Source organism: Buttiauxella cochleicola (genome assembly GCF_021282405.1).
Lineage (GTDB): Bacteria > Pseudomonadota > Gammaproteobacteria > Enterobacterales > Enterobacteriaceae > Buttiauxella > Buttiauxella massiliensis.
The window spans coordinates 1-57,671 of the sequence record NZ_JAJSOU010000017.1 but is presented as its reverse complement, the minus strand read 5'-3'; the positions used below and the strand labels follow the sequence as shown (position 1 = coordinate 57,671).

The following is a 57,671-nucleotide window of genomic DNA, read 5'->3' as shown; positions in this document are numbered from 1 at the left end:
TTTTAGCAACCAGTGCAACACGCTCTTCTTCGAACTGTGCTTTCAGTACTTCGATGTCAGTAACTTTGCCTGCAGCAGCAGCGTCCAGCACTTTGTCAGCAAATGCCTGGAAACCACCATCTTTAGCAACGAAGTCAGTCTGGCAGTTAACTTCCAGAATCACAGCGTAGCCGTCTGCGATCTTAGTTTTGATCACGCCGTCAGCAGCTACGTTGCCTGCTTTCTTAGCCGCTTTGATCGCACCAGACTTACGCATGTTTTCGATTGCCAGCTCGATGTCGCCATTAGCTTCAGTCAGTGACTTTTTGCAATCCATCATGCCTGCGCCAGTACGTTCACGCAGTTCTTTTACCAGAGCAGCAGTAATATCAGCCATTCTAAAATCCTCGGTTATCTCGTAGAGAGAGATAAGCCCTGGTCCACGGAATAGACGAACCCTGGCTCAAAATAAAAAGGGGCCTGTACAGGCCCCCTAACCAAACTATTCAATATACCCGTTATCTTTCTAGCCGCAGGGGCGTTGGCTGCACTCACTCACCCAGTCACTTACCTAAGTAAGCTCCTGGGGATTCTTGAGCTTGCCGCCTGGCTGCAACTCGAAATCTAAAGGGTATACTTGGTTAATAAGAGCTCAAATAAGAGCGAACCTTATTATTCAGCTTCTACGAAGCTTTCTTCTGCCTGAGAAGCCAGATCCTGAGAGCGGCCTTCACGAACGGTAGCAGCTACAGCACCCAGATACAGGGTTACAGCACGGATTGCATCGTCGTTACCAGGGATAACGAAATCAACGCCATCTGGATCGGAGTTAGTATCAACGATAGAGAATACTGGGATACCCAGGTTGTTCGCTTCTTTGATTGCAATGTGTTCGTGATCAGCGTCGATTACAAACAGTGCATCCGGCAAGCCGCCCATGTCTTTGATACCACCGAGGCTGTTTTCTAACTTAATCAGCTCACGGGTACGCATCAGCGCTTCTTTCTTGGTCAGTTTGTCGAAGGTACCGTCCTGAGACTGGATTTCCAGGTCTTTCAGACGTTTGATGGACTGACGAACAGTTTTCCAGTTAGTCAGCATACCGCCCAACCAGCGATGGTTCACAAAGAACTGATCGCAGCTCAGAGCAGCTTCTTTTACTGGTTCGCTTGCAGCACGCTTAGTACCAACGAAAAGGATTTTGCCTTTACGAGAAGAAATCTTGCTCAGTTCAGCCAAAGCTTCGTTGAACATAGGTACAGTTTTTTCAAGGTTGATGATGTGAACTTTGTTACGAGCGCCGAAGATGAAAGGCTTCATTTTCGGGTTCCAGTAACGGGTTTGGTGACCGAAGTGAACACCAGCCTTGAGCATGTCGCGCATGGAAACAGTTGCCATGATTAAAACCTCTATATAAAAGTATGGGGTTAAGCCTCCACGTATCCCATATTACCGACCCCTAAGGGCACCCCGGAATATGTGTCGATACGTGTGTGTTATTTACACAAAGTGAGAGTGTTGGCTGTATCCGAAAAATCGGAATACAAGTCCGGCGCGCTTTATACCATAAAACAGACCCGGACTCCAATAGTTGTTAGTTGATAGTGCGCACACTGATTCTCGATTTGGCACCGATCGTAGGCCCTGATACCATTGCCCCACTACTGCTCAATTATTGTCGATAACGACGACACCTGCGGATCGAATTAATGGCTATCTCAATTAAAACACCTGAAGAAATCGAAAAAATGCGCGTCGCGGGCCGTCTTGCCGCTGAAGTGCTGGAAATGATTGAACCCCACGTACGACCAGGCATCAGCACTGGTGAACTGGACCGTATCTGTAGCGATTACATCATTAACCAGCAGCATGCTATTTCTGCCTGCCTGAACTACCACGGCTTCCCGAAATCCGTGTGCATTTCCATTAACGAAGTGGTCTGCCATGGTATTCCTGATGACGCTAAAATCCTGAAAGATGGAGATATCGTCAACATCGACGTAACTGTCATCAAAGATGAATACCACGGTGACACCTCGAAAATGTTCATCGTCGGCAAACCGACTATTCTGGGCGAGCGCCTGTGCCGTATTACTCAAGAAAGCCTGTATTTGTCACTGCGCATGGTAAAACCAGGCATTCGCCTACGCACTCTGGGTGCTGCAATTCAGAAGTTCGTTGAAGCTGAAGGTTTTTCTGTGGTTCGCGAATACTGTGGACACGGTATTGGCCGCGTATTCCACGAAGAACCGCAAGTGCTGCATTACGATGCTGATGATGGTGGCGTTGTGCTGCAACCGGGTATGACTTTCACTATCGAACCGATGGTGAACTCCGGCGATTACCGTATTCGCACCATGAAAGACGGTTGGACGGTGAAAACCAAAGATCGCAGCTTGTCTGCACAATACGAGCATACTATTGTGGTGACAGATAACGGCTGCGAAATTCTCACTTTACGCAAGGATGACACCATCCCCGCGGTGATTTCGCATAACGAGTGATATGCCTGGCGAAAGTCAGCAATCGAAGCCGGCTTATGCCGGCTTTTTTTATGGATGGCGACATGACACCGAGCTTACCCGAGCAGTACGCAACCACAGTGCTTCCTGAGATTTCCGGGCAACCTGAATACCCCGTCAACTGGACAGATTCAGAGCTTAATTGCGCCGAAATTAAGGCCCGCCTCGATACCTTCCAGAAATGGTTAGGAACAGCATTCGACGACGGTATTTCCGCCGAAAAACTTATCGATGCCCGCACCGAGTTTATCGACCAGTTACTGCAACGGTTGTGGGTAAACTACGGTTTTGGTGATATCGCTGAAACCGCGCTCGTCGCGGTGGGTGGTTACGGGCGCGGTGAACTTCATCCGTTATCTGACATTGATTTGCTGATACTCAGCCGTAAACGTCTGAGCGAGCCGCAATCCCAGAAAATCGGTGAACTTCTCACACTGTTGTGGGACGTAAAATTAGAAGTCGGCCACAGCGTACGCACGCTTGAAGAGTGCCTGCTTGAAGGTCTTTCTGATTTAACGGTTGCTACCAACCTGATTGAGTCGCGCTTACTAATTGGCGATGTCGCACTCTTCCTTGAACTGCAAAAACACATTTTCAGCGACGGTTTCTGGCCATCCGCCAAGTTCTTTGCCGCAAAAATTGATGAGCAAAATGTTCGTCATCAGCGTTACCACGGCACAAGTTATAACCTCGAACCAGATATCAAAAGCAGCCCCGGCGGTTTGCGTGACATCCACACGCTGCAATGGGTCGCGCGTCGCCACTTTGGCGCCACGTCCATGAGTGAAATGGTCGGCTTTGGTTTTTTAACCGAAGCGGAAAGAAATGAACTGGATGAGTGCCAACACTTGCTGTGGCGTATTCGCTTCGCTTTGCATCTCGAAGTAAATCGTTATGACAACCGTTTGTTATTCGACAGGCAGCTCAGCGTTGCTCAGCGTCTGGATTACAACGGTGAAGGCAATCAGCCGGTCGAACACATGATGAAAGATTTCTATCGTGTGACCCGTCGCGTCGGTGAGCTTAACCAAATGCTGTTGCAGCTGTTTGATGAAGCGATTCTTGCGCTAGATGCCAGCGAAAAACCGCGCCCACTGGACGATGACTTCCAGTTACGTGGCACTCTCATTGATCTGCGTGATGAAACGCTATTTATGCGTGAACCGCAGGCTATTTTGCGCATGTTTTACATGATGGTGCGTAACCGTGACATCACCGGAATTTACTCAACCACCCTACGCCATTTGCGCCATGCGCGTCGCCATTTAGTACAGCCGCTTTGCTACATTCCGGAAGCGCGCGATCTCTTCCTCACCATATTGCGCCACCCCGGCGCCGTGAGCCGCGCCTTATTGCCAATGCATCGTCACAGTGTGTTGTGGGCGTATATGCCGCAGTGGTCACATATCGTCGGGCAAATGCAATTTGACCTGTTCCATGCTTATACGGTCGATGAACACACCATTCGCGTGCTGCAAAAACTGGAAAGCTTCGCGAAAGAAGAAACTCGTCCAAAGCATCCATTATGTGTCGATCTCTGGCCGCGCCTGTCGCATCCGGAGCTGATCCTGATAGCAGCCCTGTTCCATGATATCGCCAAAGGCCGTGGCGGGGATCACTCGGTTCTCGGCGCACAGGACGTTTTAAAATTTGCTGAGCTGCATGGGCTGAACTCTCGCGAGACGCAGCTTGTCGCGTGGCTGGTGCGCCAACATTTGCTGATGTCGGTCACCGCGCAGCGCCGTGATATCCAGGACCCGGAAGTGATTAAGCAGTTTGCCGAAGAAGTGCAGACTGAAAACCGTTTGCGTTATCTGGTCTGCCTGACCGTCGCTGATATCTGTGCGACCAACGAAACTTTATGGAATAGCTGGAAACAGAGCCTGTTGCGTGAGCTCTATTTCGCTACCGAAAAACAGCTGCGCCGTGGAATGCAAAACAGCCCGGATATGCGTGAGCGTGTGCGCCACCACCAGCTTCAGGCGCTGGCATTACTGCGTATGGATAACATCAACGAAGAGGCACTGCATAATATCTGGCGTCGCTGCCGGGCGAACTATTTTGTTCGCCACACGCCAAACCAAATTGCATGGCATGCGCGCCACTTGCTCAAGCACGACCTCAGCAAACCGATGATTTTGCTGAGCCCGCAGGCAACGCGCGGTGGCACAGAGATTTTTATCTGGAGCCCTGACCGCCCTCACCTGTTCGCCGCTGTTTGTGCCGAGCTGGACAGGCGCAACCTCAGCGTTCATGACGCCCAAATATTTACTACGCGCGACGGCATGGCAATGGACACCTTTATTGTGCTCGAACCGGACGGCAGTCCGCTTTCAGCCGACAGGCATGACCTTATCCGCCACAGCATTGAACAAGCCATTACGCAGGCAAGCTGGCAAACACCTCAACCGCGCCGCCAGTCTGCCAAACTGCGTCACTTTACCGTCGATACTGAGGTGAATTTCTTGCCAACGCATACCGACCGAAGAACGTTCCTGGAGCTGATTGCTCTGGATCAGCCAGGCTTGTTGGCACGAGTGGGAGAAGTGTTTGCCGATCTCGGAATTTCGCTTTACGGGGCGAGAATTACGACAATTGGCGAGCGAGTAGAAGATTTATTTATAATAGCCACCGCCGACCGGCGTGCTCTTAATAATGAGTTGCAAGAGGAAGTACAGCAACGGTTGACAGCGGCCCTTAATCCAAACGATAAATAACAGTCTGTTAATTTCGTCACAATCAGGAAAATGTTCACAATGCCAATGCAGCAGCTACAAAACGTAATTGAAACCGCTTTCGAGCGCCGCGCCGAAATCACTCCGGCAAATGCTGATACCGTCACTCGTGAAGCGGTAAACCAGGTCATCTCCCTGCTCGACAGCGGTGCGCTGCGCGTTGCCGAAAAAATTGATGGCCAGTGGGTTACCCACCAATGGCTGAAGAAAGCCGTTCTGCTTTCTTTCCGTATCAATGACAACCAGGTTATTGATGGTGCCGAAAGCCGCTACTTCGATAAAGTGCCGATGAAATTCGCCAACTATGACGAAGCACGCTTCCAGAAAGAAGGTTTCCGCGTTGTACCACCAGCGGCAGTTCGCCAGGGCGCATACATCGCGCGTAATACCGTTCTGATGCCTTCTTACGTCAACATCGGCGCATACGTTGATGAAGGCTCAATGGTTGATACCTGGGCAACAGTCGGTTCTTGTGCGCAGATTGGTAAAAACGTTCACCTGTCTGGTGGCGTAGGCATCGGTGGCGTTCTGGAGCCATTACAGGCTAACCCAACTATCATTGAAGATAACTGCTTCATTGGCGCGCGTTCAGAAGTTGTGGAAGGCGTTATCGTTGAAGAAGGTTCTGTGATTTCCATGGGCGTTTACATTGGTCAAAGCACGCGTATTTATGACCGTGAAACCGGCGAAGTGCATTACGGCCGCGTACCAGCAGGTTCCGTGGTTGTTTCCGGCAACTTGCCATCAAAAGATGGTAAATACAGCCTGTACTGTGCAGTTATCGTGAAAAAAGTCGACGCGAAAACCCGCGGCAAAGTTGGAATCAACGAGCTGCTTCGCACTATCGACTAATAAAATGTGCAAAAGGCGGGCTTCCCCGCCTTTTTAGCATTTAGGGCTAGCGGAAAAGGATTTTTCCGTTAATTATCTTGATATTGCTGATATCGAAAAAGGTAACACTATGTACGATAACTTGAAAAGTCTGGGTATTACCAATCCTGATGAGATCGATCGTTATAGCCTCCGGCAGGAAGCCAACAACGATATCCTGAAAATCTATTTCCAGAAGGATAAAGGCGAGTTTTTCGCTAAAAGCGTGAAGTTTAAATACCCACGCCAGCGCAAAACTGTCGTTGCCGATGGCGTCGGCCAGGGTTACAAAGAAGTGCAGGAAATCAGCCCGAATCTGCGCTATGTAATTGATGAATTAGATCAACTTTGCCAGCGAGATCGCACTGAAGTGGATCTGAAACGCAAAATTCTCGACGATCTTCGCCATCTGGAATCCGTAGTTGCTCACAAGATCAGTGAAATTGAATCCGATCTTGAAAAGTTAACCCGCGGTAAATAATGCAAAAGGGCCGGAATCTCCGGCCCTTTTATTATCTTTGCTCATCCAGTTGCAACGCCACATACAGCAGCAATCTATCGTCAAAATTCCCTAAATCTAACCCTGTTAATTCCGAAATACGGTTAAGTCGGTACTCGAGCGTATTACGATGAATAAACAATGCCTTAGATGTTGCCAGCGGCTGTACGTTATGGCGGAACCACGCGCTTAACGTTCGGCGCAGTAGCCCGTTGTTATCCATTGATTTCAGGCGAGCTAAAGGTCGCGCCAGTTCATTCGCCTGCCAGCCGCCCCGCAAACTATCCAGCAGCACTGGCAACATCAAATCCTGATAAAAATAGCCCCTGCTTTCCGGCATACGCTGTTTGCCGACCATCATGGTAGTGCGAGCGGTTCGATACGAGCGCGCAATACTGCCAGGCCCGGTAAAATAGTTGCCCAGTGCGACGCGAAAGCGTAGCTGACCATTTTCTTTCATACGGTTGATTAGCTGCTCTACTCGCTTGCGATGATCTTCTGCATCCCAACGGCCAAAGGGATTTAGCGCAGGTTTCAACACCACCATTTCCGTTAACGACACAATGGCTATCAAATTATTCCGCTCAGGTGTCGTGAGTGCAGTTTGCAGCTGCTGTAACTCTTCCATAGCGCTTTCCACGCCAAGCTGCCCACTATCTACTTCCACAACGGCGACCACACGAGGTTGATTCAGATCGATACCCAAGCGTTGTGCCCATTCGCTCAACGCTGGCGTTTGTTCTTCGGCCTGAATCAAATTCATCACTAACTCCTCACGCAGACGAGTGTCTTGTGCCAGCAAGTGCATCAGACGAGATTGTTCAAGCATCATCTCCGCCGTCATACACACCAGCTCACCGTACTTACGCAGCGAACCCGGCTCCCCTGTCAGACCGATAACACCGACAATTTCACCTTCGATGCGCAGTGGCAGGTTAATCCCCTGACGCACGCCGTGCAGATGCCGGGCCACGGCATCATCAATATCAACCACACGCCCCTGAGAGAGCACCAGCAATGCACCTTCGTGCAATTCACCAATACGTTCTTTATCACCGCTACCAATGATTCGCCCACGCGCATCCATCACGTTTATGTTGGTATCAATAATGGTCATGGTACGCGCCACAATGTCCTGCGCCATTTTGGTATCAAGGTGCCAGCCTGCCATGTGTCCTCCTGAGTCGTGCTAATGGCCTAGCATAGGCGAGATGGATCGCCTCAGCATTGTGCGAATGCACAAAGCACCGATGAAGAGTATGGAGTTGTGGTAAGGCTCACAAAAAAGGGCCGCAATTTGCGGCCCTGATGGTTTAAGGATAACTTAGTGGCAATTAATTACTGCATCAACAGATAGATGGTGCTGTCGCCACGCTGAATATTAAGCGCCATTACAGACGGTTTGGTGTCCAGAATTTTGCGCAGTTCAGCGATGTTATTTACAACCTGCTGGTTAACACCAATGATGATGTCGCCTTTTTTCAGGCCAATACGTGCAGCCGGGCTATTGCCTTTTACGTTATTGACGATGACACCCTTCTCATCTTTACCGCTGCGGTTGCTCATTTCCGCACCTTCGATACCAGTGAAGATGGTGGCTGAATCAACCTGAGTCTGGCTGCTTTGTTGCAGTTCCAGGTTTACTGAAACTGGTTTGCCATCACGCAACAAGCCAAGGGTCAATTTGCTGCCGACTGGCATAGAACCCACTTCAGCGCGCAAGGCAGCGAAACTACTAATTGCTTTACCGTTCATGGAAACCACAACGTCACCGGCTTTAACGCCCGCTTTCGCAGCAGAAGAGTTCGGCATAACCTGGCTGACGAATGCACCACGTTGCGCATCAACTTTCATCGCTTTCGCTAACTCGGAGTTCAGCTCAGTCCCAAGGATACCCAGTTCGCCACGCTTAACCTGGCCGTATTGCACCATCTGCGCGGTCAGGTTTTTCACCATGTTGCTTGGGATAGCAAAACCGATACCGATGTTGCCACCGTCTGGTGCCAGAATCGCAGTGTTAATCCCGATCAGCTCACCATTAAGGTTAACCAGTGCACCACCGGAGTTACCACGGTTGATTGCCGCATCGGTCTGGATAAAGTTCTCATAGTTTTCAATGTTCAGGCCACTACGACCCAAAGCTGAAACAATACCGGAGGTCACGGTTTCGCCCAGACCATACGGGTTACCGATAGCCACGGTGTAATCGCCAACGCGCAGTGCGTCGGAGTCAGCCATTTTTATCGCGGTCAGGTTTTTCGGATCCTGAAGTTGCAACAGTGCGATATCAGAACGTGGATCTTTACCGACCACTTTTGCTTCGAACTTACGTCCATCACTCAGGGAAACCTGAATTTTTGTTGCATTATCAACAACGTGGTTGTTTGTCACCACATAGCCTTTAGCGGCGTCAATAATTACACCAGAACCCAGTGCTGCAAATTTCTGCTGCTGACCGCCGCCCTGAGGGCCCTGGTCAGCTGGTCCACCCTGGCAGAATGGAGAGCTCTGGAATGGAGAGCCTTCCTGACAGAATGGTGAATTATCACCAAAGAACTGCTGGAAGTTACGCCCCATACGCGGTGTATTAACAGTGGTGCTTCCCTCAACGTTAATACTCACTACGGAAGGCATCACTTTTTCCAGCATCGGCGCAAGGCTTGGCATAGGTTGCCCAGCGGTTGCAGGTACAGAAGAAGCGGTCTCTGCCGCAATTGCAGATACAGGACTCAGCGCCAAACCCAGGCTAAGAGCCAGCGCGCTCATTGCTAAAGTTGTTTTTTTCATCGATTTCAGTCTCAAGTTAATAAGTCACGCAAAATTGCTGTGTAGGCCCATATAGAGTGACAATTGAGGCGCTAAGTTCCGCCGATAAGTCACTGGAAAAAGTAAAAATTTATTGTCCGTCTTTACAAAACTCAATGAGAAACTTATTCCACCGCCATCAGGCGCCGATACTCATCCCAGGCGAATAAGTCCGTCATTCCACTGATATAATCCTGAATTAGACGACAGCGGTAATAATATTCCCATACCGGGAAATCACTGGCTGACGGCGTCAAATTACTGACTGCTTCAACATACGCAAGCCTATGTTTTGTCGATAATTTGTGGAACAATCGAGTTTCAATCGGTAGACGACGTAAACTTTCTTTCTCCACCAGTTCAGCAAAATCCTCAACTGATATATTGAGTAATGGACTGTAAATTTCAAGTAAGCCACTGATAACGCGATAACCTTGTAACTCAAGTTGCTCAACTTCTGGGTGACTAAATACATGTTTAAATGCAACCTGCTTATATAGCTCCAACAGGCGTGCAAAGGGGCTGTCATCTTCTAGTAGTGCGTGATTGAACTCGCCGCTAAATATATCGCTGATATTATCGATAAAACGTTGCGCGGCATAAGGCACCAACTGGTTTAGCGTGTTGACGCGCAAATACATAAAGAACTGATCTTCGGTACTGCGGCGCATCTGATTTGAACGGGATTTCTCCCAGGCCTCATCCACTACACGCTCAAAAAGATCGCCTTTGCTATGCTCGCCCCAGGCATCACATAAGTGCTGATAAAGTTGTTCAACGCTAAAAATGCGCTTCTCAACCGCATCTTCCAGATCCGCCACACAGTATGAAATATCGTCCGCAGCTTCCATTATCCATGTCAGCGGAAAACGGCTGTATTCTCCCAGTTCAAGCTCTGTACGCAAACGGGCAATGTACGACTCCTCAGAAAGATAGAAGCCTGGTTTTTTCATCAGATAAGCGTGGCTTTTCGGCGGCTCGCCAACAAACCAGGCCGGGCGCGTATATTTGAGAATGCAACCAACCTGCGCCCAGGTCAGATTCATGCGCAGTAGACTATGTACCAGGCGAATGCCCTGAGCATTTCCTTCGAACTGACAAAGATCCTGGCGCACCTTGTGGCGCAAGCCATTCAGTTGATCTTCACCTTCACGCAGGCGTAAAGCTTCAACCCGGCAACGATCATCGCTGCGCGGCTGGCTTCCGGCATCTGTTGGGAACAAACGCTGACGGAACCAGTCATTAATAGCTGACTCACCGAAATGACCAAACGGCGGGTTGCCGATGTCGTGCATCAGGCAGGCCATTTCAACAATGCTTTCAAACGGGCCGGTGAGTTCATGCAGCCCAAAGCGCTCGAGATCCTGCTGCTCCTTCAGGCGGCTCAGCACTTCTTTGGCGATGTAGCGCCCGACTTGCTGAACTTCCATCGAGTGAGTCAAACGTGTGCGAACAGAGGCGTTACGCTCCAGAGGGAAAACTTGAGTTTTCTGCTGCAAACGACGAATTGCCGGAGAGTTAACGATCCGCCCGCGATCGCTTTCAAAGATTCGCAGGATTTCGTGTTCGTTCTTCTGCCCTTCAGGGGAGCGGAAACGACGATGCCAGTTAATTTTCTTGCGGAAATCTATCTCACTCATGCCCTCTCCTGCGCCTTTTAACAGCGGATTAATTCCTTGATGCCAGCCATGATAGACTATGAAGGTAATTTAACACTTTAGCGAGAATCACTATGAAAGTAGGCATCATTGGTGCAATGGAAGAAGAAGTTACGCTGCTGCGTGACAAAATTGAAAGCCGTCAGACTCTGAAGCTTGCAGGGTGTGAAATTTACACCGGCTCCCTGAATGGCGTTGAAGTCGCTTTACTGAAATCAGGTATTGGCAAAGTTGCAGCTGCAATGGGTGCAACTCTCCTGCTTGAGCATTGCAAACCAGATGTAGTGATCAACACCGGTTCTGCGGGTGGTCTCGCATCCACACTTAAAGTTGGCGATATCGTGGTTTCTGATGAAGTGCGTTACCACGACGCAGACGTTACCGCTTTTGGCTATGAATATGGCCAACTGCCAGGTTGCCCGGCAGGTTTTGCTGCTGACGCCAAACTGATTGCCGCGGCCGAAGAGTGCATTGCCGAGCTGAACCTGAACGCTGTGCGCGGTTTGGTTGTTAGTGGTGATGCGTTTATTAACGGTTCTGTGGCACTGGCAAAAATCCGCCATAACTTCCCACAGGCAGTTGCCGTGGAAATGGAAGCAACAGCAGTTGCTCACGTTTGCCATAACTTCGGTACCCCGTTTGTCGTGGTGCGCGCGATCTCTGATGTTGCCGATCAGCAATCCCATCTGAGCTTCGAAGAGTTCTTAGCTGTTGCGGCGAAGCAGTCCACGCTGATGGTTGAAAACCTGGTGCAGAAACTGGCTCGTGGTTAATAAGAACTTTTGGCGCGGCATCACCGCGCTTCTGTGTTGTCTCCCGGCGTGGCTTAATGCCGCGCCGCGGGTTATCTCATTATCGCCGAGCAATACTGAACTGGCATTTGCGGCTGGTATCACGCCAGTAGCGGTCAGCGCCTGGTCAGACTATCCGGAGGCCGCCAAAAAGCTTGAGCAAGTCTCAAACTGGCAGGGAATGAACCTTGAGCGCATCGTGGCGCTAAAACCTGATGTGGTTCTTGCCTGGCGCGGTGGAAATGCTGAGCGCCAGGTCAACCAACTAAAAGCATTGGGTATTAAAGTTGTCTGGCTTGATCCGGCAACGGTCGAAGGTGTGGTTGCCGCATTGCGTCAATTGAGCCAATACAGCCCTACTCCGCAAACGGCCCACAACGCCGCAGATAAACTGGCAAAAGAGTTTGCCGATTTGAAAGCACACTATTCTCAGCACCCGAAGAAAAAAGTGTTTCTGCAGTTTGGCCAGCAGCCGCTATTTACGTCAGGCAGTGGTTCGATTCAGAACGAAATTCTGGAAGTATGCGCAGGGCAAAATATCTTTGCTGATAGCCGGGTTCCATGGCCGCAAGTGAGTCGTGAACAGGTGCTAAGCCGCCGCCCGCAGGCTATTATTATCACCGGCGATGAAACGCAAATCCCTCCGGTTGAACAATTCTGGAATACCCAGCTAAAAATTCCGGTTATTGCAGTGAATGATGACTGGTTTAGTCGCTCAGGCCCACGTATTATCCTCGCCGCAAAACAGCTCTGTGAGGAGCTGGCAGAAAAATAACCTTTTTTATGAGGATAACACCCACATGCTCGTCTATTGGCTGGACATCATTGGCACAGCCGTCTTTGCAATATCCGGCGTACTGCTGGCAGGTAAGCTACGTATGGACCCGTTTGGTGTTCTGGTTCTTGGCGTAGTGACAGCAGTTGGCGGCGGAACTATTCGCGATATGGCACTGGATAATGGCCCGGTATTTTGGGTTAAAGACCCAACCGATTTAGTGGTCGCAATGGTCACTTGTATGCTGACTATTGTGTTGATTCGACAACCGCGTCGGCTACCAAAATGGATTTTGCCAGTGCTCGATGCCGTGGGGCTTGCGGTGTTTGTGGGTATTGGGGTGAATAAAGCGTTTCTGGCTGGCACCAGCCCACTGATTGCTATCTGCATGGGCGTGTTGACCGGTGTTGGCGGTGGGATTATTCGTGACGTTTTAGCGCGTGAAATCCCGATGATCCTGCGTACCGAAATCTACGCCACGGCGTGTATTGCAGGCGGCATTGTGCATGCCACTGCGTATTACACCTTCCACGTTCCACTGGAACAGGCGAGTATGATTGGTATGGTCGTCACCCTCGCAATCCGTCTGGCCGCCATTCGTTGGCATCTCAAATTGCCGACGTTTGCGTTGGATGACCGACAATAGAGAATAAAAAAGCCGGATGACGCTTTCGCTTATCCGGCCTACAAGAATTTTTATAACTAACCATTTAAACCGAATAATTCGAGTTGCAGAAAGTCGACAAAGTCGTAAGTCCCCAGGAGCATAGATAACTATGTGACTGGGGCGAACGGGTGCAGTCGACGCATCTGCAGCTTGAAGTATGAAGGTTTAAACGCTGAAGGAGGAACCACACCCACAGGTGCTTTTCGCATTCGGGTTGGTCACCACAAAGCGCGAACCTTCCAGACCTTCAGTGTAATCCACCGCACCGCCTACCAGATATTGCAGGCTCATTGGGTCAACTACCAGCGCAACGCCTTGCTTCTCGATAGTCATATCGCCGTCGTTAATCTGATCGTCAAAGGTAAAACCATACTGGAAACCGCTGCAACCACCACCGGTGATGTATACGCGCAGTTTCAGATTCGGGTTCTCTTCATCCGCGATCAGGTTTTTTACTTTATTGGCTGCTGCTTCGGTAAACTGCAACGGCAGCACTGCTACGTCATCACTCATCATTTGCTCCCAACGAAATAAGAAGTCGGGTAAAGTTTAACCCAGCCTTTGGGGGTCATTATCTAATACCCGAGTAAATCGTTCAAGTATTCTCCCCGGCAGGGGTTTGCTGTTCTTTGTTCTGCTTTTCCGCTTCCTGTTTAGCAAGCGTACGCGCGAGAATCGAGGAGTATAGCGGCTTCCCACCCAGGAATTGTGCCAATAGTGTCGCGCCAAGGCAGGTAATAATCATTGGCAGAATGAGCTGATAATTGTCAGTCATTTCCAGAACCAACACTATTCCGGTCAATGGCGCACGCACTGATGCGGCAAACAACGCCCCCATTCCGGCGATGGCAAATGTCCCAACTTCAAGATGATAGGCCGGGAACCAGGCCGCACTCGCCATACCAAATGCAGTGCCAAGTAATGTACCCAAAGCGAGCATTGGTGCAAAAATCCCACCAGGCGCGCCGGATGCAAAACACAGCAACGTGGTAATCACACGAGCAATAAAGATAAACAGCAGCATACCGAGGGTGTAATTTCCTGCGGCAGCAATGGGGATCAGATTAAAACCGCCACCAGCCGCTGCGGGTTGGATAAGACCAAGGATCCCGCAAATACCGCCCAGCAAGCCACCGATAATCACCCATTTTTTCAGATTGCCGCCGTGAATACGCTGGAACATATCCTGGGTGCGGAACACCATCGCGTTAAAGAACACGCCGACGATGCCAAATACCATCCCCAAAACCAGATACAGCCACAGCGTGTTAACCGGCGCGTTAGCCAGTTTCCCGACTTCGATAACCGCATTTTCACCGTTAAAAATACGGAACACCACGCTCGACATAATCACGCCGATAAACACGGCTTTTATCGAAATCAGGTTGTAGCGAAACTGCGGGCGCATCTCTTCGATGATGAACAGAATCCCCGCCAATGGGGCGTTAAATGCAGCGGATAAACCCGCTGCCGCACCGGTCGCTAACAGTGAATGGCGAGCTTCAGCACCACGCAAGCGGAAAATATCCAGCACCATGCGGCCGATATTCCCACCTAATTGCACCGTTGGCCCTTCGCGCCCGAGCACCATGCCAGCTCCGAGTGTCCCCATGCCACCGATAAACTTCACCGGGATGACACGCCACCAGCGCACCGGACGCAACTCTTCCAGTGCCCCTTCAATTTCAGGGATACCAGAGCCCCCTGCTTCCGGCGCATAACGGCGCACCAGATAGTAGCCAACCATTGCCAAAAGCATTGAGCTAATGAATGCCAGCGGCCAGACAATAAGGCTGTGATCAGCCACATGAGCCAGCATTGCCAGGCGATTTTGTTGAACCCAGGTGACCGCTTTTTCAAAAGCGACACCCACCAAACCGGCTAACGTCCCTACTATCGCGGCCATGAAAAGAATAGCGACTGGAGTTTTATCCTGTCGAATTAGGCGACGCACCATGTCGCCCCTACGTAAGCGCACTACCTGTTGCGCTTCAAAAGAGGGGTGGGAGTGATTCATTAGGCTAATCATTTATTGGTAATACAAATCGAGGGGGCATTCTACTCTCTCGACGCGATTGGGCAAAACTTTCATAACTCCGGGCGTTTCCCTTAGAATAGTGCGTTGCCACAATAATACGAATCCTGGAGCCACCTCATGAGTAAGTCTGAAAACCTGTACGCTGCCGCACGTAAAGTCATCCCTGGCGGCGTGAACTCGCCGGTTCGTGCTTTTACTGGCGTCGGCGGTGTGCCGCTGTTTATTGAACGCGCTGACGGGGCTTACCTGTATGACGCTGACGGCAAAGCCTATATCGACTATGTCGGTTCATGGGGCCCGATGGTTCTCGGCCATAATCACCCGGCAATTCGCAATGCCGTGATTGAAGCGGTTGAACGTGGTTTAAGCTTTGGCGCGCCAACCGAGATGGAAGTAAAAATGGCGGAGCTGGTGACTGAACTGGTTCCAACCATGGATATGGTGCGCATGGTGAATTCCGGCACCGAAGCGACCATGAGCGCAATTCGCCTGGCGCGTGGCTTCACCGGCCGCGATAAAATCATCAAGTTCGAAGGCTGCTACCACGGTCACGCTGACTGCCTGCTGGTGAAAGCTGGTTCTGGTGCACTGACTCTCGGCCAGCCAAACTCTCCGGGCGTTCCTGCTGATTTCGCCAAACACACGCTGACCTGCACCTATAACGATCTCGCGTCCGTTCGCGCAGCGTTTGAGCAATATCCGCAAGATATTGCCTGCATTATCGTTGAACCCGTTGCAGGCAACATGAACTGCATTCCCCCAAACGATGACTTCCTGCCAGGCCTGCGTGCGCTGTGCGACGAGTTTGGTGCGTTGTTTATTATCGATGAAGTGATGACCGGTTTCCGTGTCGCACTGGCGGGCGCGCAGTCTTACTACGATGTAGAGCCAGACTTAACATGCCTGGGCAAAATCATCGGTGGTGGTATGCCGGTAGGTGCATTCGGCGGTCGTCGTGAAATCATGGATGCGCTGGCACCAACGGGGCCGGTTTATCAGGCGGGTACGCTTTCCGGTAACCCAATTGCGATGGCTGCAGGCTACGCTTGCCTGACTGAAGTCGCGCAACCTGGCATTCACCAGACATTGACAGAACTGACCGAAATGCTGGCAAACGGTTTGTTGCATGCAGCGAAAGAAGAAAACATTCCACTGGTCGTGAACAATGTGGGTGGCATGTTTGGTTTGTTCTTCACGGATGCGGAATCTGTGACGTGCTACCAGGACGTGATGGCGTGTGACGTTGAGCGCTTTAAGAAGTTCTTCCATCTGATGCTGGAAGAAGGTGTTTACCTGGCACCATCTGCGTTTGAAGCAGGCTTTATGTCAGTTGCGCATTCGAAAGAAGATATTCAGAAGACTATCGACGCTGCGCGTCGGGTGTTTGCGAAGCTGTAATCGATATAGATAGTGTCGGATGTCGCTTACGCTAATCCGACCTACTGAAAGAAAAGACTTTGCAGTTGTAGGGTGGATTAGCGCAAGCGACATCCACCATTCATCACCGCGTCTGCTTACGCAGCAAATAGATGAAATAAGGCGCGCCGATAAAGGTCGCCAGTAAGCCCGCAGGCACCTGATCCGGGAAAAGGATCATTCTTCCGCACCAGTCCGCCGCAACCATCAGCATCCCACCTAATAACGCCGATATTATCAGCTGCGGCATCGCACGCCGGAACCCCAGCATACGCGCGATATGTGGTGCCATTAAGCCAACAAAACTGAGTGGCCCGACGGTCATCGTTGCCGCCGCGGTTAAGGTTGCAGCGAGCAAAAGCAGCGCAAAACGTGATGGTGTCAGCGCCATGCCGATTGCCCTTGCGGTCGCTCCGCCTAGCGGAAGTATCATCAACCAACGGCGACACAGCGGCGTCAGGGCAAAAAGAATCACCATTAGAATAAGCGTTCTGACGGCTTGATCGCCGGTAACGTTATACGTTGAACCAGAAATCCACGTCAGAATCCCCGCCATACGTGGATCGCCACTCGCCATCAGCAACATCAACAACATGGTAAACGCGGTACTCAGTGCCATCCCGGCGAGTAACATGCGTTGCGGGGAAAAACCGCCACGACTGGCTGTGATCATAATCACCAACAGCGTTACAGCTGCACCCAGGCTACCTGCCGGGAACAACCAACCGAATGCATTTCCAGGTACGATAAACAACATCACCACCACGCCGAATGCCGCACCAGAGCTGATACCTAACACTTCGGGGCTTGCCATCGCATTACCGGTCAGTCGTTGGATAACGCTGCCAGCAACCGCCAGCATCATGCCCGCAGTCAGTGCCGCTAATACACGTGGCCAACGCCACTGTAATAACTCATGGAATAACGAACCGCTTACCCAGTTCCAGCCATACGCATCGCGTCCAAGCGTTAGCGCAGTGACAAGAACCAAGGCTAACACACCGCTACCGACTAACACCCACCATGCCAGATGCTGGCGTTCGCTCGGAACGTTATCGCCCTGGTTCATCGCTGGCGTGCCAACAGTACGCAAGCGTGGTAGCAGCCACAGCAATAATGGTGCTCCAATAAGAGCGGTCACCGTACCGGTAGAGATCTCACGCCACACGTTGGTAATCCAGATAACTGATTGATCTGACAACCATAAAATCAATGCACCGATGATTGGTGCAAGGAATAAACGCGCAACCAGGCGACGGGCTCCGAGCATTTTCGCCAACAGAGGCGCGAACAGGCCGATAAAGCCGATAATCCCAACCGCATTAACCAACAGCGCACTGATGGCAATCGCCAGTACCAGCGTTGCGAGACGCACCATGGAAAGAGCCAGCCCAAGGTTACGCGCCACACCATCGTCGAGGCCCATCAATGTTAGTGGGCGCAACAGCAGCAGTGTTAACAGCAAACCGCCCACCAGGCGAGGCCAGAGGCCGTTGACGATGTCCCAGTCTTGTTGGTTTAACGAGCCAGTGCTCCACAGGAACATGTTCTGCAACTGGTCGTGATGGAAAATAGCCAGCAGCTGGTTTACTGCTCCGCAGTAAAGGCTCAGCACTAACCCTGCGAGGATCAGCGTGACCGGAGATAACCGCTTGCCCCAGGCGACGCCAAACACCAGTAGCCCCACAACGCCTGCCCCTACAAGAGCGGCAAACTGTTGTGTAGCAAACCCACCGGGCAATGCCCACAGTGTGGCAACCGTGATACCAAGTTGCGCGCCACTTGCCACACCAAGCGTAGTCGGCTCTGCAAGCGGGTTTCGTAACACTTGCTGGAATAACACGCCCACTAATCCAAGCCCTGCCCCAACTAACAACGAGATGGCAAGGCGCGGCAGCAAACTGTAGTGGAATAACATCTGATTGATGTCATCAATATTGGGCTGCCACCAGGCCGCACTCCACTGCGCAGAAGGCAACTGTGCATTCAGGTTGTGTAGCGTCAGCGCACAGGCAATAACAAAAAGCAGAGATAAAAGCAGCGCGGGGAGCAAAGCATAACGATGTTTCACGTCTGGCTCCCTATGGCTTTAGCAAGCGTAGTGGTGAAGTTCATGGCGGAAAGTGTCGCCCCGTAAAGCCATACTGGCGGGACGCGTTGGAAGCGGTTTTGACGAACAAAAGGCATCGAGTTCCACAATGGTGTTGCGGTTACGCGGGCCATTTCAGCATCGTTATTATGATCAAAGCAGATAACATCGGCGTCTTTGACTTCGGCTAAGCGCTCAAGACCAACGACTGCGCTGCCCCAGAAGTTGGTTTCACCTGCCCACGCGTTTTTCACGCCTAGCAACTCCATCACCTGTTGGAACAGACTGTTTTTGCCAATAACCAGCGCGTGGCGGGAATCTAACAATGTCATCAGCAAGACGGGCTTATCCCCGCGGGAAGCAAAGCGGGGTTTCATCTGCTCGATAAATTGATCAAATTTCAGCAGGTGATCGCGTGCTTCCTGCTGCATACCTAATTTTTCGCCCAGTTCTGTCAATGACTGGCGAGCAACGGTCAGCGGTTTCCCGGAACCATCGTTGAAACTAAAACCCAGTCCCGGTGCGATACGCGCTAACTTTTCCGGTGATGGGCCGTAGCCGGCAGAATAGAGAATCAGAGACGGTTTTAACTGTGTCAGAAGTTCAAGATTTGGTTCGGTGCGTAAACCCACTTCAATTATGCCATCGGGCAGTTTCGGCTCGCCGACCCAGGCTTTGTAATTGGTGGTATCCGCCATCGCGTAAGGCGTTATCCCCAACGCCAGCATCAGTTCCACCGGTAACCATTCCAGAGCAACAATGCGCTGAGGATCGATTGAGGCCGCATGTACATTGCCCATTTTGAGCAACAGCGGTGAGAGCGCCAGTGCCGTTAACAACTGGCGACGGCTCAGCAAAGGGTTAATCAGCTCACTCATCAGTAGACAAAGCTCACCGGAGCAGCACCCGCCGGATGCGGCAGAATGCCCATCGGGATGCCGTAAATCTGTTCCAGCGTTTCACTTTGCATCAGTTCTGCAGGAGAACCCTGCGCAATCATTTCACCACCACGCAATGCAACAAGATGATCGCAGTAGCGAGCCGCCATATTGATATCGTGCAAAACGGCAATTACCGTCAGACCGCGTTCCTGGCTAAGACGATGTATCAGTGCCAGCACATCAACCTGATGGGCAATATCCAGCGCTGATGTCGGTTCATCCAATAACAGGCAGCGACTATCTTGCGCCACCAGCATGGCAATCCACGCACGCTGGCGTTCACCACCGGAAAGGCTGTCTACCAGACGATGAGCAAAAGGTTTCAATCCAACTAAAGAGATAGCTTCTTCAACCAGTTCTCTGTCCGCCACTCCAAAACGACCAAGCGCACCGTGCCACGGATAGCGACCAATCGCCACCAGCTCACGTACAGTCATCCCTTCAGCCGCCGGGAGTTGCTGCGGCAAATACGCGACCTTGCGCGCAAATTCCTTACTGCTCCAGCTATCCAATGGTTGATTGTTAAGACTGATTTCCCCATCAGAGGACTTCTGATGGCGGCCAAGCATTTTCAGCAGTGTCGATTTGCCCGAGCCGTTGTGTCCAATCAGGCCGGTGACTTTTCCGACAGGAAAGGTAATCGACAGAGGATGGAGAAGCGTGCGACCGGGTACGCGGAAGGTAACGTCAGTGAGGCTAAACGTGGTATCGGGATGAACGAGTTTGTCCTGCATGGCAGCCATCTTTGTTGATGGGCACGGCGAACCGTGCCCGAATGCACTTAGAAGCGGAATGTTGCAGTCGCAACAACCTGACGCTCAGCGCCCCAGAAGCAACCGTAGGTGTTGAAGCAACTGGCTACATATTCACGATCGAATAGGTTATTCACGTGAACAGCCACGTTGGAACCCGCCATACCAACACGCGCCAAATCGTAGCGCACCAGCGCATCGACAACGGTATAACTTCCCACTTTGAAGGAGTTCGCCGGGTCGCCATAGCTGGATCCGGTGAAGCGTCCACCAGTGCCTAACGTCAGACCAGACAGTGCGCCATCAAAGAAGGTGTAGTCAGCCCACAGTGAAGCCATATGTTTTGGCACCTGTGCTGGCGTGTTGCCTTTGTAGTTGGTATCCGTGGTGTACTCAGCCTCGGTGTAGGTGTAAGAACCAACCACGTTTACGCTCGCAGACAGTGCCGCTTTCGCTTCAACTTCAACGCCACGCGCACGAATTTCACCACCTTCAACCGAGAAGAATGAGCCCGCAGGGTCAGCCATCAGGTTGTTGGTTTTGGTCAATTGGTACACCGCGCCGGTCAATACAATCGGACGATCGCTCGGCACATATTTCAGGCCCGCTTCATACTGCTTACCTGTAGAAGGTGAGAAAAGATTACCCTGCGCGTCGGTCTGTGAAGCAGGTTCAAACGACTCACTGTAGCTGAAATACGGTGTGATACCGTTATCAAACAGATAGTTAACACCACCACGCCAGGTAAACTGAGTGTCATCACGTTTGGAAGTGGTACCAGCCACGCGGTTGTAGGATTCCTGATCGGCCCAGTCATAACGACCGCCCAACGTCACCAGCACTTTATCCCATTGCGCCTGGTCCTGAACATAGAGGCCCGTTTGCTTCTGGCGGTTCAGGATCTGATACGGACCGGAGTTCGCCGGATCTTTCGAATTGAAATCAAAATCGGTATACACCGGATTGTAGAGATCCAGCAGCGGTACGGAGTCGTCGTAACCAAACCAAGAGTTGATGTCGTTACGCATACGCATAAAGTCAACGCCGGTCAGCAGAGTGTGGTCCACTTCGCCGGTGGCAAATTTGCTCTGCAACTGGGTATCAACAGTGAAGTTTTGCAGCTTCTCATCATCAACCACGTATTTACGCGCCAGATAATGGCCTTTGTCCGCTGGCGCTAACGCCGCACATTGCTTGCTAAAGCTGTTAGCTGGATCGGAACAGACGCCGTAACCGTAGACGCTGTTTTGCGAAGTTTTGTTTTCAGCAAAGCGCAAGTTCTGACGCACGGTAAAGGTATCGTTGAATTCATGGTCGAAGCTGTAGCCAACCATTTTCTCATTACGAGAATAGGTATTGTTCTTCGCACCTTCATTGAAGTCAGTAGGCAGACGATCGCCGTTTGGCAGCGGATCGACCGTTCCCTCTTTTGGCAGCCAGCCGTAGTAACCGGTTTCCGGTTCATTCTGGAAGTAAGAGAGGAAGGTAAAGTTAGTTTTGTCATCAGGACGCCATGAGAAAGACGGCGCGATGGTATAACGCTGCTCTTCAGCACGCTCCTGCTGAGCATTGTTCGAACGAGCCAGACCCGTTAAGCGGTACGAGTACACGCCGTCGTCATCTATTGCATCGCTGAAGTCAAAGCCGGTCTGGAACAGGTTATCGGTGCCCATTTTGAACTGGATCTCTTTCAGCGGTTCCGTGGTCGGACGCTTACTTACCATGTTCAGCAAACCACCCGGGCTGCTTTTTCCGTACAGAACGGAAACCGGACCACGCATGATTTCAGCGCGCTCCAGCATATAAGGATCTACCACCGCGTCGTTATAGAAGTTGCCCTGCATCTTCATACCGTCGAGGTAGTTATTCTGACTCTGACCATCGGCCGCAAATCCGCGAATCACCAAATAGTCATAAGTATTTGAAGCGCCACGAGTTCCCACAGCAACACCTGGGGTATAGCTCAATGCTTCTTTCACCGATCTTGGTTGATGTAACGCCATCTCTTCAGCGGTCACCACAGAAATAGACTGAGGTACCTTTTCAATAGGCGTATCGGTTTTGGTCCCGGTCGCAGACTGACGCGCCGCGATGGTGGCCGCAGGTCCCCAGGCACTCTCTTGCGGGGCTGAGGCAGAAACAGTGATGGTGTCTTCTTTAGTAGTTGTGTTGTCTGCTGCAAAGCTTGATGCACTCACGCCACTGACGGCGGCCGCAACAAAGAATGCAAGTTTACGGATTGAGGTGTTGACTGGTTGTCCAGTTCTTAAACGCGCCATTGGTTTTTCTCTGATGAAGTAGTGACGAATGATAACGTAAACGATAATTATTATTAGCCGCAGAATAATAGACGAAACGGAAAGTGCATAGCAAGCAGGAAACGCCCCTGGTAAGCGCGAGGGAATAATAATTAACCAGAGTGATTGCATGGGATTAATAAAAAAGAAAAGCCCCCGTGGTAAACGGAGGCTTTATGGGAAAACCTTGAGGTTTATTTGCTGCCGAACATGTCCTTAATCCAACCTGCAACACCATCACTTGATTCAGGCTGCTGCTGCGGTTGTTGTTGTTGCTGCTGCTGTTGTTGCGGCTGCTGAGTCTGTGGCGACTGTGACTGACTAAACGGATTGTTGTTCTGCTCAGCCTGCTGGCTTTGCTGGCACAACCCGTCCGGATTAGTGGTCCACACTGGCAACACACGATCCCCGCCACCGCCGCACTGGAAGTAGCCTGCGCTATCAACGCCCATATCAACGATGTCTTCCGGTGGATTAAGTACCAGCGGAATTGGCGTCTGGTTAGCCAGATAACGTTGATAAAGCGACATCGCCCCGCTCGCACCATACAACTTGGTCGGCTGGTTGTTGTCACGCCCTACCCATGTAATGGCGACTTCTTTGCCATCAATGCCCGCAAACCAGGTATCCACGTTATCGTTGGTGGTACCCGTTTTTCCTGCTAAGTGCAGGTTCGGATATTTGCCACCTAACGCACGGCCAGTACCGCGAGCCATAACCTGCTGCATGGTAAACAGCGTCATGTAGGCGGCCTGTGGTGGAACAGCCTGCTCCGCCTGTGGGAAGCTTTGGTACAGCACGGTGCCGTCTTCAGCAATCACCGAACGCAGAGCCGAAAGCGTGGCGCGATTACCGCCGCTGGCGATGGTCTGGAATGCCTGAGCCACTTCAATTGGCGTCAGGTTCAGCGCCCCCAGCAACATCGCAGGAACCGGATGTAACTGGTTCTGCGGCACGCCAAGCTTGACCCAGGTATCTGTGACAGCAGGCAGGCCCAGCGCCATCCCCAGGTTGACGGTTGGCACGTTCATAGAACGCGTCAGCGCGTCCACTAGCATGACCTTGCCACTCTCACTGTAGCGACGGTCATCGTTTTGTGGCGACCACACTTGCCCGTTCGGTTGCTTCAGCGCGATTGGTGCATCGGCAATCCAGGTATTCAGACGGTAAGCGTCCGGCTGGCTTAATGCCGTCAGATAGGTCGCTGGTTTTGCCAGAGAACCGATAGAACGGCGTGCCTGCATCGCGCGGTTAAAGCCCGCAAACTGCGTTTCCGCTCCGCCGACCATCGCACGAACTTCACCGGTTGAACGGTCAACAATGACCATTGCCGCTTCCAGATCTTTCAGTTTGCGCGAGTTACGCAGAACCGGAACCCCTTCACTCACCGCTTTTTCTGCCGCATCCTGAGAAACGGAGTCGAAAGTGGTGAAGATCTTCACGCCGGACAAGTCTTTAACTTTGTCGCCAAGTTTGGTCTGGAGCTCATTACGAACCATCTGCATAAAAGCAGGCTGCGGTGAAATCACACCACCACGCGGTTGCACACCCAGAGGGCGCGCGCTCAGCATGTCGTAAAGTTCCTGGTCAATCACCTTCTGCTCTTGCAGCAAGCGCAATACAAGGTTACGACGTTCCAGCGCCAGTTTCGGGTTACGCCATGGGTTATAAATCGACGCGCCTTTTACCATGCCCACCAGCAATGCTTGCTGATCGAGGCTCAGTTCTTCTACCGGGCGGCCAAAGTAATACAGGCTCGCCAGTGGGAAACCGCGAATTTCATTGTCACCGCTCTGGCCGAGGTACACCTCGTTCAGGTACAGCTCAAGGATGCGATCTTTGCCGTAACGCGCATCCATGATCAGCGCCATGTACGCTTCGTTCGCTTTACGCCAGTAAGAACGCTCGCTCGATAAGAACAAGTTTTTGACCAACTGCTGCGTCAGCGTACTTGCGCCCTGCACGGTACGGCCAGCTGTCAGGTTCGCCAGCACCGCACGGCCAATGGAGAAGAAGCTAATCCCATCGTGCTCATAGAAATGGCGGTCTTCTGTTGCGATCAACGTGTCGACCAACAGCTCCGGGAAACCGGTGCGCGGCACAAACAGGCGCTGTTCACCGTTCGGTGAAGACAACATGGTGATCAAGCGAGGATCCAGACGGAAGAAACCGAAGCTGCGGTTGTTATCCATGTTCTGGATGGATTCCAGATGGTCACCATCAAAATTCAGACGTGCGCGGATCTGCCCTTCTTTACTGTCAGGGAAATCAAACGGACGACGGATCATCTCAATGCTGTTGCCCTGAACCGTAAACTCACCAGGGCGCGTCATCTTCGTCACCTGACGGTACTGGGTCGCTTCCAGCAGGTTAACCATCTCTTTTTTGCTGTACGGCATGTCTGGTTCAAGGTTCACCATACGGCCATAGACTGCCGCCGGGAGCTGCCAGACTTTCCCATCAATACGGGTACGGATCTTCTGATCCAGGTAAACACCGTAAATCACGAACAGCACAGCAAAGACAACAAACAGTTTTACCAGGAACCAGAACCAACGGCGTTTTTTACGTGGCGGGCGACCATTGCCATTGCCACTACCTTTTCCTTTACGTGGCGGCATCGGTTCCTCGTCTTCATAATCATCATCGTAATCCGCGTCATATTCCTCTTCACGGACACGACGACGGCTTACTTTCTCTTTCACAGGACGTGAAGGTTTTCCTTTACGTCCAATCGGTTCGCGGTCATTCCCCGCCATTGCTTTCTCCACCAAAAATAAGGCGCACGGCCTGATTCTCCTCATCTCAACTCAAGTCGAAAGAGGAAATCTCTCAAAGTTATTGGTACTTTTTGGTACGCCGCGTAGGCAGCGCGTCTGCTGGCGAGTCCGGCCAGACGTGTTTTGGATAACGTCCTTTCATCTCTTTTTGCACTTCCCGATACGCACCGTTCCAGAATGCGGTTAAATCACGCGTAATCTGCAATGGGCGCTGTGCCGGGGAGAGCAACTCCAGAACCAGTGGCACACGGCCTTCGGCAATCACCGGAGTTTGAGCTTCACCAAACATTTCTTGCATACGCACAGCAAGAACTGGCGGGTTTTCATCATCATAGCGAATGGCTATCTGGCTTCCAGTGGGCACAGTGTAATGAGTTGGCAGCGCACTATCCAGACGTACGCGTGCGTTCCAGTCGATCAGGTTCTGTAACGCCCGTGTGACATCAATGTTTTTTAACGCGCGAAGCGAGTGTACACCATGCAGTTCGGGTAATAACCAGCGGTCTAAATCACGCAGCAATGCCTCGTCTGACACGTCTGGCCATTTAAGTTCTGGCAACCATTTTGCTGCACATACCAGGCGTGTTCTTAACTGCTGCGCATGTGCCGGCCAGTTAAGCACTGACAGACCTTTCTCACGAATACCATTAAGAATTGCCTGGTGGAGCTCATCTTCGGAAGGTTTCGCCAGTGGCTGAACTTTCACTACAAGTTTGCCTATCTGAGTGCGGCGAAACGCCTTTAAAGTACCTTGAGTTTCATCCCACTCAACGGTGTCACTTTCGGTCAGCAACGCCGGGCACTGTAGCGTTAGCGACTCAATATCCAGCGGGATAGCCTGCAAAATACGCGCATCAGGCGTATTGCTGCCCTGCAATAATAGCGGTGCTAACAGCCATTCGTAGCGAGTTAGCGGATCATCCTGGTTAAGCATCGCGCCCATGCCGTTAGCTAGCTGGTAACGACCATCCAGTCCACGACGACGGGCAATTCTGTCGGGGAAAGCTTGTGCCAGTAACGGTGCGGCAAGAGAAAAATCTGCTTCTCCACCACGGCTGTTAAGACGCTTAAGAAGCTGAGAACTACGCTGCTGCCAATTCTCCTGACGTCGGCTAAAAGCGTTACGCAAATCACTGTCCTGACCACGTGGTGGCTCCTCAAGAATCGCGACAAGCCGTGCAGCGGTTGCCTGTTGGTCGGCATCTTTAGCGTTAACCAGCATCGCGGCCAGACGAGGTTCGTTACCCATGTTCGCCATTTTTTGGCCGACTGGCGTGAGTTTGTTTTGCTCATCGAGCGCTTTGAGCTGGCGCAACAAGGTTCGTGCGGCCACTAAATTGGCGACAGGCGGGGCATCAAGCCAGGTCAACTGGTCCGGTTCCTGGCAACCCCATTGCAGTAAATCGAGTAGCAGGCCAGAGAGGTCGCTTTGCAGGATTTCTGGTTCACTTTGCAAGCTCGCGCGTTCTGCCTGCTCGGCACTGGTTAAGTGTAGACAGATACCCGGCTCCAGACGCCCCGCTCGCCCGGCGCGTTGAATCATCGACGCCTGGCTAATTCGTTGGGTGATAAGCCTTGTGAGCCCAGTGCGAACGTCAAAACGCGCGACGCGCTCCTGGGCGCAATCCACCACAAGGCGAATACCTTCAATCGTCAGGCTGGTTTCGGCAATATTGGTCGCCAGCACCACTTTGCGAGTGCCGTTTGCCGCCGGGAGAATTGCTTTGCGCTGTTCGCTTAAAGGCAGTGCACCGTATAACGGACAAAGCTGAATATCACTTGTGACGCGCTCTTGCAGCTGTTGCATAACACGCTGAATTTCACCCACTCCGGGTAAAAACAGCAACAGAGAGCCCGACTCATCGCGCAGTAAATTCGCCACGGCAATGGCAACGGCTTCATCAAAACGCTGATGAGTAGAGAGCGGGCTATAGCGGCGCTCGACAGGAAAAGCTCGCCCTTCAGAACTGATTACCGGAGCTTCCGGTAAACATTGCTGAAGGCGCGCATTATCAAGCGTTGCCGACATAATCAGCAATTTAAGATCGTCACGTAACCCTTGCTGGACGTCGAGTAACAACGCCAGCGCCAGATCGGCTTGCAGGCTGCGTTCGTGAAATTCATCGAGGATCACCAGCGCAACACCTGAAAGCTCAGGATCGTGCTGAATCATGCGCGTCAGAATGCCTTCGGTCACGACTTCAAGCTGAGTGTTCGGCCCGACGCACGTTTCGGCACGCATCCGGTAGCCGACTGTTTCACCAGGCTTTTCACCCAATAACTCAGCCAGACGCTGTGCAACATTACGCGCAGCCAGGCGACGTGGTTCCAGCAGTAGAATGCGACCGCCTAAGTTTGCCTGTCGTAAAATCTGCAACGGTAGCCACGTCGATTTACCCGCCCCCGTTGGGGCGCTCAGTAAAACCTGGGACGCATTTTGCAAGGCGTTAAGAATATCGGGTAGCACTGCGGCAACCGGTAATGACGGCACAAACGGCTCCAAACGGGTATGATGCGAAGTTCGCTATTGTAGCATCAAGCCAATTCATAACGAGAGACCACTATGGCTGAAACTCGCCGTCTGTTTTTTGCCCTCGAATTACCTAAAGAGGTACAACAACAGATTATCCAGTGGCGCGCCACACAGTTTCCAGAAGATTCCGGGCGACCGGTCGCTGCTGCAAATTTGCACCTGACGCTCGCCTTTTTAGGTGATATCAGTGCTGAAAAGCAAAAAGCACTCAGCCTGCTCGCCGGGAGAATCCGCCAAAGCAGTTTTACCCTGACAATTGATGATGCAGGGCAGTGGTTGCGGTCAAACGTGGTGTGGATTGGCCCACGTCACGCCCCTTTAGGGCTTATTCAACTTGCGAATATGTTACGCTCCCAGGCAGCGCGCAATGGTTGTTACCAAAGCCCGCAGCCTTTTCATCCGCATATCACGCTTTATCGCAATACACCGCGCGCGGTTTCTATTCCTCCACCCAATTTTCGCTGGCAATACAAAGTTGAAGACTTCGTATTGTATGAGTCAGTTTTCAAGCACGGGCGAACGCATTACCTGGAGCTACAGCGCTGGTCATTAAGCAATAAGGAAGAGTAAATGGAGTTTAGTCCCTCACTACAACCGGCCACACTCATCAAACGCTATAAACGCTTTCTTGCCGATGTCGTTACGCCTTCCGGTGAAGAATTGACGCTACATTGCCCAAACACCGGCGCGATGACCGGATGTGCAACACCTGGCGATACAGTGTGGTATTCCACATCAGATAGCCCGACCCGAAAATATCCCCATACCTGGGAAATAACCCAGACGCAAAACGGCGAGTTTATTTGCGTTAATACGCTGCGCGCTAATGCGGTCGTGAAGGAAGCATTAAGTTCGGAAAGCATTTCAGAATTAATTGGTTACACAACCATTAAAAGTGAAGTGAAATACGGTGCAGAGCGCAGCCGCATTGATTTTATGTTACAGGCAGATTGCAAGGTTAACTGCTATATTGAAGTAAAATCAGTCACGTTATCAGAACAAGGAAATGGCTATTTTCCGGATGCCGTAAGCCTGCGAGGGCAGAAGCATTTGCGAGAGTTGATGAACGTGGTTATGCAGGGCGAACGCGCGGTGCTGCTATTTGCAGTATTGCATTCTGCTATCACCCAGGTTTCCCCGGCACGCCACATCGATGCCAAATACGCACAATTATTATGCGAGGCGCAACAGTGTGGAGTTGAAGTTATCGCTTATAAGGCTGAACTTTCAGCCCTTGGGCTTACTCTAATTTCGCCGTTGCCTGTCTGTTTATAATTTTTTAATAAAGAGCAGTTAACGTTTGTCTGTTTTGTGTGCTGGTGGCTCGCGTAAATACGCTTTTCTTCACAGGCTTGTCAAGAGAGGAATTTATATAATTGCCATCCTGAAAAGCATCTGCTATTTATAGCGGCCTGATTTTCCCCCGAACAGGGGACCGATAGTGCGTGTTAAGGAGAAACAACATGCAAGAAGGGCAAAAGCGTAAAACATCGTCCCTGAGTATCCTCGCCATCGCTGGGGTGGAGCCATATCAGGTGAAAGCGGGCGAAGAGTATATGAACGAAGCCCAGCTGTCGCACTTCAAGCTTATTCTTGAAGCCTGGCGTAGCCAACTTATGGATGAAGTTGATCGCACGGTAACGCATATGCAAGACGAAGCAGCAAACTTCCCGGACCCGGTAGACCGTGCAGCCCAGGAAGAAGAGTTCAGCCTCGAACTGCGTAACCGTGACAGGGAACGTAAACTGATCAAGAAAATCGAGAAGACACTCAAGAAAGTAGAAGACGAAGACTTCGGTTTCTGCGAGTCCTGTGGTGTTGAAATCGGCATCCGCCGTCTCGAAGCTCGCCCGACAGCTGATTTGTGCATTGACTGTAAAACGTTGGCAGAAATTCGCGAAAAACAAATGGCCGGTTAACGGCTCGCAATTTCAGATTACTCATAATGGCGGGATACTCTCCCGCCTTATTTATTTCTGGCCTACCGCAGCAAATCATGAACACACCGCACTACATTGGGCGCTTTGCCCCCTCACCTTCGGGTGAACTCCATTTCGGCTCGTTAATTGCCGCACTCGGCAGCTACCTGCAAGCACGCTCAAAACAAGGCCAATGGCTGGTGCGTATTGAAGATATCGACCCGCCACGTGAAGTACCGGGCGCTGCTGCTACTATATTGCGGCAACTGGAACATTACGGTTTGGAGTGGGATGGTGACGTTTTATGGCAATCCCAACGACACGAAGCCTACCGCGAAGCACTCTCATGGTTACATCAGCAAGGGCTGAGTTATTACTGCACTTGCACGCGCAGCCGGATCCAGCAAATTGGCGGTTTTTACGATGGCCATTGCCGCACGTTAAACCATGGTCCTAATAATGCCGCGTTGCGTTTAATGCAACATCACCCGGTATTAAGTTTTGAAGATAAACTTCACGGGACGTTAATAGCCGACGAACAACTGGCTCGTGAAGATTTCATCATTCACCGCCGGGATGGGTTATTTGCCTATAATCTTGCTGTGGTAGTGGATGATAATTATCAAGGTGTGAGCGAAATTGTACGTGGCGCAGATTTAATTGAGCCAACGGTAAGACAAATTTCGCTGTATCAACAATTTGGTTGGACGGTGCCTGATTACGTGCATTTGCCCTTAGTACTTAATGAGAATGGGGCAAAACTTTCTAAGCAAAATCACGCGCCAGCCCTACCGCAAGGCGATCCACGTCCGGTTATTCATGCCGCGCTGGCATTTTTGAATCAACCAGAAATTGCCCATTGGCAAGATTTGACGCTCAACGAGTTACTCAGTCAGGCGGTGCAAACCTGGTCGCTTGAGGCTATTGAACCAGGCTCGGCGTGAATACGCCATTCTCAAATGCCACGCACTGAGCTATGATTAGCCGCTGTTTTTTTTGTCCCTATGATTGACACTGCCGAGGTGTACTATTTTTACCCGAGTCGCTAATTTTTGCCGCAAGGTGCTTAACCGCGATGACGTCGTGGTCGAGGAGATTGAAGATCTCCCGCAAATCACGGTAATTCCGCGTGACCAGCACGCTCTGTCCCGCAAAGATATCAGTGAAAATGCCCTCAAGGTGCTCTATCGTCTGAACAAAGCAGGCTACGAGGCTTACCTCGTGGGCGGCGGTGTCCGTGACCTTTTGCTCGGCAAACAGCCGAAAGACTTTGATGTCACGACCAGTGCTACGCCAGATCAAGTGCGTAAACTGTTCCGCAACTGTCGTCTGGTGGGTCGTCGCTTCCGTCTGGCGCACGTGATGTTTGGGCCGGAAATCATCGAAGTTGCTACTTTCCGTGGTCACCACGAAGAGCAAAAGTCTGACAAACAGACTTCGCAGACCGGTCAAAACGGTATGTTGCTTCGTGACAACATCTTCGGTTCTATCGAAGAAGATGCACAACGCCGCGATTTCACAATCAACAGCCTCTATTACAGCGTGGCTGATTTCTCTGTTCGCGATTATGTCGGTGGCCTGCGTGATTTACGCAATGGCGTTATCCGTCTGATTGGTGATCCTGAAACACGCTACCGTGAAGACCCTGTACGTATGCTTCGTGCAGTGCGCTTTGCAGCCAAGCTGAATATGACGATTAGCCCGGAAACTGGCGAACCAATTCCGCGCTTAGCGACCTTGATTAACGATGTACCACCTGCTCGTTTGTTTGAAGAATCACTGAAACTTCTGCAAGCTGGCCACGGTTATCCAACTTACGAATTACTGCGCGAATATCAGCTGTTCCAGCCGTTATTCCCGACCATCACCCGCTACTTTACCGAGCAGGGTGACAGCCCGATGGAACGCATGATCGTTCAGGTGCTGAAGAATACCGATAACCGCATTCAGAATGATATGCGTGTTAATCCGGCCTTCTTGTTCTCTGCCATATTCTGGTATCCGCAACTTGAGATGGCCCAAAAGCTGACTCAGGAAAGTGGCCTTGCCTATATGGACGCTTTTGCACTGGCGATGAACGAAGTGCTGGATGAAGCTTGCCGTGCGCTGGCGATTCCAAAACGTATCACCACGCTGGTTCGTGATATCTGGGGCCTGCAGCTTCGCCTGTCACGCCGCCAGGGAAAACGCGCATGGAAGCTGATGGAGCATCCTAAATTCCGTGCAGCTTACGATTTGCTGGCACTGCGTGCTGAAGTGGAAAATAACCAGGAATTACTGCGCCTGACCAAATGGTGGGGTGAGTTCCAGGTTGCAGCTCCGCCGGCACAGAAAGATATGCTCGATGTTTTAGGTGATGAGCCAGCAGTACGCCGCCGCCATCGTCGTCCACGCAAGCGTGCACCACGCAGCGGTGGAAGTGCATGACGCTTGCGTACATCGCACTCGGCAGCAACCAGGCGTCTCCGCTTGAGCAAGTGACTCATGCGTTAGACGCCATTGCAACCATTCCGCAAAGCCGGGTGGTTGCAACATCTTCGTACTACCGCACTCCGCCGCTCGGCCCGCAAGACCAACCTGATTATCTCAATGCTGCTGTTGCCCTGGAAACCGAACTGTCTCCTGAAGCATTACTGGCCCATACTCAACGTATTGAGTTGGAGCATGGTCGCGTGCGCAAAGCTGAACGCTGGGGGCCGCGCACGCTTGATCTCGACATTATGCTGTTCGGTAATCTGACTGTCGCAACGCCAACACTTATCGTGCCGCATTATGATATGAAAAATCGCGCGTTTATGTTGGTTCCGCTGCTGGAAATTGCACCTGACTGCACCTTCCCGGACGGCAAGCGCGCCGCTGATATTTTAGATACTCTCTCCCAGGATGGGATTACGTTTTGGTAACCACGGACGTGTTCTGTTTGCTAATGTAGCGATTTCACCTCTCATTCTTATTTCTCTGGGATTGCCATGAAACCAATCACCATGTCTCAGTTGCGCCAGTGGAAACAGGCTCAACGCAAATTCGCAACCATCACCTCTTATGATTTCAGCTTTGCAAAACTGTTTGCCGATGAAGGCATTGGTGTGATGCTAGTTGGCGATTCGTTAGGGATGACTGTTCAGGGGCACGACTCCACTTTACCCGTTACCGTGGAAGATATTGCCTACCACACTCGCGCGGTACGTCGTGGTGCTCCAAACTGCCTGCTGCTTGCTGACCTGCCATTTATGGCATATGCCACACCTGAACAAGCGTTTGACAATTCAGCCATCGTTATGCGCGCTGGTGCTAATATGGTCAAAATCGAAGGCGGGAGTTGGCTGGTCGAAACAGTCAAAATGCTGACCGAGCGAGCTGTTCCGGTATGCGGGCATTTGGGCCTGACGCCGCAATCCGTGAACATCTTTGGTGGTTATAAAGTTCAGGGCCGCGATGAAGCCGCCGCACAAACGCTGTTTGATGATGCCGTGGCACTCGAAGCGGCAGGTGCACAATTGTTGGTGTTGGAATGTGTTCCGGTCGCTCTGGCAAAACGCATCACTGAAGCGCTGAGCATTCCGGTCATCGGTATTGGCGCGGGTAATGTCACTGATGGACAGATTCTGGTTATGCACGATGCATTTGGTATCACCGGTGGCCATATTCCAAAATTTGCCAAAAACTTCCTTACAGGAAACGGCGACATGCGAGCCGCGGTACGCCAGTACATAGCTGAAGTTGAATCAGGCACCTACCCAGGTGAAGAACATAGTTTCCACTGACAGGAGAAGGGTTGTGTTGATTATCGAAACGATACCGCTGTTACGTCAGCAAATCCGCCGCTGGCGCCAGGAAGGCAAGCGCATCGCACTGGTGCCGACCATGGGCAACCTGCACGACGGCCATATGAAACTGGTCGATGATGCGAAAAGCCGCGCCGATGTGGTGGTTACCACCATTTTTGTGAACCCAATGCAGTTTGACCGTCCGGATGATTTAACTCGCTACCCGCGCACCTTGCAGGAAGATTGCGAGAAACTAAACCGTCGCAAAGTCGATTTGGTGTTTGCCCCTGCCCCAGCCGATATTTATCCACAAGGACTGGACTCACAGACCTTTGTTGAAGTCCCTGGGCTTTCTACCATGCTCGAAGGCGCAAGTCGCCCAGGGCATTTCCGTGGCGTCTCTACCATTGTCAGCAAGCTCTTTAACATGGTGCAACCTGATATCGCCTGCTTCGGTGAGAAGGATTTCCAGCAAGTCGCCGTGATCCGCAAGATGGTGGCGGATATGGGCTATGACATCGAAATTATCGGCGTGCCAACGGTTCGCGCAAAAGATGGCCTGGCACTGAGTTCACGCAACGGTTACCTAACTGCAGAACAGCGCAAAATTGCCCCAGGTTTGCATAAAGTGATGCAGTCTCTGGCAGATAAACTGCGGTCTGGTGAGCGTGATACCGAAGAAATGTTGGCTATCGCCGCCACCGAACTGAATGAAAAAGGTTTTCGTTCTGACGACCTACAAATCCGCGATGCCGATACCTTGTTAGAGCTGAACGTTGAGAGTAAACGTGCGGTGGTATTAATGGCTGCATGGCTTGGTCAGGCGCGTTTGATTGATAATATTCAGGTTGATCTGGCGCAGTAGACAGCATTCATAAATCGGGCAATACTGCCCGCTTATATTCATAGAGCTGATAAAATCAGCTCTATTCGGACCCCGTAATAAAGGTTTAATTTTATGATACGCACCATGCTGCAAGGCAAACTTCACCGTGTCAAAGTGACGCAGGCGGATTTGCATTATGAAGGCTCCTGCGCCATCGATCAGGACTTCCTTGAGGCGGCAGGCATTCTGGAATATGAAGCCATTGATATTTATAACGTCACCAACGGTAAGCGTTTTTCAACTTACGCTATCGCGGGTGAGCGCGGTTCAAAAATCATTTCGGTGAATGGTGCTGCAGCGCATTGTGCTGATGTGGGCGACATTATGATTATTGCCACTTACGTGACTATGCCAGATGAGCAAGCACGCACCTGGCAGCCGAAAGTCGCCTATTTCGATGGCGACAACGAAATGAAACGTCTCGCGAAAGCCGTACCGGTTCAGGTTGCATAACAACCTCCGAACGAATGAAAAAGACCTGCTTTGTTAAGCAGGTCTTTTTTTATCTTAAGACTTAGTCTGGTTACTAATTAGCCGTGACATCGTTTCTAGCGAGTCAGTTCTCAGTATATAAAGCCGTTTTAGCAAAAACGGATTATCCCCCGGCTTCACTTTCCCACGCACTGTCGTCACTGCCATATGGAACCCCGCATCGTTAGCGGCTGTTACCGCCTTATCGTTGTAACCGCCGAACGGATACGAAAGGTATAAAACATGCGGATTAAACTGCGCAAGCGCGCGTCGCGAGTGTTCAAAATCAAGCAGGATATTACGATAGGTGCGGCGTAAAAGTGTCGGCTGACGATTAGCGTCAACGCGATGCAAGAAATGGGTATGCGACTGGATATCAAACACATCCTGGCTGGCCTGTAATTCCGAGATACTCATAAATTGCAGCGTTTTCGGGTTCCAGGTTTGCGGATGCGCCTTGATGCGTGAAGAAATAATAAAGGACGTCGCTTTGAATCCATACTCTTTAAGAATCGGATAAGCGTAGCGATAGACCGATTTCAGCCCGTCGTCAAAGGTAATCACTACCGCCCGCGCAGGCAGATTCATACGGTTACGCACGTAGCCTTCGAGCTGATACATCGTAAGGGTGGTGTACCCCGTATCGCGCAACCAGGTCATTTGGTTGCTGAAAGCTACCACCGAGGTAGTTGTTGATGTATGGCGAAAGCGTGTGTTCTCTTCATCACGCAAAATATGGTGGTAGGTGAGTACCGGAATACCATTGTCCTGCTGCGCATCGAGACTGCTGACATACCCAAGACGATTGCCAATACGAATTTGATACCAGGTTTGGTTTAAATGGTCTTTCAGACTGGCAATAATTGGGTAGCGTAAATTATCGGCCAATGTTCCAAACGTGGCGCTGCGGATATCCGGTTCGTTATACACGGTAACATCACGGAAAGTGACCAGATTTTGGTTGCTCAGCGGTTTATTCAGGTCACCAAGTCGGTCTTCAATTCGTTGCTTACCAACAACCGGTTCAAGATGCGCTTTATCAATAAAGCCGGTGCCAAAACCAAAGTTAAATTCGTAATAGTCTGCCGCCATTGGCACGACCGCCAGAATCTGCCCTTCCTGAACAGTGCCAACAGAGATGACTTTATCCCCCACCTGCGCCCAGATATCAGCATCTTCAGTGGTTTGCATATATTGCGCGGGAGTATGATTGCTGCTGAGCAGACTGGCATTAGCGCTACTGCCACAAATCAGCATCAGCACAGCAAAAATAAGGCGAGTTAGCATAACGAATTTGATAGCACTGAGTGTCTCAACGACGGAAAGAGGGTGTCATTCTAACAAAAGCCCACCCAATACCAACCTTTCAAATCAATATTGGTGGAGTAACACAAATGGTGGATTTTTTTGCTGTTGATGCCAGAGGCTGGTGATGTCATCGCCGCCCTGCTCAACAATGCGGTCACGGAACTCTTCGCTGGTCAGCGTTTCTCGATGCATACGCATCGCAAATAGCACAGGCAGCGTGACGCCAGAGATCACTTCACAATGTGAATGTTGGTGGCTCATAAGTGCAGCCGTACGATAAGGTGCAGCCCCGGTTTTATCGGTCAGAAAGACCACTCCATCCCCAGAATCGCAATTGTACAATGCATCACACATCATACGGCTCAGCATATTGGTGCTAAGCCCATTCCAATAATTCACCGCATAACATTGCGGTTGCGGCCCAAAACGTCGCTCGATTGCATCCAGCATATCCTGAGCGTAATAGTCATGACCGGCAATAACCCAACCTAACATGGCGTTCTCCTTTTCGCAGAGCGCAAGTGTGCCAGAGCGAGAAATCTGCCACGTGATGCTAATCAAAACGGAGTAAGAAAACTCTCAGTAACCTCCCCTTTCGGGGAGGTTAGCAGAATTAGCTGCGCAGACCGCGGCCACGTTGAATCAGATACCAGCACAGGATATAGAAGGCGGCGATAAAGCCCACCAATACTGTGACAGTAAACAGCAATGGTACGTCGTTGATACCGAGGAAACCGTAACGGAAGCCGCTGATCATATACACCACTGGGTTCAGGTGGGATAAAGCCTGCCAGAATGGCGGCAACAGCGTCAGGGAGTAGAACACACCGCCTAAATAGGTCAGCGGAGTCAGCACGAAGGTTGGGATCAGGCTGATGTCGTCAAAGGTCTTGGCAAAAACGGCATTGAGCAAACCAGCAAGCGAGAACAGGATTGCAGTCAACAGCAGCGTCAGGGCGACAAAAAGCCATGAGTGAACCTGGAAAGGCACGAAGAACAGCGATACTGCCGTCACCAAAATCCCAACACACAGACCGCGCGCCACGCCGCCGCCAACATAACCGGCAATGATAATGTGCGTCGGCACCGGTGCCACCAGCAGCTCTTCAATGTTGCGCTGGAACTTCGCACTGAAGAACGAAGATGCCACGTTAGCGTAAGAGTTAGTAATCACCGCCATCATGATAAGACCCGGCACGATAAACTGCATGTAGGTAAAACCATGCATTGAGCCAATCTGTGAGCCAATCAAATTACCGAAAATAATAAAATACAGGGTCATGGTGATGACCGGCGGTACCAGAGTCTGGATCCAGATACGCGTGAAACGGTGGATTTCTTTGGTCCAGATACTTTTTAGCGCCACCCAATAGAGATGCATCATGCCTGCTCTCCTTTCGAGCCATTTACCAGCGTGACGAACAACTCCTCAAGACGGTTAGCTTTGTTACGCATACTTAATACCTGAACCCCTTGCGAGCTTAACTGACTGAAGACACTATTTATTCCTTGCTCACGCAGCACTTCTACTTCCAGAGTGGAAGTATCCACCAGCCGATATTGATAGCCATCAAGCTTTGGTAATGGGCTTTTCGGTGCTAAATCGAGAATAAAAGTCTCTGACTTCAGTTTTGAAAGTAGTGATTTCATCGAGGTGTTTTCGACTAGCTCACCGTTTTGAATAATGCCGATATTGCGGCACAGCATTTCTGCTTCTTCAAGGTAGTGAGTGGTCAGAATAATAGTGGTGCCTTTATCGTTCAGATCCTTCAGGAATCCCCACATCGAGCGACGCAGTTCTATGTCGACCCCCGCTGTTGGTTCATCAAGAATCAGCAACTTTGGCTCATGCATTAAGGCACGAGCAATCATCAGGCGGCGTTTCATACCACCTGATAACATACGTGCACGTTCGTTGCGTTTTTCCCACAGATCGAGCTGTTTCAGGTACTTTTCGCTACGCGCGATGGCTTCGTTTTTTTCAACGCCATAGTATCCCGCCTGGTGCACAACGATTTGCTGTACGGTCTCAAATGGGTTGAAGTTAAACTCCTGCGGCACCAAACCAAGCTGGCGTTTAGCATTAACAATGTCTTTTTGCAGGTCATAACCAAACACGCGTACCCGACCAGAGGTTTTATTTACCAGCGAGCTGATAATACCGATGGTAGTGGATTTCCCTGCGCCATTCGGCCCCAGCAGAGCGTAAAAGTCCCCTGCCTCAACACGAAGATCTATGCCACGCAGTGCCTGAACACCGCCGGGATAGGTTTTCGTTAACTGTTCCAGTTCTAATGCAATGGTCATTATTTGCGGTTACCTTGTTCGGTACAAAAAAGTTAAGCTGTTTAAAAATTATTTCAGTTGCACAATCAGTTGCCCTATATTACCTCAACGCACTTCATCCGTTACAGGTTGTTAACCTCCATGAAAGACATTGATACCCTCATCAGCAATAACCAGGTCTGGTCAAAACTGATGGAGGACGAAGACCCGGGCTTTTTCGAACGTTTGTCTCAGGCCCAAAAACCTCGCTTCTTGTGGATTGGCTGTTCTGATAGTCGCGTACCAGCTGAACGTCTGACTGGCCTTGAGCCTGGAGAGTTATTTGTTCACCGTAATGTGGCAAACCTGGTCATTCATACGGATTTAAATTGCCTTTCTGTAGTGCAGTACGCGGTAGATGTTCTGGAAGTTGAACACATAATCATTTGCGGTCACTACGGGTGCGGTGGTGTACAAGCGGCGGTTGAAAACCCGGATTTAGGGCTAATTAACAACTGGCTGCTGCATATCCGCGATATCTGGTTCAAGCATAGTTCGCTACTGGGAGAACTCCCACCGGAACAGCGTCTGGATACACTTTGCGAGCTCAATGTGATGGAGCAGGTTTATAACCTTGGCCATTCAACCATTATGCAATCCGCATGGAAACGCGGGCAGAAAGTCACTGTCCACGGTTGGGCTTACGGTATTCACGATGGACGCTTGCGTGACCTGGAAGTCACCGCCACCAGTCGCGAATCACTGGAGCAAGGTTACCGCAGCGGGATTTCGAACCTCCAGAACTCCCATCGCAGCCACAAGAATAGAACACCTTCGCAGTAATGCTGATAGCAAAAAGGGCCTTAAAGGCCCTTTTTTAATGGATGTAGCAAAAGACTTACTCGTCCAGCAGAACCACTTTACCAACGTATGGCAGATGGCGATAACGCTGAGCGTAATCAATGCCGTAACCCACTACGAACTCATCAGGAATAGCGAAACCAACCCACTCAACATTCACTTCCACTTCGCGGCGCTCTGGTTTATCCAGCAGCGTACAAATGGCCAGTGATTTTGGTTCACGCAGGCTAAGAATCTCACGGACTTTGCTCAGTGTATTACCAGAGTCGATAATATCTTCGACGATCAGCACGTCTTTGCCGCGGATATCCTCATCGAGATCTTTCAGGATTTTCACATCGCGGGTGGTCGACATGCCGCTGCCATAACTGGATGCGGTCATAAAATCCACTTCGTGGGGCACTTGCACTTCACGGCACAGGTCCGCCATGAACATAAATGAGCCACGCAGCAAGCCAACCAGCACCATATCACTACCGCTATCACGATAATGTTCAGTGATCTCACGACCCAATTCAGCGATACGGGCTTTGATCTCCGCTTCGGGGATCATCACTTCAACAGTATGTTTCATAGTTATAACCATATGATTTAAAAATAAATCATTCGATGTTGGTTAGATTTTAACCAACACAAAATATTCAGGCCAGCAGTATAACAGCAAAACCCATTCCCGTGCCCAATTGGTAAAAAAGCCATTTATGTGATGAATCTCACACTTGTTAATAACTATAATGAATTGCTATCAAACTTTTAAGAGCGTGATAATTGTGAAAACAAATAACTCAGGTTCGCGGGTAATCGCAACCTTAACAGTCCTGTTTGCGGTACTGACTGGACTGTATTTATTAATTGGCGGGATATGGTTAGTGGCAATTGGTGGGTCCTGGTACTACCCAATTGCAGGGGTGGTGATGTTAATCACCGCATGGTTACTTTGGCAACGCAAAGCTCTGGCCCTGTGGCTCTATGCTGCACTACTGCTTTGCACCGTGGCGTGGTCTGTCTGGGAAGTTGGTTTTGATTTCTGGGCATTAACACCACGTTTAGACGTTCTGTTCTTCTTCGGCGTATGGCTGCTACTGCCATTTGTTTATCGTCATCTGATTTTACCCACTGCAGGTGCGGCTCCGGCCCTTGGTGCGGTGCTGGCGATTACCGTTGTGGCCCTGGCCTGGGCGGTATTTAACGATCCGCAAGAAATCAATGGCACGCTGAGTGCGGATGCAACAACGCCAACGGCCACTTCATCAACCATTCCTGATGCCGACTGGCCAGCATATGGTCGTAATCAGGAAGGCCAACGCTACTCTCCTTTAAAGCAGATCAACGATAAAAACGTCGGCCAGCTTAAAGAAGCGTGGCGTTTCCAGACTGGCGATGTGAAACGCCCAAGCGATCCGGGTGAAATCACCAACGAAGTCACTCCGATTAAAATCCGTGACACGCTTTACTTGTGTACCGCACACCAACAGCTGTTTGCGCTGGATGCGACTACCGGTAAACAGAAGTGGAAATTTGACCCTCGTCTGGATACGAATCCTTCGTTCCAGCACGTGACTTGCCGTGGTGTTTCTTACCATGAAGCCACAGCGGATAACGCAACTCCTGATGTCGTTTCAGATTGCCCACGTCGTATCATTCTTCCTGTGAATGACGGACGTCTGTTTGCCATTAATGCCGATAACGGCAAGCTTTGCGAAAGCTTTGCTAACAAAGGCATCCTGAATCTGCAAACCAACATGCCGGTCACGACGCCTGGCATGTACGAACCGACTTCACCTCCGATTATCACCGATAAAGTTATCGTGATTGCCGGTGCGGTCACCGATAACTACTCCACTCGCGAGCCGTCTGGTGTGATCCGTGGCTTTGATGTGAACAGCGGTAAATTGCTGTGGGCATTCGATCCTGGTGCTAAAGATCCCAACACCATCCCTGGTGATGAGCATCATTACACCATTAACTCACCAAACTCCTGGGCACCAGCGGCCTATGACGCGAAGTTAGATTTGGTGTACCTGCCGATGGGTGTTACCACACCCGATATTTGGGGCGGCAACCGCACGCCGGAGCAAGAGCGTTATGCCAGCAGCATCGTGGCACTGAACGCGACCACCGGGAAACTGGCCTGGTCATATCAAACAGTTCATCACGACCTGTGGGATATGGATATGCCATCGCAGCCGACGCTTGCGGATATTACGGTTAAAGGCGAAACCGTTCCGGTTATCTACGCGCCTGCGAAAACCGGTAACATCTTTGTGCTCGACCGTCGTGACGGCAAGCTGGTAGTTCCGGCTCCGGAAAAACCTGTTCCACAAGGTGCTGCAAAAGGTGATTACGTGACGCCAACTCAGCCGTTCTCGGATTTGAGTTTCCGTCCGAAGAAAGACCTGAGCGGCGCGGATATGTGGGGAGCGACCCTTTATGACCAAATGGTTTGTCGCATCATCTTCCATAAACTGCGTTATGAAGGCATTTTCACACCACCGTCAGAGCAAGGCACGCTGGTGTTCCCAGGTAACCTGGGGATGTTCGAGTGGGGTGGGATTTCCGTTGATCCTAACCGCCAGGTGGCAATTGCCAACCCAATGGCACTGCCGTTTGTATCTAAACTGATGCCACGTGGCCCAGGCAACCCGATGGAGCCGCCGAAAGACGCTAAAGGGTCTGGCACAGAAACAGGCATTCAGCCGCAGTATGGCGTGCCGTATGGCGTAACGCTTAATCCGTTCCTCTCTCCGTTTGGCTTACCGTGTAAGCAGCCGGCATGGGGCTACATCTCTGCGGTCGATTTGAAAACCAACGAAGTGGTATGGAAAAAACGTATTGGTACCGTGCGCGACAGCTCGCCACTTCCTCTGCCATTTAAAATGGGGATGCCAATGCTGGGTGGCCCAATTTCTACCGCAGGTAATGTTCTGTTTATTGGCGCAACCGCAGATAACTACCTGCGTGCTTATAACATGAGCAATGGTGAGAAATTGTGGGAAGCGCGTTTGCCAGCTGGTGGCCAGGCAACACCGATGACCTATGAAGCGAATGGTAAACAGTACGTCGTGATTTCTGCGGGGGGCCATGGCTCCTTCGGAACCAAGATGGGTGACTATATCGTAGCGTACGCGTTACCGGACGACGCTAAGTAAAAAACTGTCGGATAGCGCAGCACTTATCCGACCTACGAAACTGGCGGATGAACAGACTTCTGTTCATCCGCCTTTTTTACGCCACCGTAAAGCCAAGCATCATACCGGTGTCTTCATGTTCCAGCAGATGGCAGTGCGCCATATACGCCTGCTCTTTAGAAGCCGCATGATCGAACTTCACCAACACTTCACTGCGCCCACCTTCCACGCGAACAGTGTCCTTCCAGCCTTGCCGATGTTTTTCAACCGGCTTACCGTTTTCGCTCAAAATACGGAACTGCGTACCGTGAATATGGAATGGGTGAAGCATCATGTCGCCCTCACCGGAAATCGTCCATTTCTCGTATTTGCCTTTTTCAGCCGTAAAGGCTGGCGTGTTCATATCAAATGCTTTGCCGTTAATCTTGTTGGCATTATGGAAATCGAAGCCCTGCTTACCGTGGTTCATTCCGCCATGGTTCATCTTCCCATGATCCATCTGGCCCATATTACCCATGTTGCCATGCCCGGCCATGTTCATACCCGCCATTGCCTGCTGACCATATTTGTCCATCAGCGCCTGCATCCCCATCATATCTAGCATCGGGTCCATCATCAGTTGCAGCCAGCGCTCGGTGATCCCTTCAATATTTGGCAGAGCCGGGACGGTAACCAATTTGTCTGGCATTTCGCCGGATGCCGCAATAATCAGTGGCTGAATGTGCACAACGGGCTGGGGTTTGTCGAAAGGCTCAACCGTCATACCCATTTGTTTGACTGGCAGCGTGACGATATCAAACGCTTTACCGTCGCTCGTATCCACCAGCACTTCGAAACGCTCACCCATCAGCATTGGGAGTTCAGTGACTTTCACTGGCTCCGCGAGTAAGCCACCATCACTGCCAATCACGTATAGCGGGCGGTTATCGCTAGCTGCAATATTGAGCGAACGCGCATTACAACCATTGAGTAAACGCAAACGCAACCAACCACGTGGGTTGGCATGTTGAGGATAAACCGCACCATTGCACAGCAGAGTGTCACCAAACCAACCTACTGCGGCACTCATTACGTCTAGCTGATAATCAATTTGCCCATCGGCAGCAAAGCGTTTGTCCTGGATAATCAGCGGGACATCATCGATACCCCACTGTTTTGGTAAGCGTAGCGCGCGACTTTCTTTATCATCGATTAATACCAACCCTGCGAGTCCCATCGCAACCTGATGGCCTGTTTTGCCATGCTGATGTGGGTGGAACCAACACGTTGCAGCGCGTTGTTGCGGAGTAAATTTCACGGAGCGTTTACCACCTGCGGCAATTACGCCTTGTGGCCCACCGTCAACATCACCGGGAACTTCTAAACCATGCCAGTGAACGGTGGTTTCTTCCGTGAGGTTATTATTAATCTCAACGGTGACCTCTTCGCCCTGAGTCAGTTGCAAAGCAGGTCCTAGCAAGTTGCCGTTATAGCCCCAGGTCGTTGCAGTTTTTCCATTGAATGTACTTTTGCCCGCTTGTACAGCTAAACGAATGCTATTCTTTGCATCAGGGGCGAGAATTCCGGGGATCGGTAGTGCGGGTCTATCAGCGGCCAGTGCCGCTTTACTCCAGAGCGGTAAGGCGCTAAACGCACCAATGGCAGCAGAATATTTTAGAAAATCACGGCGATGCATATTCAATTCCTTTAGGTTGCAGGCGTGCCATTAAGCATAAACCCTGCCCTTACAGGAAGGTCAAGTTTAGAGCAGATAATAATTCTCGTCGTGTCTCATTTAACTGTGTTACCGTTTCGTATCTGATAAAAAGTGGTAGATGTGATGAAGATGGGAGTTAGGGCGTTAATGCTGGGTTTGTTGCTGGCTTTTTCCACCAGCAGTCAGGCACTTAGCGAGTCTGAAGCAGAAGATATGGCCGATCTTACTGCGGTATTTGTGTTCCTGAAAAATGATTGTGGCTACCAAAACCTGCCTAACGGACAAATTCGCCGCGCATTGGTCTTTTTTGCCCAGCAAAACCAGTGGGATTTGAGCAACTACGACACCTTCAACATGAAGGCGCTTGGCGAAGATAGCTATCGTGATTTAAGCGGTATTGCCATTCCGACTGCCAAGAAATGCAAATCCCTTGCCCGGGACTCGCTCAGCTTGCTCGCCTACGTGAAATAGCCCGAACTTCCACAGCCCTTTGCGGAAAGTTATGCCGTCCCAAAAGTCTTCACACAGGCTTTTGGGGCACTGCTTTGAAAACAAGCTATCGGTTCTGTGCGATAAACTCTCGGTATGCGTTCACAACCTGCATAAAATCCTCAACGCCGCAGAATGACAAACTCTCTTCATCGTAGTAGTTCATCCCTTCTTCCATTTCATCACCTGAAATTTCCAGCTGATTGGCGCGGATCATCACTTCTTCTCCATCGAGCAACACAGTGTATTCATGCCCGACACGTTGCCACTGGCGTTCACTGCCTTTGACTGAGTTTGCCGCTTCTTCTACTTCATCAAGCAAGCCGAGATTATCTTTCACTTCTTCGTTAAACCAATGGCCCACGACTTCATGACCCATCGACATACGCACTAACACCCGCCCGGTGACATCGCGCAAAAATTCATATTCCATGGTGTTTTCCTCTACCCTGCCCGGGGAAATACAGTACCCCTTAGCGTATAGAGTAAGTATCGCAGCAAAGTCGTCGAAAAACAGCGTTCAGGCACGAGCGTGGCAAATAAAAAGGGAGGCCTAAGCCTCCCTTGTCGCAGATTGGGTAAATGTTATACCGCAGTCTGGAAAATCACGCCGTCAGCTTTCTCGGTGTACTGAGAAAGTTTGTCGAAGTTCAGGTAACGGTAAGTATCAACCGCCGTCTTATCCACCTGCGCCATAAAGGTCTGGTACTCGTCAGGCGTTGGCAGTTTGCCCAGCAGTGATGCCACTGCGGCCAGTTCTGCGGAAGCCAGGAACACGTTCGCACCAGTGCCTAAACGGTTAGGGAAGTTACGGGTAGACGTTGAAACCACGGTTGAACCGTCTGCCACACGCGCCTGGTTACCCATGCACAGTGAACAGCCAGGGATTTCGATACGCGCACCACTCTTACCAAACACGCTGTAGTAGCCTTCTTCAGTTAACTGAGCGGCATCCATACGCGTTGGTGGCGCAACCCATAGACGAGTTGGTAACTGGCCTTTGTGGCTATCGAGCAGTTTACCCGCCGCACGGAAGTGGCCGATGTTGGTCATGCAAGAACCGATAAATACTTCATCGATTTTCTCGCCGGCGACATCAGACAGCAGACGCGCGTCGTCAGGATCGTTTGGCGCACAAAGAATTGGCTCTTTGATGTCATTCAGATCGATTTCGATGATTTCTGCGTATTCCGCATCAGCATCGGCTTCCATCAACTGAGGATCGGCCAGCCATTTTTCCATGCCCTGGATACGGCGCTCAAGCGTACGACGATCGCCGTAACCTTCTGCGATCATCCACTTCAGGAGCACAATGTTAGAGCTCAGATACTCTTCGATCGGCTCGCGATCCAACTTGATGGTACAACCAGCAGCTGAACGCTCAGCGGAAGCATCGGTCAGCTCAAACGCTTGCTCTACTTTCAGGGTTGGCAGACCTTCGATTTCCAGGATGCGGCCAGAGAAGATGTTTTTCTTACCTTTCTTCTCAACAGTCAGCAGGCCTTGTTTGATGGCATACAGTGGGATCGCGTGAACCAGGTCGCGCAGCGTAATACCCGGCTGCATTTTGCCTTTAAAGCGCACCAGAACAGACTCAGGCATATCCAGTGGCATCACACCCGTTGCCGCAGCAAATGCCACCAGGCCAGAACCTGCCGGGAAGGATATACCGATTGGGAAACGGGTATGCGAGTCACCGCCAGTACCGACGGTATCAGGCAGCAGCATGCGGTTCAGCCACGAGTGGATAACACCATCACCCGGACGCAGCGACACGCCGCCACGGTTCATAATGAAGTCAGGCAGTGTATGGTGAGTATTAACATCTACAGGCTTTGGATAAGCCGCAGTATGGCAGAAGGACTGCATTACCAGGTCAGCTGAGAAGCCCAGGCATGCGAGGTCTTTCAGCTCATCACGGGTCATTGGCCCGGTGGTGTCCTGAGAACCAACAGAAGTCATTTTTGGTTCGCAGTACTGGTTCGGACGAATACCTTCCACGCCACAAGCGCGGCCAACCATTTTCTGCGCCAGAGAGAAGCCGCGAGTACTGGCTACTACATCTTTAGCCTGAACAAACACTTCGCTACGTGGCAGATCCAGCGCTTCACGCGCTTTAGTCGTCAGACCGCGACCAATGATCAACGGAATACGGCCACCAGCACGGACTTCATCCAGCAACACGTCAGTTTTCAGCTCAAAGTTAGCGATAACTTCGTTGGTTTCGTGGTTACGCACTTCGCCTTTGTATGGATAGATGTCAATAACATCGCCCATATTCAGGTCGTTTACGTCAACTTCGATTGGCAACGCACCCGCATCTTCCATAGTGTTAAAGAAGATTGGCGCGATTTTGCCACCAAGCACCACACCGCCGCCACGCTTGTTCGGCACGTTCGGGATGTCATCGCCCATGAACCACAGCACGGAGTTCGTCGCAGATTTACGCGAAGAACCGGTACCAACAACGTCGCCCACATAAGCCAGAGGGAAACCTTTTTTGTTCAGCGCTTCGATCTGTTTGATTGGGCCAACACTACCAGGTTGATCCGGCTCGATACCTTCGCGGGCGTTTTTCAGCATCGCTAACGCATGCAGAGGGATATCCGGGCGTGACCAGGCATCTGGAGCTGGAGACAAGTCATCGGTGTTAGTTTCGCCGGTGACTTTAAAAACGGTAACAGTGATTTTCTCAGCCAGTTTTGGACGAGACAGGAACCATTCGGCATCAGCCCAGGATTTCAGCACTTTTTGCGCGTGAACGTTACCCGCTTTGGCTTTCTCTTCTACGTCGTAGAAGTTATCGAACATCAGCAGCGTGTGAGACAGCGCTTTGCCCGCAATCGCGGCCAGTTTTTCGTTATCCAGCGCGTCAATCAGCGGATGAATGTTGTAGCCGCCTTGCATGGTGCCAAGCAGTTCTACAGCTTTCTCAGGGGAGATTAACGGGGAAGTGGCTTCACCTTTGGTGATAGCAGCCAGGAAACCGGCTTTAACGTAGGCGGCTTCATCAACGCCTGGCGGAACACGATTGGTAATAAGATCTAAAAGGAATTCTTCTTCACCCGCTGGCGGGGATTTCAGCAGCTCGACCAGTGCGGCCATTTGGGATGCTTCTAAAGGTTTTGGAACAATCCCATCTGCAGCACGTTCGGCTACGTGCTTACGGTATTCTTCTAGCACGACGGTTCTCCTCGCTCTCATTGTCATTTCGGTTCCGGCTATTCTCTTCACGCTCCTGTGAGACAGCAGTTTGTAGGGTAAATGCCCGGTACCGCGACGGGCAGCATAGCAGGATTTTCAGGGGGGGTGAATGTGTTTACAAAAAAGCAACATTAAATACTTGCTGAATCGTTAAGGGCAAAATGAGAGGGTTTTGTAAGGTGGATAAGCAGCGTCATCCACCATTTACACAGAATAAATAAGAAGAGTTACAGTTGTTCGCCGTTAGACTTAATCACCTGCTGATACCAGGCGAAAGATTTTTTGCGGCTGCGCTCCAGCGTTCCATTACCTTCGTTATCTTTATCTACGTAGATTAAGCCGTAACGCTTTTTCATCTCACCGGTTCCTGCAGAAACCAGGTCAATACATCCCCACGGGGTGTAACCCATCAGGTCAACGCCGTCCTCAACTACCGCTTTTTTCATCTCGGCGATATGAGCAGACATATAGTCGATGCGGTACTGATCATCCACCACGCCATCGCTTCCCTGAACATCAATCGCTCCAAAGCCATTTTCAACGATAAACAACGGCAGTTGATAATGATCCCAGAACCAGTTCAGTGAGTAGCGAAGCCCTACCGGATCAATCTGCCAACCCCAGTCTGATTTTTTAACGTGCGGATTTGAAACCAGGCTTTTGGATTCGTCGTAATCCAGCTGCGGGTTGTCGTCGGTGGCTTTGGTGGCAAACGACATGTAATAGCTAAAGCCGATGTAATCGACACAACCCTGTTTCAGATCTGCGAGGTCTTCATCGGTGATATCCAGCTCGAAACCACGGCGTTCAAAATAATTGAGCAGATGTTTAGGGTACGTGCCGCGCACGTGAACGTCAGTAAACCAGTAACGACGGTGCATGGCGTTCATCGCCATCATCATATCGTTAGGCGCACAGCTCAACGGGTAGATTGGGCACATTGCGATCATGCAGCCTACCAGCAGATCGGGATTGATCTCACGCGCTGCTTTCACGGCCAGCGCGCTGGCGACCAGCTCGTAGTGCGCGGCCTGGAACATCACCGGCTCGCGATCTTCGCCCGGCTGATATTTCAGACCCGAGTTAGTAAACGGTGCAAAGTCTTCGTGGAAGTTAGCCTGGTTGTTGATCTCGTTAAAGGTCATCCAGTACTTCACTTTGTGCTGATAGCGGGTGAATACCACTTTGGCAAAACGCACGAAGAAATCGATCAGCTTGCGGTTGCGCCAGCCGCCGTATTCGGTCACTAAGTGATAAGGCATCTCGAAATGCGAAAGGGTAATCACCGGCTCGATACCGTGCTTCAGGCACTCGTCGAACAGGTCGTCGTAAAATCGCAGACCTGCTTCATTAGGCTCTAACTCATCACCAAGCGGGAAGATACGCGTCCAGGCAATCGAGGTGCGGAAACATTTAAAGCCCATCTCGGCAAACAACTGAATATCGTCTTTATAGCGGTGGTAGAAATCTATCGCGTCGTGGTTAGGGTAATTTTTGCCCGGCAGCACGCCGTCGGTAATTTCGCGTGGCACACCGTGAGCGCCAGCAGTCATGACATCAGCAACGCTTATCCCCTTCCCGCCCTCTTTCCAGCCACCTTCCAACTGATGAGCTGCAACCGCGCCGCCCCATAGAAATCCATCTTTAAATCCGGACATATTCTTTCCCTCAATTAGAGATCGCGAGTTTGCGACCGGTATTGCTGATTGAAATGGTAGACCGCCCCGATAAGTCCGGCGTCATTGCCATGGCTGACGGTATCGACAAACTCGCCGATACCGAACCAGGCCAGATGTTCGCGGAGCAGCGCAAGAAACCCCGGGCGTTCGACAATGCCGCCACCCACCAGAATCGTTTGCGGATCGAATAAATTGACGAGGTTATAAAGACCCGTCCCAATACCGTTAAAGAACTCTGCGACCAGACGCTGACAAACCACATCGCCAGCGTCATAACCATCGAAAACGTCTTCACCGGTCACCTCTTCCAGCGGCCTGGCTGCGTAATCAGCGTAGTGCTGACGCAGCACGCGCATGGTGCAGGTTCCATTCATCGTGTAGTGAGGGACATCGCGCGGGCCGGCACGTTCAGTCAGCATGTAACCGAACTCCCCCGCTCGAAAACGCGCCCCATGCACCAGTTGGTTATTGCAGAAAATTGCACCGCCGATACCCGTTCCAATGGTCAGCACCAGAAAGTTGGCCATCTCAGCCGCCTTGCCCTGCCAGCGCTCAGCAAGCAGTACGCAATTTGCATCGTTTTCAATGGCGACAGGCAGCTGGGTTTGTTCTTCGAGCCACGTTTTGATAGCGAAATTATCGAACTTGCGGATCGCCCCGCCCATCGAGATAAAGCCGGTATGCGGGTTCACGTAACCTGGAGCGCTGATTGCTATTCCTTCGCATTCCGGATGTGCCGCAATCCATTTAACAATGGCCTGCAAAATCTGTTCACCGTCGCTATGACTAATCGGCTGTTTTCCCTTCTCCAGAACTTCTCCATCTGAGGCAATAACGCCCATTTTTAGCGCCGTACCACCGATATCAAATGCAGCAATTTTCATGCGGTTCGTTCCTTAATAATGAGTCGTTCCAGGTTATTTTTATTATCGAGCGTGGAGACGAAATCAATCTTATAAACCAGTCCTTCAATTAGCAAACCGCAACCCAATAACGCTTAAACCACTTTTGAACCTCTTTAGAAAGCCAGCACGCAAGAGGCTTGTGGCTACGTGTCAAATAATCATGGCGAGATGTGCATTTATTACTGGATTTATGAACAACTTTTTTACCGGGAATTGTGATCGATGATCGGAATTAACGCCCCTGTTCAGGATCATTTTTCGGCCTGGGTCATCTTACGAGGCAAGAAATATTTCACCTGAAACTCAAACACGTTGGTGTAAAGAATCGAATAATCGATGGGGCTGTTTTCTTCGTCTATCGATTGCGTCTCCATTTTAATAATGGGATCACGAACGCTGATATGCAGCATTTTGGCTATTTCCGGGGAAGGCAGCACGGGTTGAAACGACTCATAGCAGCCCTGAATGACGACCTGACATTCGTCTTCAATGTAAGAAAATTTTGATTTCTTCATGTGATTAACCGTCAGATCAGGAAAGCGATTGACGGAAAGCCAGGTTTCTTCAAGTTGCATCGGCACGTTATCAATATGGCGTAGCCGCTTTGAATAATATACGGGTTCACCGGTAGCCAGTTGCAAACGGATGGCGATATCTTCTGATGCGGCCTGCAACTCAAATCTCAACACCTGGCTGGTGGGCTTTTTCCCTTCGCTACGGGCAATTTCCGTAAAGCTATCCAGATGGGTGACAAAAGCCTGGAAATGCTTGTTGCGTAAATAGGTTCCTGAGCCGTGTCTACGCTCAATTAATTCTTCTTCCTCCAGGACTTTTAACGCTTTACGCAACGTATTGCGGGAGACATTGCAGTACTCCGCCAGTTCCTTTTCCGACGGGAGAATATCGCCAATGCTGTACGCTGGACTGCTAATTTTGTTTTTTAGTACATTGACAACATCTTTGTAAACCACTTTTGCACCTCTACAATTCTTTAAGAATCACTAAGTTATATTATTTCTGGTTGTTACAGCCAATCACACGTTCATTTATAGAGGCCATATTAAACAACTCAGCCCTTACTAACTGTGATCAAAATTGCAGATGCTTTAGTGAATATTCATTAAGTTACCTCGCACTGAACATCAACCTATATTAAGAGGATCGAAATGAAAAATATATTATTGGTTTGTGCTGCGGGGATGTCCACGAGCATGCTGGTAAAACGTATGAAAGAACATGCTGCTGCGAATAACGTTGAAGTCAATATTAACGCGCTGGCAATTTCTGAAGCAAAAGACAGAATAAAGAAAAATGAAGCAGATATCGTACTTCTTGGGCCACAGGTGCGCTTTCAGAAAGGCGAAATAGAAGAAATAGCCCAGGGGAAAATACCTGTCGCCGTCATCGATATGAAACATTACGGGCAAATGGACGGAAAAACCGTGTTAGAAAATGCGTTAACCATGCTTGCCAGTCATTAAGCTTTTTTGTTTTAGGACATTAAGTTATGCCCCGTAATTAATTACATACTTTCGTTCCCCCATATATATACATAACCCTAAGGGACTCGTCATGAGTTTAATGGATACTTTTGAACGCGGCATGGAGAAAATCCTTGTCCCGGTTGCTATTAAATTAAATTCTCAGATACATGTTTCTGCCATTCGCGATGCCTTTATTTTGTCATTTCCTATCGTGATGGCAAGCTCGCTAATCGTTTTAATTAACTTTGCTATTCTTTCACCCGATGGTTTCATTGCTTCACTATTGCATTTAGGAACGTTATTCCCCAATTTAGCCGAAGCGCAAAAAATATTTTCTCCAGTCATGAATGGCTCCGTCAACATCATGTCCATTATGATTGCCTTCCTGGTTGCGCGAAATATTGCGATTAACTACCAGCAAGATGATTTACTTTGTGGACTTACGGCTATCGGCGCTTTCTTTGTCGTTTATACGCCTTATCAAATGGTAGGAGGGAAAGCGTATTTAACCACCCAATATTTGGGGCCACAGGGGCTTTTTGTTGCCATTATTGTCGCCATGTTGACCAGCGAGATTTTTTGCCGTCTTTCGCGTAACCCTAAAATCACCATCACGATGCCAGATGCCGTTCCTCCTGCAGTGGCCCGTTCCTTTAAGGTACTGATCCCGATTTTCTGCGTGATGATTTTCTTCTCCGTCGTTAACTACTGCCTGACGAAGATATCGCCAAATGGGCTGAATGAGCTTATTTACACACTTATTCAGGCACCGCTGAAAAATATGGGTACCAATATTTTTGCGGTGTTAATACTTGGCGTAGTCGCGAACTTCTTGTGGGTGTTGGGGATCCACGGGCCAAATACGGTCGCAGCGATTCGTGAAACCATTTTCTCTGAAGCCAATCTGGAAAACTTATCATTTGCCGCATCTAACGGGACGACCTGGGGTGCGCCTTACCCGATTACCTGGGGTGGCATAAACGATGCCTTTGCCAACTATGGTGGCTCAGGTATGACACTAGGCTTGCTGTTAGCAATATTTATTGCCTCACGCCGCGCCGATTATCGCGACATGGCAAAAATGGCCTTCGTTCCTGGATTATTTAATATTAACGAGCCCATTATTTTTGGCTTACCGGTTGTTTTGAACCCAATACTCATCATTCCATTTATTACCGTACCATTTGTTAATTCATTGGTGGGATATTTCTTTGTCAGCATGGAAATCATTCCACCTATTGCTTATGCCGTCCCCTGGACAACCCCCGGCCCGTTAATCGCATTCTTCGGAACAGGAGGAAACTGGCTGGCACTCTTTGTGGGAATATTGTGCCTGGCGATATCAACATTAATTTATTTACCTTTCGTTATTGCGGCAAACAAAGTGAACACCGCACAAGCAGCACAGTAATCATCGTCTGAATTACCCTCCTTCAGTCTCCCAAACTGAAGGAGAATAATAATTATATTTAGAGGTATAACATGTATTCAAAACCATTGAAGGTTAGCTTATTGTCTTTATCAATACTTCTGGCTTTATCCTCAACGAATGTTCTGGCGGCTAAATTAACCGTTGAGCAGCGCCTTGAGCTTCTTGAAAACCAATTATTAGAAAACCAAACTGAACTAAAGAAAACGCAGAAAGAATTAGCCAGTTATAAAAACAAAGTGGCGAGTTTAGAAAAAAACACACCACCGCAAATTGCTCAAGTCACTCAATCAGAATTATCACCAGCTGCGGATAATATCGAGAACGAGAATAAACCCGTGGGTGAGGTTTCGTCTCCGACACCAGTGAATGGCACCCAGAAAGTTGCGGTAATTAACCACGAAGGAGGGAAAACCCGCGTAGAAAGCGTCACATTAAAAGATATCAGCAAGTTTATTAAGGATGATATCGGCTTTAGCTACCAGGGTTACTTCCGCTCAGGCTGGGCGGCTTCTAATCGTGGCTCAGCACAAACCTATGCGGCAGGGTCGCTCGGCCGTTTTGGCAACGAGATGAGCGGTTGGTTCGACTTGACCCTGAATCAGCGGGTCTATAACCAGGACGGTAAAACCGCCAACGCCATTGTCACCTACGACGGTAACGTTGGTGAGCAATACAATGATGCCTGGTTTGGTGACAGCGATAATGAAAATATTCTGCAATTTAGCGATATTTTCCTGACCACCCGGGGCTTCCTTCCGTTTGCACAAGAGGCTGATTTTTGGGTAGGTAAACATAAACTGCCAGAATATGAAATCCAGATGCTCGACTGGAAGACACTCACCACCGATGTTGCCGCAGCCGTCGGTATTCAGAACTGGCAACTTGGGCCGGGGCAATTGGACGCATCCGTGAGTCGTAATGACGTTGACGTTTACTCGCGAGATTTCAGCCACACCACGCAGATGAACACCAATTCCGTGGATTTACGCTACCGCAATATCCCACTGTGGCAGGACGGATCGTTATCATTAATGGGCAAATACGCGTTTGCCAATAAAACAGACGATCAGAAATCCAATGAAGATAATGGTTCCTTCTTCAAGCTGGAGGATACCTGGATGACGACCGCCATCGTGCGCCAGAATCTGCCACGCGATGCCTTCAATGAGTTCACGCTCCAGGTTGCCAACAACTCTTATGCCAGCAGCTTCGCCAACTTCTCAGGTGCCAGTAACTCGATGGCAGCAGGGCGTTATTATTACGGCGATCATTCCGACGGCATTGCCTGGCGTCTGATTTCTCAGGGTGAGATGTACCTCGCAGACCGAATCATTATGGCGAATGCGTTAGTCTGGTCTCACGGTGAAGATGTCTACAGTTATGAGAGCGGTGCCCACAGCGATTTCAATAGCCTGCGCGCGGTGATCCGCCCGGCATGGATTTGGGATACCTGGAATCAGACCGGTGTGGAACTAAGCTGGTTTGCTCAGAAAAACAAAACGGAACAAGGCGTTAACCTGAAAGAGTCAGGATTTAAAACGACGCTTTACCATGCACTTAAAGTCGGGCCAAGTTTGCTGGGTTCGCGTCCGGAAATTCGTTTCTACGGCACCTACCTGAACATCCAGGATAACGAACTTTCGCAGTACAAGTTTAATGACGACAGCAATAACGAATTTATGGCGGGAGTTCAGGCAGAAGTCTGGTGGTAATCATCCCCTAAATATTGTGGAGCGCGTGACCCACTTTGAGAGCAGCACGTTTTACGTTAACCGCGTCATTCTGGCTGTGCCACTTGATGCCAGCAGCACAGAGAGTAAATCCTGATTAATGTATTAAACGGAGATTTCCGCGCCATCGTTGTTAACCCAGTAGATCCGAATGACGGCAATAAGTGCCAGCTGAAAGTATTGGGCATGATGGAGGGTATAACGGATGAGGATTTACCCTGGGCTGAATACCTGCTACCGCTTAACTACCAATTCACGCCTAACCAAAAAGGTGATCACGTGTGGGTAGACTTCCCTTACAACGGCGATACGCGTCGCCCGCGCATATACGGGGCCGCTATGGATTGGCAAGGCGATGGAAAAGCAAACGTCCCGGCTGAAGCTGGTGGCAAGGGTACGGCATATACACCGCCGAGTGGTGGCGACCGTCCAGCAGGCGTTAAGGTAACCAGCCAACAAGACCAGGTGATTAACCGCAACAAACTGTTAGAAGTGCGCTCAGTCGGTGGCGGGTATCAGACCGCAAACGGCGCGCCTGCATCATTGCGTGAAGGGATAGCGCACATGTTTTTAGTCGAAAGTGTAGAAAGCGATTTTAATACTTTTGATGAAGATTTTAAGCTGGAATAAATCTATCTATCAAAGCCTCCATTTTGGGGGCTTTTTGTGCGCTGAATTATCTCAAAACTCCAGCTCATATTGTCCATGATGGATATAGGGTTTAATCTAACTAAAATTATAAGGAGATAATTCAGTATGTCGGCATCGGATTTATTGAGAGCAAAATATACCAGCGACAGACATTTAGCTATGGCAGCTCAAAACGCTTTTGGCGGTGTCATGCAATCAGCGAGAGGTGTGGCTTCAGATATATATTCAGGCGTTGAGCGGGCAAGCTGGTATTCATCATGCCTTATTCCAAAGTACAACGATGTGTGTCAGGAGCTAAAAAAAGAAGAAATAAGGATGGTCTATTCCATTCACTCGATATATAGATACCGCGATGTTATTGCTCAAATGCTGATTATATATTTCAAGCTAATAAGCAAAGACGTTAAAGATGGCAATGAGGGCGGTTCGGCGCAAAACTTTATCAGAAAGGTAACGGGCGTTTTGACTCAGATCAGAGTTGCTGGAGGCACCCGGTACGCTTTTTCTGAGGCGGCAAGTCAGGCGCTGGCACATTCTAACCTTATGTCTAAAATCGTTGTTGAGCGCATAGCGGCAAAGGCTCCAAAGGCTGTGTTTGGGCTGCAATATTTTGGCATGGAGCAAAAAGCCGCGCTGGCGGCACGACATCTTAAAGCGATGTACCCCGATTATTATTGAGCGCTCTATGAGGCAAAGCTGGAAATGCTCTATTATTTTGCCGAACCAATTATTGAGCCAATGATTAAAAAGACTTTATCCGGCGCGCTTGCCACGCTGGACGATCTGGCTGACTTCTTGAGCGAGGATTTCGGTGTTTAAAATCGAAATTGCGATGTTTATCGACGGCGTGATATTCCCTGCGCTGGTGATAGGCTTCGGCATGATATGGCTGCATTTCTTTCCTGAATATTTCGTATTACTTACATTTATCACGTCTATTGTTTTGCTGTGTATATTCCCGGACTACCCGAGGAAAGTTAAAAAAATCAAATCCAGATTCAAAAACAAATAAAAGGAATTTATATGTCTAACCCAGCTTACTTATGGTTAACGGATGAGAACGGATCGCCTATGGTTGGCGGTTCGCTGGTGGTTGGGCGCTTAGGTGCCATCGAAATGAAATCACTCACCCATAATGTGAACATCCCGACCGACTACAACACAGGACGACTGACGGGTACGCGCATTCACGCACCAATTCAGTTTCAAAAGGAGTTTGATAGGGTTACGCCGCTATTGTACCGGGCATTAACCCGAGGCGACGTGCTCAAGTCCGGTACGATAAAAATGTACAACATCCATGAAACTGGGATGGAGCGGGAATATTTCAACATCATTCTGGAAAACGTGAAAATCACGTCCATTACTCCCGACCTGTTTCCGAGCGCTGCCACTGGCACACACCTGGAAACCATACTGGTTCATTACGAGAAGATTACCTGGAAGCACTGCGACGGCAATATTATTTATACTGACCAATGGAATACCCACGCCACTTACTGAAAAAAGCCCCCAGCTCGGGTAATGCCGGTCACTTAAGGTGACCGGCATTGTTTTTTAAGGGATATTTCGACCTTTTTTCTCTCACTTCCCTTGCATATTCACGCTCACGCCTCGAGGGGAGTTTTAGCATCGCTGCGTTGCTGTAA

The 57,671-nt window shown here is 50.3% G+C and carries 50 protein-coding genes and 1 pseudogene (1 of these 51 running past the window's edge); 26 read left to right on the top strand and 25 right to left on the bottom strand.

Annotated features, from left to right (window positions below; genetic code table 11):
- Positions 1-376 carry the 5' end (the start) of a translation elongation factor Ts gene (gene tsf / locus LVQ79_RS19290; protein WP_064516320.1) on the bottom strand. Its footprint begins 476 nt before the window's first position, so the window shows 376 of its 852 coding nt (coding positions 1-376); its start codon is at positions 374-376; its stop codon lies beyond the left edge, outside the window.
- Between the two features lie 275 nt (positions 377-651).
- Positions 652-1,377 (bottom strand): 30S ribosomal protein S2, encoded by a 726-nt coding sequence (rpsB, locus tag LVQ79_RS19285; protein ID WP_064516318.1) that lies wholly within the window; start codon positions 1,375-1,377, stop codon positions 652-654.
- A 311-nt stretch (positions 1,378-1,688) separates the two neighbouring features.
- Between rpsB and map the strand changes: the two genes are divergently transcribed.
- The 4 genes from map (at position 1,689) to LVQ79_RS19265 (ending at position 6,587) form a co-directional block, all read left to right on the top strand.
- The gene (gene map, locus LVQ79_RS19280) at positions 1,689-2,483 is read left to right on the top strand and encodes a type I methionyl aminopeptidase (RefSeq protein ID WP_151994998.1); all 795 of its coding nucleotides are present in this window, start codon (positions 1,689-1,691) and stop codon (positions 2,481-2,483) included.
- A 62-nt stretch (positions 2,484-2,545) separates the two neighbouring features.
- Complete coding sequence (glnD, locus tag LVQ79_RS19275) at positions 2,546-5,218, top strand: bifunctional uridylyltransferase/uridylyl-removing protein GlnD (RefSeq protein ID WP_232866181.1); 2,673 nt, start codon at positions 2,546-2,548, stop codon at positions 5,216-5,218.
- A gap of 45 nt (positions 5,219-5,263) precedes the next feature.
- Positions 5,264-6,088: a 2,3,4,5-tetrahydropyridine-2,6-dicarboxylate N-succinyltransferase gene (gene dapD, locus LVQ79_RS19270; RefSeq protein WP_034461055.1), complete on the top strand. Its 825-nt coding sequence runs from the start codon at positions 5,264-5,266 to the stop codon at positions 6,086-6,088.
- Positions 6,089-6,197: 109 nt separating this feature from the next.
- On the top strand, positions 6,198-6,587 hold the full coding sequence (locus LVQ79_RS19265; RefSeq protein WP_034460862.1) for a DUF3461 family protein: 390 nt from the start codon (positions 6,198-6,200) through the stop codon (positions 6,585-6,587).
- Between the two features lie 31 nt (positions 6,588-6,618).
- Here LVQ79_RS19265 and LVQ79_RS19260 read toward each other — a convergent pair whose 3' ends face one another.
- The 3 genes from LVQ79_RS19260 to dgt form a co-directional block, all read right to left on the bottom strand.
- Positions 6,619-7,776, bottom strand: a complete 1,158-nt coding sequence (locus LVQ79_RS19260; protein ID WP_034460863.1) for a CdaR family transcriptional regulator — start codon at positions 7,774-7,776, stop codon at positions 6,619-6,621.
- A gap of 167 nt (positions 7,777-7,943) precedes the next feature.
- Positions 7,944-9,392 (bottom strand): serine endoprotease DegP, encoded by a 1,449-nt coding sequence (gene degP, locus LVQ79_RS19255; protein WP_134186992.1) that lies wholly within the window; start codon positions 9,390-9,392, stop codon positions 7,944-7,946.
- Between the two features lie 143 nt (positions 9,393-9,535).
- Positions 9,536-11,050, bottom strand: coding sequence for a dGTPase (dgt, locus tag LVQ79_RS19250; RefSeq protein WP_232866180.1), 1,515 nt, complete (start codon positions 11,048-11,050; stop codon positions 9,536-9,538).
- A gap of 92 nt (positions 11,051-11,142) precedes the next feature.
- Between dgt and mtnN the strand changes: the two genes are divergently transcribed.
- From mtnN to LVQ79_RS19235, 3 genes are read left to right on the top strand one after another with little or no spacing between them, the layout of a single operon-like run.
- Entirely contained in the window at positions 11,143-11,841 is a 699-nt protein-coding gene (gene mtnN / locus LVQ79_RS19245) for a 5'-methylthioadenosine/S-adenosylhomocysteine nucleosidase (RefSeq protein WP_134186996.1), read from the top strand.
- A complete protein-coding gene (gene btuF / locus LVQ79_RS19240; RefSeq protein ID WP_232866179.1) occupies positions 11,834-12,634 on the top strand; it encodes a vitamin B12 ABC transporter substrate-binding protein BtuF in 801 nt (266 codons plus the stop codon). Before mtnN ends, btuF begins: the two co-directional genes overlap by 8 nt.
- Before the next feature lie 25 nt (positions 12,635-12,659).
- On the top strand, positions 12,660-13,280 hold the full coding sequence (locus LVQ79_RS19235) for a TRIC cation channel family protein (RefSeq protein WP_151994993.1): 621 nt from the start codon (positions 12,660-12,662) through the stop codon (positions 13,278-13,280).
- A 186-nt stretch (positions 13,281-13,466) separates the two neighbouring features.
- Here the strand turns inward: LVQ79_RS19235 and erpA are convergent, their stop codons facing one another.
- Together erpA and clcA are read right to left on the bottom strand one after the other, a co-directional pair.
- A complete protein-coding gene (gene erpA / locus LVQ79_RS19230) occupies positions 13,467-13,814 on the bottom strand; it encodes an iron-sulfur cluster insertion protein ErpA (RefSeq protein WP_034460870.1) in 348 nt (115 codons plus the stop codon).
- Between the two features lie 82 nt (positions 13,815-13,896).
- Positions 13,897-15,318 (bottom strand): H(+)/Cl(-) exchange transporter ClcA, encoded by a 1,422-nt coding sequence (gene clcA, locus LVQ79_RS19225; RefSeq protein ID WP_232866178.1) that lies wholly within the window; start codon positions 15,316-15,318, stop codon positions 13,897-13,899.
- Positions 15,319-15,456: 138 nt separating this feature from the next.
- Here clcA and hemL point away from each other — a divergent pair, with 138 nt between their 5' ends.
- Positions 15,457-16,737, top strand: a complete 1,281-nt coding sequence (gene hemL, locus LVQ79_RS19220; RefSeq protein ID WP_232866176.1) for a glutamate-1-semialdehyde 2,1-aminomutase — start codon at positions 15,457-15,459, stop codon at positions 16,735-16,737.
- 103 nt (positions 16,738-16,840) lie between these two features.
- Here the strand turns inward: hemL and fhuB are convergent, their stop codons facing one another.
- From fhuB to hrpB, 6 genes are all read right to left on the bottom strand, one after another.
- Complete coding sequence (gene fhuB, locus LVQ79_RS19215; RefSeq protein WP_232866174.1) at positions 16,841-18,826, bottom strand: Fe(3+)-hydroxamate ABC transporter permease FhuB; 1,986 nt, start codon at positions 18,824-18,826, stop codon at positions 16,841-16,843.
- A complete protein-coding gene (gene fhuD, locus LVQ79_RS19210) occupies positions 18,823-19,722 on the bottom strand; it encodes a Fe(3+)-hydroxamate ABC transporter substrate-binding protein FhuD (RefSeq protein WP_232866173.1) in 900 nt (299 codons plus the stop codon). The genes fhuB and fhuD overlap by 4 nt, the downstream gene beginning before the upstream one ends.
- Positions 19,722-20,519 (bottom strand): Fe3+-hydroxamate ABC transporter ATP-binding protein FhuC, encoded by a 798-nt coding sequence (gene fhuC, locus LVQ79_RS19205; RefSeq protein WP_232866171.1) that lies wholly within the window; start codon positions 20,517-20,519, stop codon positions 19,722-19,724. The genes fhuD and fhuC overlap by 1 nt, the downstream gene beginning before the upstream one ends.
- A 47-nt stretch (positions 20,520-20,566) precedes the next feature.
- Positions 20,567-22,816 (bottom strand): ferrichrome porin FhuA, encoded by a 2,250-nt coding sequence (gene fhuA, locus LVQ79_RS19200; RefSeq protein ID WP_232866169.1) that lies wholly within the window; start codon positions 22,814-22,816, stop codon positions 20,567-20,569.
- 212 nt (positions 22,817-23,028) lie between these two features.
- Positions 23,029-25,593 (bottom strand): bifunctional glycosyl transferase/transpeptidase, encoded by a 2,565-nt coding sequence (gene mrcB / locus LVQ79_RS19195; RefSeq protein WP_232866167.1) that lies wholly within the window; start codon positions 25,591-25,593, stop codon positions 23,029-23,031.
- Between the two features lie 79 nt (positions 25,594-25,672).
- Entirely contained in the window at positions 25,673-28,105 is a 2,433-nt protein-coding gene (hrpB, locus tag LVQ79_RS19190; RefSeq protein ID WP_232866165.1) for an ATP-dependent helicase HrpB, read from the bottom strand.
- 72 nt (positions 28,106-28,177) lie between these two features.
- On the opposite strand from hrpB, the gene thpR reads away from it, so the two are divergent.
- The 9 genes and pseudogenes from thpR to panD all read left to right on the top strand — a co-directional run bounded on the left by thpR (position 28,178) and on the right by panD (position 35,172).
- Positions 28,178-28,717, top strand: coding sequence for an RNA 2',3'-cyclic phosphodiesterase (thpR, locus tag LVQ79_RS19185; protein ID WP_232866163.1), 540 nt, complete (start codon positions 28,178-28,180; stop codon positions 28,715-28,717).
- Positions 28,718-29,422 carry a DNA/RNA nuclease SfsA gene (sfsA, locus tag LVQ79_RS19180; RefSeq protein ID WP_232866161.1) on the top strand — a complete coding sequence of 235 codons (705 nt, stop codon included), beginning with the start codon at positions 28,718-28,720 and terminating at the stop codon, positions 29,420-29,422. It begins immediately after the preceding gene.
- Positions 29,423-29,610: 188 nt separating this feature from the next.
- Positions 29,611-30,066 (top strand): RNA polymerase-binding protein DksA, encoded by a 456-nt coding sequence (gene dksA / locus LVQ79_RS19175; RefSeq protein WP_064556776.1) that lies wholly within the window; start codon positions 29,611-29,613, stop codon positions 30,064-30,066.
- A gap of 77 nt (positions 30,067-30,143) precedes the next feature.
- Positions 30,144-31,039, top strand: a pseudogene (gene gluQRS, locus LVQ79_RS19170) (tRNA glutamyl-Q(34) synthetase GluQRS).
- A gap of 56 nt (positions 31,040-31,095) precedes the next feature.
- Positions 31,096-32,493, top strand: a complete 1,398-nt coding sequence (gene pcnB, locus LVQ79_RS19165; RefSeq protein WP_226812135.1) for a polynucleotide adenylyltransferase PcnB — start codon at positions 31,096-31,098, stop codon at positions 32,491-32,493.
- Complete coding sequence (gene folK / locus LVQ79_RS19160) at positions 32,490-32,969, top strand: 2-amino-4-hydroxy-6-hydroxymethyldihydropteridine diphosphokinase (protein ID WP_154151443.1); 480 nt, start codon at positions 32,490-32,492, stop codon at positions 32,967-32,969. Before pcnB ends, folK begins: the two co-directional genes overlap by 4 nt.
- A gap of 66 nt (positions 32,970-33,035) precedes the next feature.
- Positions 33,036-33,830, top strand: a complete 795-nt coding sequence (gene panB / locus LVQ79_RS19155; protein ID WP_232866159.1) for a 3-methyl-2-oxobutanoate hydroxymethyltransferase — start codon at positions 33,036-33,038, stop codon at positions 33,828-33,830.
- 13 nt (positions 33,831-33,843) lie between these two features.
- Complete coding sequence (panC, locus tag LVQ79_RS19150) at positions 33,844-34,698, top strand: pantoate--beta-alanine ligase (RefSeq protein WP_034460889.1); 855 nt, start codon at positions 33,844-33,846, stop codon at positions 34,696-34,698.
- 93 nt (positions 34,699-34,791) lie between these two features.
- Positions 34,792-35,172, top strand: coding sequence for an aspartate 1-decarboxylase (gene panD / locus LVQ79_RS19145; protein WP_034460890.1), 381 nt, complete (start codon positions 34,792-34,794; stop codon positions 35,170-35,172).
- A gap of 54 nt (positions 35,173-35,226) precedes the next feature.
- On the opposite strand, the gene LVQ79_RS19140 is transcribed toward panD, so the two are convergent.
- The 4 genes from LVQ79_RS19140 to LVQ79_RS19125 all read right to left on the bottom strand — a co-directional run bounded on the left by LVQ79_RS19140 (position 35,227) and on the right by LVQ79_RS19125 (position 38,805).
- Positions 35,227-36,477, bottom strand: coding sequence for a polysaccharide deacetylase family protein (locus LVQ79_RS19140; protein ID WP_232866157.1), 1,251 nt, complete (start codon positions 36,475-36,477; stop codon positions 35,227-35,229).
- 84 nt (positions 36,478-36,561) lie between these two features.
- The gene (locus tag LVQ79_RS19135; protein ID WP_151994977.1) at positions 36,562-36,993 is read right to left on the bottom strand and encodes a PTS sugar transporter subunit IIA; all 432 of its coding nucleotides are present in this window, start codon (positions 36,991-36,993) and stop codon (positions 36,562-36,564) included.
- 118 nt (positions 36,994-37,111) lie between these two features.
- On the bottom strand, positions 37,112-37,882 hold the full coding sequence (locus LVQ79_RS19130) for an ABC transporter permease (RefSeq protein WP_034460895.1): 771 nt from the start codon (positions 37,880-37,882) through the stop codon (positions 37,112-37,114).
- Positions 37,879-38,805 carry an ABC transporter ATP-binding protein gene (locus tag LVQ79_RS19125; protein WP_064516268.1) on the bottom strand — a complete coding sequence of 309 codons (927 nt, stop codon included), beginning with the start codon at positions 38,803-38,805 and terminating at the stop codon, positions 37,879-37,881. The genes LVQ79_RS19130 and LVQ79_RS19125 overlap by 4 nt, the downstream gene beginning before the upstream one ends.
- Before the next feature lie 120 nt (positions 38,806-38,925).
- Here LVQ79_RS19125 and can point away from each other — a divergent pair, with 120 nt between their 5' ends.
- On the top strand, positions 38,926-39,606 hold the full coding sequence (can, locus tag LVQ79_RS19120) for a carbonate dehydratase (protein ID WP_064516266.1): 681 nt from the start codon (positions 38,926-38,928) through the stop codon (positions 39,604-39,606).
- A 55-nt stretch (positions 39,607-39,661) separates the two neighbouring features.
- On the opposite strand, the gene hpt is transcribed toward can, so the two are convergent.
- A complete protein-coding gene (gene hpt / locus LVQ79_RS19115; protein ID WP_064516264.1) occupies positions 39,662-40,198 on the bottom strand; it encodes a hypoxanthine phosphoribosyltransferase in 537 nt (178 codons plus the stop codon).
- Between the two features lie 160 nt (positions 40,199-40,358).
- Between hpt and LVQ79_RS19110 the strand changes: the two genes are divergently transcribed.
- On the top strand, positions 40,359-42,773 hold the full coding sequence (locus LVQ79_RS19110) for a glucose/quinate/shikimate family membrane-bound PQQ-dependent dehydrogenase (protein ID WP_255669168.1): 2,415 nt from the start codon (positions 40,359-40,361) through the stop codon (positions 42,771-42,773).
- Between the two features lie 76 nt (positions 42,774-42,849).
- Here the strand turns inward: LVQ79_RS19110 and cueO are convergent, their stop codons facing one another.
- Entirely contained in the window at positions 42,850-44,427 is a 1,578-nt protein-coding gene (gene cueO, locus LVQ79_RS19105) for a multicopper oxidase CueO (RefSeq protein ID WP_232866155.1), read from the bottom strand.
- Between the two features lie 144 nt (positions 44,428-44,571).
- Here cueO and LVQ79_RS19100 point away from each other — a divergent pair, with 144 nt between their 5' ends.
- The gene (locus tag LVQ79_RS19100; RefSeq protein WP_134187024.1) at positions 44,572-44,919 is read left to right on the top strand and encodes a YacC family pilotin-like protein; all 348 of its coding nucleotides are present in this window, start codon (positions 44,572-44,574) and stop codon (positions 44,917-44,919) included.
- Positions 44,920-45,004: 85 nt separating this feature from the next.
- Here the strand turns inward: LVQ79_RS19100 and yacL are convergent, their stop codons facing one another.
- From yacL to LVQ79_RS19075, 5 genes are all read right to left on the bottom strand, one after another.
- Positions 45,005-45,370 carry a protein YacL gene (gene yacL, locus LVQ79_RS19095; protein WP_232866154.1) on the bottom strand — a complete coding sequence of 122 codons (366 nt, stop codon included), beginning with the start codon at positions 45,368-45,370 and terminating at the stop codon, positions 45,005-45,007.
- A 152-nt stretch (positions 45,371-45,522) separates the two neighbouring features.
- The gene (gene acnB / locus LVQ79_RS19090) at positions 45,523-48,120 is read right to left on the bottom strand and encodes a bifunctional aconitate hydratase 2/2-methylisocitrate dehydratase (protein ID WP_232866153.1); all 2,598 of its coding nucleotides are present in this window, start codon (positions 48,118-48,120) and stop codon (positions 45,523-45,525) included.
- Between the two features lie 248 nt (positions 48,121-48,368).
- On the bottom strand, positions 48,369-49,799 hold the full coding sequence (locus LVQ79_RS19085) for a 6-phospho-beta-glucosidase (RefSeq protein ID WP_232866152.1): 1,431 nt from the start codon (positions 49,797-49,799) through the stop codon (positions 48,369-48,371).
- Between the two features lie 14 nt (positions 49,800-49,813).
- Positions 49,814-50,704 carry a beta-glucoside kinase BglK gene (gene bglK / locus LVQ79_RS19080; RefSeq protein ID WP_232866151.1) on the bottom strand — a complete coding sequence of 297 codons (891 nt, stop codon included), beginning with the start codon at positions 50,702-50,704 and terminating at the stop codon, positions 49,814-49,816.
- Between the two features lie 272 nt (positions 50,705-50,976).
- Positions 50,977-51,696: a GntR family transcriptional regulator gene (locus LVQ79_RS19075; RefSeq protein ID WP_232866150.1), complete on the bottom strand. Its 720-nt coding sequence runs from the start codon at positions 51,694-51,696 to the stop codon at positions 50,977-50,979.
- Between the two features lie 195 nt (positions 51,697-51,891).
- Here LVQ79_RS19075 and LVQ79_RS19070 point away from each other — a divergent pair, with 195 nt between their 5' ends.
- From LVQ79_RS19070 to LVQ79_RS19050, 5 genes are all read left to right on the top strand, one after another.
- A complete protein-coding gene (locus tag LVQ79_RS19070) occupies positions 51,892-52,206 on the top strand; it encodes a PTS sugar transporter subunit IIB (RefSeq protein WP_232866149.1) in 315 nt (104 codons plus the stop codon).
- Positions 52,207-52,297: 91 nt separating this feature from the next.
- Positions 52,298-53,620, top strand: a complete 1,323-nt coding sequence (locus LVQ79_RS19065) for a PTS sugar transporter subunit IIC (protein ID WP_232866147.1) — start codon at positions 52,298-52,300, stop codon at positions 53,618-53,620.
- Between the two features lie 71 nt (positions 53,621-53,691).
- Positions 53,692-55,353 (top strand): carbohydrate porin, encoded by a 1,662-nt coding sequence (locus LVQ79_RS19060; RefSeq protein ID WP_232866145.1) that lies wholly within the window; start codon positions 53,692-53,694, stop codon positions 55,351-55,353.
- 204 nt (positions 55,354-55,557) lie between these two features.
- Entirely contained in the window at positions 55,558-56,001 is a 444-nt protein-coding gene (locus LVQ79_RS19055; protein WP_232866143.1) for a hypothetical protein, read from the top strand.
- Between the two features lie 126 nt (positions 56,002-56,127).
- On the top strand, positions 56,128-56,700 hold the full coding sequence (locus tag LVQ79_RS19050) for a hypothetical protein (RefSeq protein ID WP_232866141.1): 573 nt from the start codon (positions 56,128-56,130) through the stop codon (positions 56,698-56,700).
- A 75-nt stretch (positions 56,701-56,775) separates the two neighbouring features.
- Here the strand turns inward: LVQ79_RS19050 and LVQ79_RS22505 are convergent, their stop codons facing one another.
- On the bottom strand, positions 56,776-56,904 hold the full coding sequence (locus tag LVQ79_RS22505; protein WP_255666911.1) for a hypothetical protein: 129 nt from the start codon (positions 56,902-56,904) through the stop codon (positions 56,776-56,778).
- Positions 56,905-57,045: 141 nt separating this feature from the next.
- Between LVQ79_RS22505 and LVQ79_RS19045 the strand changes: the two genes are divergently transcribed.
- The gene (locus LVQ79_RS19045) at positions 57,046-57,525 is read left to right on the top strand and encodes an Hcp family type VI secretion system effector (protein WP_232866139.1); all 480 of its coding nucleotides are present in this window, start codon (positions 57,046-57,048) and stop codon (positions 57,523-57,525) included.
- Positions 57,526-57,671: the final 146 nt, after the last annotated feature.

Bases quoted from the DNA above. Each gene is read 5' to 3' on its own strand.
- rpsB (WP_064516318.1), bottom strand. From the start codon at position 1,377: ATGGCAACTGTTTCCATGCGCGACATGCTCAAGGCTGGTGTTCACTTC.
- map (WP_151994998.1), top strand. From the start codon at position 1,689: ATGGCTATCTCAATTAAAACACCTGAAGAAATCGAAAAAATGCGCGTC.
- glnD (WP_232866181.1), top strand. From the start codon at position 2,546: ATGACACCGAGCTTACCCGAGCAGTACGCAACCACAGTGCTTCCTGAG.
- dapD (WP_034461055.1), top strand. From the start codon at position 5,264: ATGCAGCAGCTACAAAACGTAATTGAAACCGCTTTCGAGCGCCGCGCC.
- LVQ79_RS19265 (WP_034460862.1), top strand. From the start codon at position 6,198: ATGTACGATAACTTGAAAAGTCTGGGTATTACCAATCCTGATGAGATC.
- LVQ79_RS19260 (WP_034460863.1), bottom strand. From the start codon at position 7,776: ATGGCAGGCTGGCACCTTGATACCAAAATGGCGCAGGACATTGTGGCG.
- degP (WP_134186992.1), bottom strand. From the start codon at position 9,392: ATGAAAAAAACAACTTTAGCAATGAGCGCGCTGGCTCTTAGCCTGGGT.
- dgt (WP_232866180.1), bottom strand. From the start codon at position 11,050: ATGAGTGAGATAGATTTCCGCAAGAAAATTAACTGGCATCGTCGTTTC.
- mtnN (WP_134186996.1), top strand. From the start codon at position 11,143: ATGAAAGTAGGCATCATTGGTGCAATGGAAGAAGAAGTTACGCTGCTG.
- LVQ79_RS19235 (WP_151994993.1), top strand. From the start codon at position 12,660: ATGCTCGTCTATTGGCTGGACATCATTGGCACAGCCGTCTTTGCAATA.
- erpA (WP_034460870.1), bottom strand. From the start codon at position 13,814: ATGAGTGATGACGTAGCAGTGCTGCCGTTGCAGTTTACCGAAGCAGCA.
- clcA (WP_232866178.1), bottom strand. From the start codon at position 15,318: ATGAATCACTCCCACCCCTCTTTTGAAGCGCAACAGGTAGTGCGCTTA.
- hemL (WP_232866176.1), top strand. From the start codon at position 15,457: ATGAGTAAGTCTGAAAACCTGTACGCTGCCGCACGTAAAGTCATCCCT.
- fhuD (WP_232866173.1), bottom strand. From the start codon at position 19,722: ATGAGTGAGCTGATTAACCCTTTGCTGAGCCGTCGCCAGTTGTTAACG.
- fhuC (WP_232866171.1), bottom strand. From the start codon at position 20,519: ATGCAGGACAAACTCGTTCATCCCGATACCACGTTTAGCCTCACTGAC.
- fhuA (WP_232866169.1), bottom strand. From the start codon at position 22,816: ATGGCGCGTTTAAGAACTGGACAACCAGTCAACACCTCAATCCGTAAA.
- mrcB (WP_232866167.1), bottom strand. From the start codon at position 25,593: ATGGCGGGGAATGACCGCGAACCGATTGGACGTAAAGGAAAACCTTCA.
- thpR (WP_232866163.1), top strand. From the start codon at position 28,178: ATGGCTGAAACTCGCCGTCTGTTTTTTGCCCTCGAATTACCTAAAGAG.
- sfsA (WP_232866161.1), top strand. From the start codon at position 28,718: ATGGAGTTTAGTCCCTCACTACAACCGGCCACACTCATCAAACGCTAT.
- dksA (WP_064556776.1), top strand. From the start codon at position 29,611: ATGCAAGAAGGGCAAAAGCGTAAAACATCGTCCCTGAGTATCCTCGCC.
- folK (WP_154151443.1), top strand. From the start codon at position 32,490: ATGACGCTTGCGTACATCGCACTCGGCAGCAACCAGGCGTCTCCGCTT.
- panB (WP_232866159.1), top strand. From the start codon at position 33,036: ATGAAACCAATCACCATGTCTCAGTTGCGCCAGTGGAAACAGGCTCAA.
- panD (WP_034460890.1), top strand. From the start codon at position 34,792: ATGATACGCACCATGCTGCAAGGCAAACTTCACCGTGTCAAAGTGACG.
- LVQ79_RS19140 (WP_232866157.1), bottom strand. From the start codon at position 36,477: ATGCTAACTCGCCTTATTTTTGCTGTGCTGATGCTGATTTGTGGCAGT.
- LVQ79_RS19135 (WP_151994977.1), bottom strand. From the start codon at position 36,993: ATGTTAGGTTGGGTTATTGCCGGTCATGACTATTACGCTCAGGATATG.
- LVQ79_RS19130 (WP_034460895.1), bottom strand. From the start codon at position 37,882: ATGATGCATCTCTATTGGGTGGCGCTAAAAAGTATCTGGACCAAAGAA.
- LVQ79_RS19125 (WP_064516268.1), bottom strand. From the start codon at position 38,805: ATGACCATTGCATTAGAACTGGAACAGTTAACGAAAACCTATCCCGGC.
- can (WP_064516266.1), top strand. From the start codon at position 38,926: ATGAAAGACATTGATACCCTCATCAGCAATAACCAGGTCTGGTCAAAA.
- hpt (WP_064516264.1), bottom strand. From the start codon at position 40,198: ATGAAACATACTGTTGAAGTGATGATCCCCGAAGCGGAGATCAAAGCC.
- LVQ79_RS19110 (WP_255669168.1), top strand. From the start codon at position 40,359: ATGAATTGCTATCAAACTTTTAAGAGCGTGATAATTGTGAAAACAAAT.
- cueO (WP_232866155.1), bottom strand. From the start codon at position 44,427: ATGCATCGCCGTGATTTTCTAAAATATTCTGCTGCCATTGGTGCGTTT.
- LVQ79_RS19100 (WP_134187024.1), top strand. From the start codon at position 44,572: ATGAAGATGGGAGTTAGGGCGTTAATGCTGGGTTTGTTGCTGGCTTTT.
- yacL (WP_232866154.1), bottom strand. From the start codon at position 45,370: ATGGAATATGAATTTTTGCGCGATGTCACCGGGCGGGTGTTAGTGCGT.
- LVQ79_RS19085 (WP_232866152.1), bottom strand. From the start codon at position 49,799: ATGTCCGGATTTAAAGATGGATTTCTATGGGGCGGCGCGGTTGCAGCT.
- bglK (WP_232866151.1), bottom strand. From the start codon at position 50,704: ATGAAAATTGCTGCATTTGATATCGGTGGTACGGCGCTAAAAATGGGC.
- LVQ79_RS19070 (WP_232866149.1), top strand. From the start codon at position 51,892: ATGAAAAATATATTATTGGTTTGTGCTGCGGGGATGTCCACGAGCATG.
- LVQ79_RS19065 (WP_232866147.1), top strand. From the start codon at position 52,298: ATGAGTTTAATGGATACTTTTGAACGCGGCATGGAGAAAATCCTTGTC.
- LVQ79_RS19060 (WP_232866145.1), top strand. From the start codon at position 53,692: ATGTATTCAAAACCATTGAAGGTTAGCTTATTGTCTTTATCAATACTT.
- LVQ79_RS19055 (WP_232866143.1), top strand. From the start codon at position 55,558: ATGATGGAGGGTATAACGGATGAGGATTTACCCTGGGCTGAATACCTG.
- LVQ79_RS19050 (WP_232866141.1), top strand. From the start codon at position 56,128: ATGTCGGCATCGGATTTATTGAGAGCAAAATATACCAGCGACAGACAT.
- LVQ79_RS22505 (WP_255666911.1), bottom strand. From the start codon at position 56,904: ATGCCGAAGCCTATCACCAGCGCAGGGAATATCACGCCGTCGATAAAC.
- LVQ79_RS19045 (WP_232866139.1), top strand. From the start codon at position 57,046: ATGTCTAACCCAGCTTACTTATGGTTAACGGATGAGAACGGATCGCCT.